Here is a 57,671-nt window from a genome sequence, read left to right on the forward strand (position 1 = left end):
GTCAAGGTCGTCAAGAACAAGGTCGCGCCGCCCTTCAAGCAGGCCGAGTTCGACATCCTCTACGGCCACGGGATCAGCCGCGAGGGCGGCCTGATCGACATGGGCGTGGACAACGGCTTCGTACGCAAGGCCGGCGCCTGGTACACGTACGAGGGCGACCAGCTCGGCCAGGGCAAGGAGAACGCCCGCAACTTCCTCAAGGACAACCCCGACCTCGCCGACGAGATCGAGAAGAAGATCCTGGAGAAGCTGGGCGTCGGTGTGCGGCCCGAGACGGCTGCCGAGCCCGGCGCGGACGCCGCAGGAGCCGCAGCGGCTCCGGCCGACGGCGCCGCGAAGTCGGTGTCCGCTCCGGCCGGCAAGGCCAAGCCGGCCAAGACGGCGGCAGCCAAGAGCTAGACCGTGACGCGTCGTACGGAGTGGCCGGGCAGCGCTGCGGAATCCGGCGCGGGTCCCGGCCCCGAATCCGCCGCCGGACACACCACCGGATCCGATGGCGAATCCGACCTCTTCCATGAGCCGGCAACGGGGGCCGGCTACGGCAGAGGTACGGGTTCGGGGAACGGATTCGGCGAGGGGGCAGGGCGGCGTTCCCGGTCCCGTTCCAGAAGCAGCGGCTCCCCTTCCTCGTCGAGGGCCGAGAAGGGGGAGCCGCGGGACCCGGTCGAGCAGGCGCGCAACATCTGCCTGCGGCTGCTCACCGGGACTGCACGCACCCGCCAACAACTCGCGGATGCCCTGCGCAAGCGGGAGATCCCGGACGAGGTGGCCGAAGAAGTGCTGTCGCGCTTCGAGGACGTCGGGCTGATCGACGACGCCGCGTTCGCCGGTGCCTGGGTGGAATCCCGGCATCACGGCCGCGGTCTGGCCCGCCGCGCGCTCGTCCGTGAGCTGCGGACCAAGGGCGTGGAGGCCTCCGTGATCGACGAGGCCGTCGGTCAGCTCGACTCCGAGCAGGAGGAGGAGACGGCGCGTGACCTCGTCGCACGCAAGCTCCGGTCCACCCGGGGCCTGGAACGCGACAAGCGGATTCGCCGCCTTGCGGGCATGCTCGCCCGCAAGGGGTACGGGGAGGGGATGGCTCTGCGCGTGGTGCGCAGGGCCCTGGAGGAGGAAGGCGAGGACACCGAGGGGCTGGACGACCCGTTCTGAGTGTCACCGGCAGCTCGTTCAGGGCGTCATGGCCCGGCCCAGCCCGGCCCAGCCAGATTCCTCAGCGCCCTCGTGCTCGTTCGGCTTGGTGCCTCCAGTTGATCGCCCTCAGTTGATTGCCTTCAGTTCGTTGCACTCCGGTCCGGTCGCGTCGTGACTGTCCGCCGTCGGCAGGCCGCTACTGACCGGCGCGGGCGGCACGGCTGATGGTGGCGTCGATCAGGGCGAGAGCGTCCGCGGCTGTGCGCCCCGGGTAGCGGTTCCAAGGCCCGATCAGTCCGGTCCAGCCCTGGGAGCGCAGTTCGGAGATCAGCCAGGCGCCGGCCCGGTCGACGGTGTGCACCGATCCGTAGCCCAGGCGGTGTGCAGTGAGCATGGCGCCGCAGACGCATCGGGCGCCCCGGGCGTTGCGGAGCCGGTAGGGGGTGTTCTGCCAGCCCCATTCGGTGAGGATCCGCCGTGCATGGGCGAGGTGGACGGAGGGCCGCACCTCCGGCTGCCCGATGCGGCGCCAGGCGTGCAGCCGGTCGGGCAGTACGGCACCGAGACGCCCGGGAAGCGGCCGCTCGCGCGGAAGGGCCGCGGGCAGCGCGCGCACCGTGTCGGCGATGAGCTGATCCACCGGTACGGACAGCAGATCGCGCCAGTCGCCCGAGGGGGCCGGCCGCTCCTGCGCGTCTTCGGGTGAGACGGGGTGCGGGGGCTCCGGGGCAGTGAGTTCCCAGCCCGTGACGATCTGCTGCCAGGTCTCCGTGTCGTGGAGGCGAGCGGCCTGGACGTCGAGTTCGTCGGGGGTGAGGGCGGTGGTCGGCATGGGTGCGGGCTCCCCGTCGTAGCGGTGGCATGGCGACGCCGTAGCGGTGCTTGGCGTTGAGCCGAATGTCCGTCCGGCCCGCGGTTCGCTCCACCGGAGCAAGGCCAAACGGGTGTGTCGCTACGGATTCCGGGGATCCCCGGTGTTTCCACCGGGCATCCCGCCGGTGATTTCCGCCGGGCATCCCACCTGTGGGTCGGAGCGGGCGGATCAGGGCTGGGGAAGGGGGCCCGGGCGGCCGGGGACACGAGCCGGCGGATCGTGGCCGGGGCGTGCCTGCCACGGCGTGGGGCCCCGGCCCGGCCACGGCGTGGGCCCCGGCTCGGCTACGGCGTGGGCCCCGGCTCGGCTATGGCGTGGGCCCCGGCTCGGCTTTGGCGCGGAGCCCGGCCCGTTCACGCCGTGGGGCACCCCACCACGGCGTGAGGATCGGCTCGGTTAACGTGCCGGCTCGGCCCCGCCGCGGGGCCCTGGCTCGGCTACGGCGCGAGGCCGCCCGGCCACGGCGTGGGGCACCCTCATCACGACGCGGGGCCCCGGCTCGGCTACGGCACGGGCCCGGCCTCACCGCGGCGCGGGCCCGGCCTCACCGCGACGCGGGCCCGGCCCCACCGCGACGCGGGCCCGGCCCCACCGCGACGCGGGGCCCCGCGGTCATGCCGGGGAGGTGCCCGCTCTCCTTCGTCAGGGCACGGGGGAAAGCCCCCTTACGAAGACGCCGGAACGCTCCAGTGCACAGGTATCCGTGCACAGAGCAGTGTGTGATGCATGCCAGAGAAGCCCGGTGGTACCGAGATCACGGAGCTGGCCGCACTCAAGGCCCTCGCCCAGCCGCGACGCCGGCAGATCCTTCAGCACCTCACCCTGCACGGCCCCGCGACGGCGGCGCTTCTTGCCCGCGCTCTGGGCCCGAACACCGGGGCCACCAGCTACCACCTGCGCGAACTGGCCCGGTACGGCTTCGTCGCCGACAACGTGCCGCAGGATCCGGGTGCGTGCAGGGCGCGATGGTGGCGGGCCGTTCCCGGCGACCGCCGGTTTCCGCCGCCGTCCCGCCGGACACCCGGGATGCGGGTCGTCATGGACGAGCTGAACCACAATGCGTACGCCGCCGACCTCGCGCTCTTCGATCGGCTCCAGCGCGAGAGCGGTGCTGCGGTGAACGGCCGGGGCGCCGACGGGCGGTGCGCCGACCAGTGGGCCGACGGGCATGCCTACTCACGCGGCTCGCTGCGGCTCACGCTCGAAGAACTCCAGGAGTTCTTCGAGGAGTACATCGCGTTGATGAACCGCTACAAGCGCCCCGACGCAGATACCCCGCCGGGCGCTCGCACGGTCCACACCCGTCTGCTCGCCTTCCCCGGGCCGGGCAACGAGGCCCTCGGACCTGAGGGCGCCTCCACGGACCACAACAGCAGAGAGACGGACGCATCATGATGCTGCGCTATGCCCTGCGGACGATCCGCCACCGCAAAGGGGGATTTCTCGGAGCGCTGCTTGCCCTCATGTGCGCCGCCGCTCTCGTCACCGCCTGCGGCACCCTCCTGGAGACCGGCCTGCGCGGACGGATCGCCACCGAGCGCTACGCCGCGACACCCCTCCTCGTCTCCGCGGACCAGAACGTCCACCGGACCACCGTGAAGCACAGGGGCAACGGGAAGACGAAGGTCAAACACAAGGCCAAGCCGGTCGCCGAACGCGCCTGGCTCCCCGCCACCGCCGCCGACCGGATCCGCACCCTGGAGGGTGTGCGCGCGATCGTTCCCGAACTCACCTTCCTCGCCGAGCCCCTGGGACTGCCCGACCACGTGGGAGGCGGCGCCCTTCCCTCGTACGGCCACTCCTGGGACTCCGCCCCGCTCACCCCGTTCGCCCTCACCGCAGGCCGTGGCCCGGTTTCCGTCGATGAGGTCGTGATCGACCGGGGACTCGCCGAGCGGGCGGGCCTCACGACCGGCGACCGGCTCACCGTGCAGTCCACCCGGGCCCCTCGCACCTACCGTGTCAGCGGCATCGCCGCCCCGGACGGGCACGGCGAACTCCGGCAGCAGACCTCACTGTTCTTCTCAACGGCGGAGGCCGAACGCCTCGCCGCCCGCCCCGGTCAGGTCTCCGCCCTGGGGGTGCTGCCCGAAGCCGGTGCGGACACCGACCGGCTGAAGCAACAGGTCGCGCAAGCCCTCAAGGGCAGCACCTTCCAGCTCTCGACGGGAGACGAGCGCGGCCCGGTCGAGTTCCTGGACGCCGCGGGCGCACGGATCAAGCTGGTCTCCATGGGCGGTGCCATGGGCGGCACCTCGCTGCTGGTCGCGGTACTCGTCGTGGTCGGGACCTTCGCGCTCTCCATCCAGCAACGCCACCGCGAGCTGGCCCTGTTGCGTACCGTCGCCGCCACGTCACGGCAGGTCCGCCGCCTGCTCGGCCGTGAGGCGCTGGTGGTGGGTGCCGTCGCCGGTGTGCTGGGCGCCCTTGCCGGGCTGCCGCTGGCCGGGTGGCTGCACAGTCGATTCATCGACATGGGTGTTGTTCCGGCGACGCTGGAGCGGACGGCCGGAATCCTTCCCGCGTGCGCCGCCCTCGCCGTCACGCTCCTAGGCGCCTGGGCCGCCGCCCGCATCTCGGGCCGCCGTATCGCCCGCCTCCGGCCCGCCGAGGCCATGGCCGAGTCCGCCGTCGAGCGTCGCCGCCCGGCCCGGGGCCGCATCGCCGCCGGTCTGGTGCTGCTCATCGGTGGCGGGGTGCTCGTCGCCGTACTGAGCATCCTGCACACCGAGGCCGCCTCGACGCCCGTGACCTTCCTGGCCGTGGTGGTGCTGGCCACGGCGGTGTCGTTGCTCGGCCCGCTCCTTGTCCGAGGGGCCGCCGTCCTGCTGGCAGGTGTGCTCAGGGCGGCCGGACACGTCGGCATCCTGGCCACGGCGAACATTCGCGGGAACTCCACCCGGATGGCCTCCGTCGTCACCCCGCTCACCCTCCTCATCGGCATGACCTGCACGGTTCTCTTCGTCCAGCCGACCCTCGGCGACGCCGCCCTGGCCCAGGCCCGTGAGGGCGTCCGGGCCACCTGGGTGCTGGGCGCGCAGGGCCCCGGTGTCCCGGCGGAAGCCGCCGAGGCGGTCCGTTCGACGCCCGGCGTCACCGCCGCGACGGAGGTGGTCCGCACGACCGTCCGGGTCGGGCTCGCCAAGTACCCGGCCCAGGGCGTCACCCCAGCAGGTCTCGCACACACCTGGGACCCCGATGTGACGGGCGGGTCGCTCGCTTCGTTCACCGCGGACTCCCGCTCCGCCGCGGTCAGCGAACTGGCCGCCGACCAGTTGGGACTGCGCCCCGGCAGCGAACTGAAGCTGCACCTCGGCGACGGCACCCCCGCCACTCTCACGGTCGCGGCCGTCTACCGCCGCGGGCTGGGCTTCGGCGATCTGACGCTGCCGCACGACCTGCTCGCCCAGCACATGGACAATCCCCTCGCGGCTGCCGTCCTGGTCGCAGGTGACGTGAGTCGAGGCGAACTGGCGGCTGCGGTACGAGAGTTCCCTGGCGTCGCGGGTGTCCCGCCTGCCGCCGCCGACCGGCTCCGGGCGGACCGTCAGCAGGAGAACGCCGATGTCAATCTGCTCGCCATGGGGCTGGTCCTGGCCTTCACCGCCATCGCCGTCGTCAACACGCTCGCCATGTCGGTCTCCGAGCGGCTCAAGGAGTTCGCGCTCCTCAGACTGGCCGGGGCGACCCGCCGACAGGTGCTGCGGATGCTCCGCATCGAGGCCTTGTCGGTCCTGCTCGTCGCGACCGCACTCGGCACCGGGATCGCGCTCGCCGTACTGACCGCCTTCAGCATCGGCATGACGGGCGGCGCGGCGCCCACGGTGAGGCCACTGGCGTACGCGGCCGTGGTGGGCGCCGCCGCGCTGCTCGCCCTGATCGCGACCGCACTGCCCGGCCGACTGGCCCTGAAGGCGCGCCCGGTGGAGGCCGTCACGAGCCGGTGACCGACGACCCGGGCGCGTCTCGGGCCTGCACGCTCCCGGTCACGCCTGGGCGGGGAGCCCGCCGGGGTCCTTGGTCACGCCCGGGCCGGGAGCCTGCCGGGGTTCCCGGTCCGGGCCCCCCGGTCCAGGTCCCTGGTCACACCTCGACCGGGAACCCCGCCGCGCGCCAGGCCTGGAAGCCGCCGACCAGGTCCGTCGCCCGGTACAGCCCGAGCCGGTGCAACGACTCGGCGGCGAGGCTGGACGCGTACCCCTCGTTGCAGATCACCACCACCCGCAGACCGTGGCCCACGGCCTCCGCCGCGCGATGGCTGCCCTGCGGGTCCAGCCGCCATTCCAGCTCGTTGCGTTCGACGATCAGCGCCCCCGGAATCAGCCCGTCCCGCTCCCGCAGTTCCGCGTAGCGGATGTCCACGAGCAGGGCGCCCTCCTCGGCCGCCGCCTTCGCCTCCTGCGGTCCGAGCCGCTCGTATCCGGTCCGGACCCGATCCAGGAGCTCGTCGATCCCGACCGGGTTGTCGCCACCGCCGTGCTGTGTGCCGCTCACTGCCAGTCCTCCGGACGTTCGGTCTGCTCGAGGCGGAGCACTGCGTCGGTGCGGCTGTAGCGCCGGATCTGAGGCAGCGGCGGGTAGTACGCGTGGACGGAGACGGCGTGCTCCGTGGCGGACTCGTTCAGCACCTCGTGGACGTGGTGCCGGCCGAACGCCTTGCCCTGACCCGCGGTCAACTCCCTTGACCGGTCAATACCCTCGGACAGCTCGAGGGTCTTCCAGCCGTCGGTGGGCAGCCGCGCCGCGAGCGAGTGCTCCTTCAGCGTGCCGGCCGCGGTGAGGAAGGCGCCGATCGAGTCGGCGTGGTCGTGCCAGCCGGTTCCGGTGCCGGGCGGCCAGCCGATCAGCCACGCCTCACTGCCGCCGGGTCCGTCGAGCCTGGTCCAGGTACGGCCCTCCGGGTCGAGGGGGAGCGAGGCGATGAGCGCGGTGTCCGCGGCGCTGCGGCGGACGAAGTCGAGCAGTTCCGCAGCGGTCGGACCGGGGTCGGACGTACGTACGGGCACAGGGGAGGGGGAGGCAGACACAGGGACCGTCCTGAGAGTTCGCGTGGACGCCCCGGCCGCACGTCACGGCGCGCGACGGAGCAGGAGAAGGCGATTCAGCAGGACGGGCGACACACGCAGCCCGCATAGCGGAGCAGGTCCAGATGGACCCTCCGCCACAGGCGCACATCGGTGTCGGTCATGTTCCGGAGTAGACCATGCGCGCCTGCGTCGGTCAATTGACGTCTGCGGTCCGGCCGCAGCGTGCGGAGGTGAGGACCGCGCCGCCGCGCGCCGCGTCCGCCGCCGCGAGGAGTTCCGCAGGCCGGACCCCACCGAACGACTCCACGAGATGGCCGTCCGGCCGGACGAGCAGCACGGTGTGGGCGGATGCACCCGGGTAGCTCTCGGTAACCAGCAGTTCCGCCTTCACCGGCATGCCGTCGACCGTTTCGACGAGCCGGGGCATGACCCCGGCCCGCATCCAGTGCCGTCGGTCCCAGACCCCGGTGCCCGGCGCCACGAGCACCACCAGCAGGTGCCCCTGTCCGAGCCGTTCCCTCAGTCGTACGGACGTTCCGTCCGGCGCGGTGACCCGGACATTCGCGACCGGCGCACCGAGGGGCGTACCCACGGAGATGTGCGCCTCGGCGCGTGGGGGCGCAAGGGGGGAATGGGAGTAGGACGGGGGCGCACCGAGGGGGCCACAACCCAGATGTCCGTCGGTGAGCAGCGAATCGTGCCCCCGTGCGCTCCCCGGGACCAGGGTCCGCAGACCCCCGCCGCCCCGCAGTATCGGCAGCGACTGGTCGGCGGCGCGCAGCCGTGAGGCGACCGCCGCCCGGCGCTCGGCCTGGTAGCTGTCGAGGAGCACATCGGATGCGCCCTGATGCCAGGCCAGTGCCAGCTTCCACGCCAGGTTCTCGGCGTCCCGGAGCCCCTCGTCGAGCCCTTGCGTGCCGAGGGCGCCCAGCAGATGCGCGGCGTCCCCGGCGAGGAACGCCCGCTTCACCCGCCACCTCCGGGCGAGCCGGTGGTGGAGCGTATAGACGCCGGTGTCCAGCAGTTCGTACGGGGGTGTCTCGCCGCACCAGCCCGCCAGGGTGTCCCGGACCCGGGTGACGAGGGCGTCCGGCGTGACGAGTTCGCCGCGTGGCGGCAGCAGCCAGTCCAGCCGCCAGACACCGTCCGGGAGCGGCCGAGCAGTGACCTCGGCGCCGCCGGTGCGCCAGGGCGGCAGCCGGTGCAGTACGGCCTTTCCGGGCCAGGGCAGCTCGGTGCGCAGCGCGGCGACGGCATGCCGCTCCACCGCCGTACGCCCGGGGAACCGGATGTCGAGGAGCTTGCGCACGGTGGACCGTGCCCCGTCGCAGCCGACCAGGTAACTCCCGCGCCACCAGGTGGAACCGGGCTCACGCGTGTGCACCGTGACCCCGTCGGGGTCCTGCTCCAGCGTGTCGATCCGGCTGAGCCGGGCCGTCTGCACGAGTTCCTGCGCGGCGACCGCGTCCCGCAGCCCCCGCACCAGCGCGTGCTGCGGGACGTGGACGGGGGCGGCCGGCGGATCGCCGTCGGGCGCACTCTCGCCGAGCGGGAGCTCCCGTACCAGCTGCCGACGCCGCATGGACCGCCAGCCGGACCAGCGCAGGCCCTCGTCCTGGAGCGTCTTGCAGCCGAGCCGTTCCACCAGATCGGCGGTGTCCTCGCGCAGCACGACCGTGCGGGCCGGGCGCGTCTCGTCCTTGCCCGGGTCCTCGTCGAGGAGCACGGAGGGCACGCCCTGCGCCGCGAGAGCGAGCGACAGCACCAGGCCGACAGGCCCGGCACCGACGATGATCACCGGGTCCACGGCGCGGCCCCCGGAACACCTGTGGCCGGACGCACGGAGGCGCACGAGCGGAGCGAGGAGGCCGGGACGGCCCCTGAGACGGAGGGCGGCGTCGAAGGAGATGCGGCAGCGGAGGCTCGGGGCGCGATCACAGAACGTATGCAACCTACTGGGGGTGCGCGCGTCAAGTGACACCGGAACGCGGCGAGGGGCGGTGGCATGTGCGCCACCGCCCCTCGCGGACACTTGCCGACGAGCCGTCAGGCCGCCGCCGAGTCCATGACGACCACCGGCGCATCGATCGTCTCCGGCGCGCCCCCCGAGCCGGTGCTCTTCTTCCTCTGCCGCAGCCGCCGCTCCAGCCAGCTCGCGAACGAGGTGAGAGTGAAGTTCAGCGCGATGTAGATCACGGCGATGATCGTGAAGCACGCGATGGTGTTCGAACCGTAGTTCGCGGCCATCGGCCGGACAGAAGCCAGTAGCTCAGGGAAGGTCATCACCGCGCCGCCCAGTGCGGTGTCCTTCACGATCACCACGAGCTGGCTGACGATCGCGGGGAGCATGGCGGTGACCGCCTGTGGCAGCAGAACGAAGACCATGGTCTGACCCTTGCGCATGCCGATCGCCTTGGCCGCGTCGGTCTGACCCCGGGGGAGGGTCAGGATGCCGGCGCGCACGATCTCGGCGAGCACCGAGGCGTTGTAGAGCACCAGGCCTGTGACCACTGCGTACAGAGGACGGGTCTCGGTGTCGATGTTCGTGTACTCGGAGTACACCGCATTCGCGATGATCATCAGGATCAGCACGGGAATGGCCCGGAAGAACTCCACGACCACGCCGGACGGCACCCGCATCCACCGGTGGTCCGACAGCCGGCCGATCCCGAACAAGGCACCGAGCGGCAGGGCGATGATCAGCGCGAAGAACGCCGCCTTGAGCGTGTTCTGGACCCCGGGCCAGATGAACGTCTCCCATGGCTGGGGGCTGGTGAAGAAGGGCTTCCACTTGATCCAGTCGAGTTGGTGCTTCGAGGCGAGACCGTCGTACACCCACCAGACCACAGCTGCGGCGACGAGCACGAACAGGACGGTGTAGAGGATGTTCCGCCGCTTGGCGCGCGGCCCCTGGGCGTCATAAAGGACCGAGGTCATCGCTTCACCGCCACCTTCTTGCTCACCCAGCCGAGGATGAGGCCGGTCGGGAGGGTCAGAACGATGAAGCCGAAGGCGAAGACCGCCGAGATCAGGATGAGCTGCGCTTCCTTCTCGATCATGCCCTTCATCAGGTACGAGGCCTCCGCCACACCGATCGCGGAGGCGACGGTGGTGTTCTTCGTCAGCGCGATCAGCACGTTGGACAGCGGATTGACGACCGAGCGGAAGGCCTGCGGGAGGATGATCAGCCGCAGCACCTGGGTGAAACTCAGGCCGAGGGCGCGTGCCGCTTCGGCCTGACCGACCGGCACCGTGTTGATGCCGGACCGCAGCGCCTCGCACACGAACGCGGCGGTGTAGGCGCTCAGGGCGAGAACCGCGAGCCGGAAGTTGATGCTCGTGAAGCCGTCGCCGCCGAGCTTGACGCCGAGCGTCGAGAACAGACCCAGCGACGAGAAGAGAATGATCACGGTCAACGGAATGTTCCGGACCACGTTCACATAGCCGGTCGCGAAACCGCGCATCAGGGGGACCGGGCTGACCTTCATGCCGGCCAGCAGCGTTCCCCATATGAGGGAGCCAAGGGCGGAGTAGACGGTGAGTTGCACCGTCACCCAGAAGGCCCCCAGCAGGTCGTAACCATCAAGAAAGTCGAACACGATCTCCCGCGCTTCTGCGTGTAGGAGGGCACGGCGCGCCGCCGTCAGTGGCGGCGCGCCCGGTCAGCCCTGCTTCACTTGACGACGTTGCCGATCTTCGGGGCGGGCTCGTTCTTGTAGCCTGCCGGGCCGAAGTTGGCCTCCACGGCCTTGTCCCACGAACCGTCCGAGACCATCTTGGTCAGCGCGTCGTTGATCTTCTTCTTGAGGTCGGCGTCGCCCTTCTTCAGGCCGATGCCGTAGTTCTCGTTGGTCATCTTGAAGCCGGCCAGCTTGAACTTGCCCTTGTTGGCGTCCTGCGAGGCGTAGCCGGCCAGGATGCTGTCATCCGTGGTCAGCGCGTCAACAGCCTTGTTCTCCAGACCGGTCAGGCACTCCGAGTAGCCGCCGTACTCCTGGAGCTCAGCCTTCGGGGCCAGCTTGTCGTGGACGTTCTGCGCCGAGGTCGAGCCGGTGACTGAGCAGAGGTTCTTGTTGTTCAGGTCCTCGGGCGCCTTGATGGAGGTGTCGTCCGCGCGGACCAGGATGTCCTGGTGGGCGAGGAGGTACGGGCCCGCGAAGTCGACCTTCTGCAGCCGCTCGTCGTTGATCGAGTAGGAGGCGGCGATGAACTTCACGTCACCGCGCTCGATCGACGTCTCGCGGTCGGCGCTCTTGGTCTCCTTGAAGTTGATGTCCTTGGCGTCGTAGCCCAGTTCCTTGGCCACGTACGTGGCGACATCGACATCGAAGCCGGTGAACTTGCCGTCCGGGGTCTTCAGACCGATACCCGGCTGGTCGATCTTGATACCGATCGTGATCTTCTTGCCGCCGCCCGAACCGGACGCGTCGTCCTTGTCGTCGGATCCACAGGCGGTGGCGGTCAGGGCGAGAGCGAGCACGGCGGCCGAGGCGGCGGTGACCTTACGAAGCTGCATGGTGAAATTCCCTAGAGTTGACGTGATGTGAGTGATCAGCCGGTCGTGAAACCGGCGCTGAAGGCTCCATCAGTGGTGAAGGATCTTCGACAGGAAGTCCTTGGCCCGGTCACTGCGCGGGTTGCTGAAGAACTGGTCGGGCGTGGCCTCTTCGACGATCTTCCCGTCCGCCATGAAGACGACCCGGTTCGCCGCGGAACGCGCGAAGCCCATCTCATGGGTGACGACGACCATGGTCATGCCGTCACGGGCGAGCTGCTGCATGACCTCCAGCACCTCGTTGATCATCTCCGGGTCGAGCGCGGAGGTCGGCTCGTCGAAGAGCATGACCTTCGGGTCCATCGCCAACGCCCGTGCGATCGCGACACGTTGCTGCTGACCGCCGGAGAGCTGGGAGGGGTACTTGTCGGCCTGGGTCCCGACGCCCACCCGGTCGAGCAGTGAACGCGCCTTGTCCTCGGCCGCCTTCTTGTCCGCCTTGCGGACCTTGAGCTGGCCGAGCGTCACGTTCTCCAGCACCGTCTTGTGCGCGAAGAGATTGAACGACTGGAAGACCATGCCGACATCGGCACGCAGCCTCGCCAGCTCCTTGCCCTCTTCGGGCAGGGGCTTTCCGTCGATCGAGATCGCGCCCGAGTCGATCGTCTCCAAGCGGTTGATCGTGCGGCACAGCGTGGACTTCCCGGACCCGGAGGGTCCGATGACGACCACGACCTCGCCACGGGCGATCGTCAGGTCGATGTCCTGGAGCACATGCAGCGCGCCGAAGTGCTTGTTGACGTTGCTCAGCACAACCAGGTCGCCGCCGGGCGCGGGTGCAGCGTCCTCGGCGCCCTTGGTCACTGAAACTCCGCTCATCGGCTTCTTGCTCCGTCCTCCTCGGTTGGGAAGGACCTTAGTGACGCAGTGCGACCAGCGTCATTACATCTGAGCGGAAATTGAGCATAACGATCCGGCGGCAACCGGACACTCCGTGTGAACGGGGCGCCTTGCGGGGCCCCGGGGCGTACCGGGTGCATAACGGAAACCCGGATGTAACGGGCGGGCACTTGACTGGCCCACCGGTCATCGGAGTGGATGCCCTGATACACCCTGACGTGAAACGCCCCGGTACGGGGAAGTGACCAGCGGTGTACGTGCCCGCACAGACACCGCACATACGGAGAGAGAGGGGGGCCATGAGACTGCTGCTCGTCGAGGACGACAACCACGTCGCCGCCGCCCTGTCCGCGATCCTCGCGCGGCACGGCTTCCAAGTGGTGCACGCCCGCAGTGGCGAGGAGGCCCTGCAGGCGCTCCTACCCACCGAGACGGAACCCTTCGGTGTCGTGCTCCTCGACCTCGGCCTGCCCGACCAGGACGGATACGAGGTCTGCGGGAAGATCCGCAAGCGCAGCTCCGTACCCGTGATCATGGTGACGGCGCGGGCCGATGTCCGCTCACGGATCCACGGACTCAACCTCGGCGCCGACGACTACGTGACCAAGCCGTACGACACCGGTGAGCTCCTCGCCCGTATCCACGCCGTCAGCCGGCGCAAGACGGGTCCCGAGGACACCGCTCCCACGCCCGTCGCGGCACTGCGCCTGGGGCATGTGCACATCGAGCTGCCGACCCGCCGGGTCAGCGTCGACGGTACGGAAGTCCAGCTCACCCGCAAGGAGTTCGACCTGCTCGCGCTGCTCGCCCAGCGGCCCGGGGTGGTGTTCCGCCGGGAACAGATCATCAGCGAGGTGTGGCGTACGAGCTGGGAGGGGACGGGCCGCACCCTGGAGGTGCATGTCGCCTCCCTGCGCTCCAAGCTGCGGCTGCCCGCCCTGATCGAGACCGTGCGCGGGGTCGGCTACCGCCTCGTCGCGCCGTCCGCGTAGAAGGCGTACGTCCTGTTGCGTACCCGGCTGCTTCCCCTCCTCATCGTCCTCATGGCTGCCGTCCTGCTCGCCCTGGGCTTCCCGCTGGCGGTCAGCGTGGCGGCGGCCCAGCAGCAGGGCGTCGTGATCGACCGCATCGACGACACGGCACGCTTCGCCGCGCTCGCCCAGTTCATCACCGAGCGCACCAGCGGCTACGACGAGCGGCGCCGTACGCTCCAGGGCGAACTGGAGACGTACGACTCCGTGTACGGCATCCGGGCCGGCGTCTTCTACCGCGACGACTCCGCGATGGCCAAGGCGCCGGGGTCCTGGCGGCTGCCCGTCGAGGGCGAGGGCCGCGAGGCGTTCAACGAGGCGCTGCTCGGCCGCCGCAGCCACGACCCGCCCCAGGTCTGGCCCTGGCAGGACGGCCGGGTGGTCGTCGCCTCGCCCGTCGTGCGGGACGGCGATGTGATCGCCGTCGTGGTCATCGACTCGCCCACCGGCCAGATGCGCGCCGCCACACTCCGCGGCTGGCTCCTGATCGCCGCGGGCGAGGTGATCGCCATGCTGGTGGCCGTCGGCGCCGCGAACCGGCTCACCGGCTGGGTCCTGCTCCCCGTACGGACACTGGACGCCGCAGCCCACGACATCGCCAGCGGCCGGATGCGGTCCCGGGTGGCGGCGTCGGGCGGGCCCCCGGAACTCAGGCGCCTGGCCCGTTCGTTCAACGAGATGGCCGACAACGTCGAGGATGTGCTGGAGCAGCAGCGCGCCTTCGTCGCGGACGCCTCCCACCAGTTGCGCAATCCACTGGCGGCACTGCTGCTGCGGATCGAGCTGCTCGCCCTCGAACTGCCCGAGGGCAACCAGGAGATCGCCTCCGTGCGTACGGAGGGCAAGCGCCTCGGCCAGGTTCTCGACGACCTGCTCGACCTGGCGCTGGCCGAGCACACCGGTGCGGATCTGCAGCTCACGGACATAGGCGCACTCAGCTCCGAACGGGTCGCCTCATGGCGGCCGGTGGCCGAGGAGAAGGGCGTACGGCTGCGGGCGGACGGCATTTCGGCCGTCACCGCCTGGGCGGATCCCATCGCCCTGTCCAGCGCGCTCGACGCCATCATCGACAACGCCCTCAAGTTCACCCCCGAGGACGAGGAGGTCCGGGTCACGGTCGCCTCCGACAGCACGTGCGTCACCGTCGTCGTGGCGGACGGCGGACCGGGGCTCACCGAGCAGGAGATGGAGCGCGTCGGTGACCGGTTCTGGCGAAGCTCCCAGCATCAGAACGTCCGCGGGTCCGGCCTCGGCCTCTCCATCTCCAAGGCGCTCCTCGCCGCGAGCGCAGGCTCCCTCTCCTGCGCGCGGAACGAACCGCACGGGCTGCGCGTGACGGTCTCGGTGCCGCGCAACGGCCCGCACAGCTGAGGCGCCGGGCCACCGCGGCAGGGCCTCAGGGCTGGACCGGGGGGTAGCAGCGCTTGGCCCCTTCGTTCAGGGCTTGACCTGGCGGTAGCAGCGCTTGGCCCCTTCGTTCAGGGCTTGACCTGGCGGTAGCAGCGCTTGGCCCCTTCGTTCAGGGCTTGACCGAGCGGTAGTAGCGCTTGGCCCCTTCGTGCAGCGGCAGTGGATCCGTGTAGATCGCCGTCCGCAGGTCCACCAGCTGCGCGGCGTGCACCTCGCGCCCGATCCGGTCCCGGCTGTCGATCACGGTCCGGGTGAACGCCTCCGTCATCGCCGCGTCGGTGCGGTCCGTGGTCACCAGCACATTGGCGACCGCCACCGTGGGGACGGCCTGCCCCTGCTGCGCGTTCGCGTAGGCGTCGGCGGGCATCACAGCCGAGCGGTAGTAACGGGTGGACCCGCCGGCCGCCTGGAGCTCCTTGATGAGCGTGTCCTCCAGCGGGACCAGCCGGACCGAGAACCGGTCCGAGAGCTCCGCCACAGCGGTGGTCGGCAGTCCGCCGGACCAGAAGAACGCGTCGAGGCGGCCGTTCTCCAGCAGCTCCGGCATCGTGTCGATCCCGGCCGGCACCGCCGTCACGTCGCCCACGGGGTCCAGGCCCGCGGCCGTCATCAGCCGGTCGGCGACCAGCCGCACCCCCGACCCCGGCTGTCCGACCGCGACCGTCTTGCCGCGCAGATCCGCGACCCTGCGGATGTCCGATTCCCGCTTCACGACCAGCTGGATGTAGTCGTCGTACAGCCGCACACAGCCGCGCAGCCGGTCGGCGCCGGGCTTGCCGTCCCGGAGATAGGTGGCGACGGCGTCGGTGGTGGCGATGGTGAAGTCGGCCTCGCCCGTCGCGACCCGGGCGATGTTCTGCTGCGAGCCCTCGCTCGTCTGCAGTTGTATCGACACCTCGGGCAGGTCCTTGGCGAGCGCGCCCTTGAGCCGTTCGCCGTACCGTTCGTAGACGCCGCTGCGGACCCCGGTACTGAACTTCAGCGTCCCGGTCGGCGCCGGGTCGCCGAGGGGGAGCAGCCACCACAGGAGCAGTCCGAGCACGACGACGAGGGCGGCGCCCGCACGCAGCGAGCGACGGCGGCCGATTCGGGACAGTGCCGGGAGCATGGCGGCGATCCTGCCAGGTGTTTCCCCGCCCTGGCCAGGGGCGCCCGCGGATCTCCCCGCTGCCGCGACGGCCCGGAAACCTCCCGCGGCGGAAGGCCTCCGTGCAGCGCCTACCCTTGTGGCATGAGCAGCGGCAACCGGAGCGAAGCAGTGGACGTCAGAAAAAGCTATGAGGTGCGCACCTACGGGTGCCAGATGAACGTCCACGACTCCGAGCGGCTGTCGGGGCTGCTGGAGGACGCCGGCTACGTGCGGGCGCCCGAGGGCTCCGACGGCGACGCCGATGTCGTCGTCTTCAACACCTGCGCGGTGCGGGAGAACGCCGACAACAAGCTCTACGGAAACCTCGGCCGGCTCGCCCCGATGAAGACGAAGCGCCCCGGGATGCAGATCGCGGTCGGCGGCTGCCTCGCACAGAAGGACCGCGACACCATCGTCGAGCGGGCCCCCTGGGTCGACGTCGTCTTCGGTACGCACAACATCGGCAAGCTGCCCGTGCTGCTGGAGCGCGCCCGTATCCAGGAGGAGGCGCAGATCGAGATCGCCGAGTCCCTGGAGGCGTTCCCCTCGACGCTGCCCACCCGCCGCGAGTCCGCGTACGCCGCCTGGGTCTCGATCTCCGTCGGCTGCAACAACACCTGCACCTTCTGCATCGTCCCGGCGCTGCGGGGCAAGGAGAAGGACCGCCGGACCGGCGACATCCTGGCCGAGATCGAGGCACTGGTCGCCGAGGGCGTCTCCGAGATCACCCTGCTCGGCCAGAACGTCAACGCGTACGGCTCCGACATCGGCGACCGCGAGGCCTTCTCCAAGCTGCTGCGCGCCTGCGGGCGGATCGAGGGCCTGGAGCGGGTCCGCTTCACCTCGCCGCACCCGCGCGACTTCACCGACGACGTGATCGCGGCCATGGCCGAGACGCCGAACGTGATGCCGCAGCTGCACATGCCGATGCAGTCGGGTTCGGACACGGTCCTGAAGGCGATGCGGCGCTCGTACCGGCAGGAACGCTTCCTCGGCATCATCGACAAGGTGCGGGCCGCGATGCCGGACGCCGCGATCTCCACCGACATCATCGTCGGCTTCCCCGGTGAGACCGAGGAGGACTTCGAGCAGACCATGCACGCGGTCCGTGAGGCACGCTTCGCCAACGCCTTCACCTTCCAGTACTCCAAGCGCCCCGGAACCCCCGCCGCCGACATGGACGGGCAGATCCCCAAGGAGGTCGTCCAGGAGCGCTACATGCGCCTGTCCGTCCTCCAGGAGGAGATCTCCTGGTCGGAGAACAAGAAGCAGGTAGGCCGCACGCTGGACGTCATGGTCGCGGAGGGCGAGGGCCGCAAGGACGGCGCCACCCACCGGCTGTCCGGCCGCGCCCCCGACAACCGACTGGTCCACTTCACCAAGCCCGGCCAGGACGTACGGCCGGGCGACGTGGTGACCGTCGAGATCAGCTACGCGGCCCCGCACCACCTCCTTGCCGAGGGCGCGCCCCTCGGGGTGCGGCGGACCCGTTCGGGCGACGCCTGGGAGAAGCGCACCGCCGCCGCGGCCGCCAAGCCGGCCGGCGTCATGCTGGGCCTGCCCGGGATCGGTGCCCCGGCACCGCTGCCGGCCGCCTCGGCACCGGGCTGCGGCTGCGACTGACGGGCGTACGGGCTCCCGCGCGGGGTCCGGCGGCCGGACAAGTACGCTGCCCCTCATGCTTGTCGCCGCCGCTGTCTGCCCCTGTCCGCCGCTGCTGGTCCCCGAGGTGGCCTCCGGCGCCGCGCCCGAGCTCGATGCCGCAAGGACCGCGTGCACCGACGCCCTCGGCGTCCTCGCGGCCTCCCGGCCCGATCTGCTGATCGTGATCGGCCCGGCGGACCTCGCGGGCCGGGGACCGTACCCCGAGGGTGCCACCGGCGGCTTCCAGGAGTTCGGTGTGGACGTCGACGTACGGCTGGGGCGGGACCTGGGCACGGTCGCCGAGCGCCCGCTCGCCCCGTCGCTCGCGGTCGGTGCGTGGCTGCTGGCCCGCACCGGTTGGGCGGGCACCCCGGTCGAGGCGCTCGGTGTGGGGGAGTCGCTGGAGACCGGCCGCTGCACGGAGACGGGGCGTGCGCTGGCCGCCCGCGCGGACCGGGTCGCGCTGCTGGTGATGGGGGACGGCAGCGCCTGCCGCACCCTGAAGTCGCCGGGCTACCTCGACGAGCGCGCCGCCGGGTTCGACGCGGTGGCCTCGCACGCGCTGGGAGCGGCGGACACGGGCGCGCTGATCGCGCTGGACGAGGCGCTGGCGTACCAACTCAAGGCTGCGGGCCGCGCGCCCTGGCAGGTGCTCGCGGGGGCGGCCGAGGGCGCCGGGCTGAACGGCCGGCTGCTGTACGACGACGCGCCGTACGGTGTCGGCTACATGGTCGCCGCCTGGTCCTGATCCTGACCGTCGCACGCACTGCACGCACTGCACGCACTGCAGGCACCGAAAGCGTTGCACGCACTGCACGCGCCTTACGCGCGCCGAAAGCGTTGCACGCACTGCACGCACGACGGCCGCGGAGCGTTGCGGCTCCGCGGCCGTCTTGCTGTCGTGCCTGTCCGGTGTCAGGAAGCGGGCGGCGGCGGTGTGCTGCCCGGGGCGGGCGGCGTACCGTCCCCGTCCTTGTGGGCCAGCCGGTCCACGGCCCCCTTGGCCTTCTGCGTGCCGGACACGATCTTGTCGCTGTACTTGCCCTTGGTCTTCGCGTCCACCGTCCGCGCGGCCTTGTCGAGCCCCTGGTCGATCTTGTCCCCGTGCTGCTGCGCGAGGTCGCTCACCTTGTCCTTCGCGGGGCTCAGCTTCGCCTTCAAATTGTCCATGAAGCCCATCGGACACCTTCTCTGCTGGGGGCTGCGTGCGCGTGCTCTCTCCGGCCCCGGTACCCACCGTGCCGCCCCGCACTCTCCCGGTCGCGGCATCGGCGGTTCTGGAGGAAATGGCGGAACCATGAGAAACCACCCGTATGTAGACATCATTTTACTCGGCCGTGCGTGACCGGGTGGCCACCCACGGCCCGCGCATCGCCCATTCGGGAACGGCCCCGAGGTTTGCGAGACTGTGTCAGTGAGAAGTTCAGCTCCCGCACCGCGGGTCATCGCCGTCGTCGGTCCCACCGCAGCAGGAAAGTCCGACCTGGGGGTGTTCCTCGCCCAGCAGCTCGGGGGCGAAGTGGTCAACGCCGACTCCATGCAGCTCTACCGGGGGATGGACATCGGCACCGCCAAACTGACGCTCGGCGAGCGCGGTTCCGTACCCCACCGATTGCTGGACATCTGGGATGTCACCGAGACCGCCAGTGTCGCGGAGTACCAGCGCCTGGCCCGCCACGAGATCGACCGGCTGCTCGCCGAAGGCCGCACGCCCGTCCTGGTGGGTGGTTCAGGGCTGTACGTGAAGGGTGCGATCGACGCCCTGGAGTTCCCCGGGACGGACCCCGGCGTCCGGGCCGCGCTGGAGGCGGAACTGGCCGAGCACGGCTCCGGAGCGCTGCACGAGCGGCTTTCCGCGGCCGACCCCGAGGCGGGCCGCGCCATCCTGCCGAGCAACGGCCGGCGCATCGTGCGGGCGCTGGAGGTCATCGAGATCACCGGCAAGCCCTTCACCGCCAACCTCCCCGGTAACGATGCGGTCTACGACGCCGTCCAGATCGGCGTCGACGTGGCACGCCCGGAGCTCGACGAACGCATCGCGGTCCGGGTCGACCGGATGTGGGAGGCCGGACTCGTCGACGAGGTGCGCACCCTGGAGGCGCGGGGTCTGCGGGAAGGACGCACCGCCTCCCGGGCGCTCGGCTATCAGCAGGTGCTCACCGCACTGGCAGGGGAGTGCACCGAGGACGAGGCGCGCACCGAGACCGTGCGCGCCACCAAACGCTTCGCGCGCCGCCAGGACTCCTGGTTCCGCCGCGACCCGCGCGTCCAGTGGCTGAACGGTGCCGTGGAGCATCGTGGGGAACTCCCGGGCCGGGCGCTGGCGTTGGTCGAACGAGCGGTTACAGCCTGATCACGTGATGGCATCGGGAAGCCCCGCCCGTCAATTCGGCGACCCGTGGCGTGCCATCATCGAGCATCGATCGACCAGTCCGAGTTGGGAGGGCGCGTGGCGATGGAGGCCGGCCCTCGCGACACAGAGCAAGACGCACCGGACACGCAGCACGACGCAGGAGGCCTGAGCCCCGACGGGCCCGACGAGCTCGCTGTGACCCCCGAGGTCGAGGTGGAGCTGCGTCCCGCCCGGCGGATGCGTATCTGGCAGCTCGCGCCGATCGTCATGCTCGCCGCGCTGGGATCGCTGATGTTCGCCTTCCCTCTCGCCTTCGAGGTGGGCGACGGCGGACCGGTGGTCGCGATGCTGGGACTGCTGATCAGCTGCTGCGCCGCGGGCTGGGGCATGATGGCGGCCCGCCGCGTCGGACACACCTGGCCGGGACTGCCGTCCAGGGGTTCCGGGGAGCGGGCCGACTGGCGGGTGATCGCGCTGTACGTGGCGGTGTGCGCCGTACTGGTCGCACTGGCCGTCTGGCGCGTGGCACGACTGCAGAACTGAGGACCGGGCCGGGCCGTGGGTGACGGCCCGGGCGACCCTCCCGTCCGGCGGGCCGGTTCTCCGGGTCGTCGGCGCGGGCTCGTACAGTTGTCCTGTGACCAACTCGCAGATCGCCTTCCTCAAGGGCCACGGCACCGAGAACGACTTCGTGATCGTCCCGGACCCGGACAACGCCCTCGACCTGCCCGCGGCCGTCGTCGCAGGGCTGTGCGACCGCCGCGCGGGGATCGGCGGCGACGGTCTGCTGCACGTCGTGCGGTCCGCCGCGCACCCCGAGGCGCAGGCCATGGCCGGCGAGGCCGAGTGGTTCATGGACTACCGCAATGCCGACGGCTCCGTCGCCGAGATGTGCGGCAACGGCGTGCGGGTCTTCGCCCGGTACCTGCAGCGCGCCGGCGCCGTTGAGGAGGGCGACCTCGCGGTCGCCACCCGCGGCGGCGTGAAGAAGGTGCACCTCGCCAAGAACGGCGACGTGACGGTCTCGATGGGCCGTGCCCTGCTTCCCGCCGACGGGGTCACGGTCACCGTCGGAGACCGCAGCTGGGACGCCCGCAACGTGAACATGGGCAATCCGCACGCGATCGCGTTCGTCGACGATCTGGCGCACGCCGGAGATCTGTTCCGCGAGCCGTCGTTCACGCCCGCCGCCGTCTACCCCGACGGGGTCAACATCGAGTTCGTCGTGGACCGCGGGCCCCGGCACGTCGCGATGCGGGTCCACGAGCGCGGCTCGGGCGAGACCCGCTCCTGCGGCACCGGCGCCTGCGCCGTGGCCGTCGCCGCGGCCCGCCGGGACGCGGCGGACCCTGCGGAGACCGGGGCTCCGGTCACGTACACCGTCGATCTGCCGGGCGGCACCCTGGTGATCACCGAGCACCCGGACGGTGAGATCGAGATGACCGGAGCGGCCGTGATCGTCGCCGAGGGCATGATCGATCCGGTCTGGCTCGAAACGCTCAGGGGATAGAGCTTCGCTCGAATGGGTGATCCGTTTCACGCTGGGCGAGAGCCGGACTCCGCCACGTGGTGGGGTCGGTAGCATCAAGCACCGGCCCGGAGGCGCGACCGCACCTTCCCACCGCCGGTCGACGTTGCCGGAGGTGCCCCATGAGCGCAGAGGCCACCAACCCAGGTGCTCCCATCCGCAGGCGGGGCCGTCCCCGGATCGATCTCCGCAGGCTCGGCAGGGTCGCCCTGCTCGGCCCGGTCTCCCGGGACCGGCTGCCGGACGCCATCGGCCATGTCGCCGAGGCACACCGGGCCCACCATCCCGACGCCGATCTCTCCGTGCTGCACCGGGCCTACGTCCTCGCGGAGAGCTCGCACCGCGGACAGATGCGCAAGAGCGGCGAGCCCTACATCACGCACCCGCTCGCGGTCACCCTCATCCTCGCCGAGCTCGGCGCCGAGACCACCACGCTGACCGCCTCCCTCCTCCACGACACCGTCGAGGACACCGAGGTGACACTCGATCAGGTGCGGGACCAGTTCGGGGAGGAGGTCTGCTACCTCGTCGACGGTGTGACCAAGCTGGAGAAGGTCGACTACGGGGCCGCCGCCGAGCCGGAGACCTTCCGCAAGATGCTCGTCGCCACCGGCGACGACGTGCGCGTGATGTCGATCAAGCTCGCCGACCGGCTGCACAACATGCGCACGCTCGGCGTGATGCGCCCCGAGAAGCAGGCCAGGATCGCCAAGGTCACCCGCGACGTACTGATCCCCCTCGCCGAACGGCTCGGTGTCCAGGCGCTCAAGACCGAGCTGGAGGACCTCGTCTTCGCCATCCTCCACCCCGAGGAGTACGTGCACACCCGCGCCGTGATCTCCGCCGCGACCGCCGCGGGGGACCCGCTCACCGCCGTCGCGGACAACGTGGCGGCGGTGCTCCGGGATGCCGGCATCACCGCCGAAGTGGTCTTCAGGCCACGCCACTTCGTCTCCGTGCACCGCGTCCGGATCAAACGCGGCGAACTGCGCGGCAGCGACTTCGGACGCCTGCTGGTGCTCGTCGGCGAGGACGCCGACTGCTACGCCGTCCTCGGCGAGCTCCACACCTGTTTCACCCCGGTGATCTCCGAGTTCAAGGACTTCATCGCCTCACCCAAGTTCAACCTGTACCAGTCGCTGCACACCGCGGTGGTGGGCCCGGACGGCGAGGTCGCCGAAGTCCTCATCCGCACCCACCGCATGCACAAGGTCGCCGAGGCCGGCGTCATCGCGCTCGGCAATCCGTACACCGCGGACGGCACGGCACCGAGCGCGGAACCCGCCGACGGCGAACGGGCCGACCCGACCCGCCCCGGCTGGCTCTCCCGGCTCCTCCAGTGGCAGCAGTCCGCCCCCGACCCCGACACCTTCTGGACCACGCTGCGCGCCGATCTCGCCCAGGACCGCGAGATCACCGTCTTCCGCACCGACGGCGGCACGCTCGGCCTGCCGGCGGGCGCCACCTGCGTCGATGCCGCCTACGCGCAGTACGGGGACGCCGCACACAGCTGTATCGGGGCCCGGGTCAACGGCCGGCTGGCCACGCTCAGCACCGTGCTCGGCGACGGTGACACGGTCCAGCCGCTCCTCGCCGAGGACGCCGCGTCCGGGCCCTCACCCGACTGGCTCGACCACGCGCGGACGCCCACCGCCCGCATCGCCATCACCGGCTGGCTCGACGCCCATCCGCAGGACCCGGAGGCCGCCGCCGCAACGCCTTCCGACGGCCGCAGGCCCGGCCCGCAACCCGCCAGGTCCTCCCGGCCCGCGCGACCGGGATCCGCCGGGCCGGCCGGCCGCACCGTGAGCGCGGTGGTCGAGCGGCCCGACACCACCGTCCGGCTCGCGGGCTGCTGCACCCCCGTACCCCCCGACGACGTCACCGGATTCACGGTGCGCGGAGGTGCCGTCACCGTGCACCGGCTGGAGTGTCCCGTCGTGGCCAGGATGGAGGCTGTCGGCCGGGTGCCGGTCGTCGTGAGCTGGGGCGACGCGGCCGAATGCCGGGTGACCCTGGTCGCGGAGTCCTTCGGAAGGCCCCGGCTGTTCGCCGACCTCACCGAGGCGATCGCCGGAGCGGACGCGGCGGTCATCTCCGCCACGGTCGAACCCCCCAGCGAACAGCGCGTACGCCACACGTACACCCTGCAACTCCCCGACGCCGCGGGACTGCCCGCGCTGATGCGCGCCATGCGTGACGTCCCGGGGGTGTACGACGTGAGCCGCGCCCAGCATCCGGCCGCCGCGCTCTGACCGGAACCGGTCGTGAGCTGCGCCCTGCGCCCGGCCGTCACGCTCTGACCGGGACCGGTCGTGAGCTGCGCCAAGTGCCCGGCTTACGCGCTCGACCGGGATTGGCGCCGTCCGCCACGGCGGATCTCGTTCGGGTGGCGCGGCGCGCGCCGTCCCGTTACGGCGGGGCGTCGCTGGTAGCCGTAGTCCATGCCGTTCCTCTCCCGCCGCCTGCGGGCCGCCCTCCTGGCCACCGCATCGGCCACCCTCGTCGCCGCCACCCTGCCCGCACCGGTGCCCCTCGGCATCGGGGACCCGCTCTTCCCGCATCTCGGCAACCCCGGATACGACGTACTCGCCTACGACATCGGCCTCAGCTACGGAGGCCGTAACAGCGAACCGATGGACGCCGTCACCACGATCGACGCACGGACGACCGAGCCGCTGGAGCGGATCAACCTCGACTTCACCCGCGGCACCGTGCGCTCCGTCGAGATCAACGGTCTGCGCGCCGACTTCGCGACCGAGGACGAGGACCTGGTCATCGAGCCACCGGGCAGGCTCCCGGCAGGAGTCCCCCTGCGCATCACGGTCCGCCACACCAGCGACCCCTCGGGCGAGCAGGAGAGCGGGGGCTGGGTGCGGACCGCCGACGGGCTCGTCATGGCGAACCAGGCCGACGCCGGACACCGGGTCTTCCCCAGCAACGACCATCCCGCCGACAAGGCGTACTTCACCTTCCGCGTCACGGCCCCGCAGGATCTGACGGTGGTGGCCAACGGCCTGCGCACCGGGCGGATCAGCCACGGCGACCGCACCACCTGGACCTACCGCACCGAACACCCCATGGCCACCGAACTGGCCCAGGTCAGCATCGGCCGGTCCACCGTCGTCGAGCGCACAGGTCCGCACGGGCTGCCCGTGCGAGACGTCGTGCCCGCCGCCGACCGGGAGAAGCTCGAACCCTGGCTGAGGAAGACCCCGGGCCAGCTGGAATGGATGGAACAGCAGGTCGGCCGCTACCCCTTCGAGAACTACGGCGTCCTGGTCGCCGACACCGAGACCGGGTTCGAGCTGGAGACCCAGACCCTCTCCCTCTTCGAGCGGCGCCTGTTCAACGACGGCGGCTTCCCCGCGTGGTACGTCGACTCGGTCATGGTCCACGAACTGGCCCACCAGTGGTTCGGCGACAGCGTCTCCCCGCGGACCTGGTCCGATCTCTGGCTCAACGAGGGTCATGCCAGCTGGTACGAGGCGCGCTACGCCGAGGAGCACGCGGACAGGCCGCTTGAGCGACGGATGCGCGACGCCTACACCCGCTCGGACGGCTGGCGCGCCGGGGGCGGCCCGCCGGCCCGCCCCGCCGCGCCGGCGCCGGGCGAGAAGCTCAGCCTGTTCCGGCCGGTGGTGTACGACGGAAGCGCGCTGGTCCTGTACGCGCTCCGCCAGGAGATCGGCAGCGGCGCCTTCGACCGGCTGGAGAGGCTCTGGGTGAGGAAGCACCGCGACTCCGACGCCGCCACGGCGGACTTCACCGCTCTGGCGTCCCGGGTGGCCGGACGCGACCTGACCGCGTTCTTCGACGGCTGGCTGTACGGGAAGAAGACGCCGCCCATGCCGGGGCACCCGGACTGGCGGAGCACGACACCGGCGCGGCAGCGGTAAACCCGCGTGACGGGCCGGGCCCGCCGTGCCACTATCGACGAGTCGCCACGGCGGCCGGACCGGAGAATTCCCCTCGGGGAATCATCCCGGGAGGTTACGCGTTGTGACTGATGTAACCGACTTCTATCGACGTAAGGATCCAATGACCTCCTCTTCTTCCCTTCCCCAGGACGCGCAGGACGCGCAGAGTGCCACGGAGAACGCCACCGAGAGCCTCACCGAAAGCCCCCTTCGGGCCGACGCCCTGATGGAAGAGGACGTCGCCTGGAGCCACGAGATCGACGGAGCGCGGGACGGCGAACAGCTGGACCGCTCCGACCGTGCCGCCCTGCGGCGTGTGGCCGGACTCTCCACCGAGCTCGAGGACGTCACCGAGGTCGAGTACCGGCAGCTGCGCCTGGAGCGCGTCGTGCTGGTCGGTGTCTGGACCTCGGGCACGGTGCACGACGCGGAGATTTCCCTCGCGGAGCTTGCGGCACTCGCCGAGACGGCCGGAGCACAGGTGCTCGACGCCGTCTTCCAGCGTCGCGACAAGCCCGACCCGGCCACCTACATCGGTTCCGGCAAGGCACTCGAGCTGCGCGACATCGTTCTCGAGACAGGGGCGGACACCGTCGTGTGCGACGGTGAGCTCAGCCCCGGCCAGCTGATCCACCTGGAAGACGTCGTGAAGGTCAAGGTGGTCGACAGGACCGCACTGATCCTCGACATCTTCGCCCAGCACGCCAAGTCCCGCGAGGGCAAGGCACAGGTCTCGCTGGCACAGATGCAGTACATGCTGCCGCGCCTGCGCGGCTGGGGTCAGTCGCTGTCCCGTCAGATGGGCGGCGGCGGTTCCAGCGGCGGTGGCGGCATGGCGACCCGTGGTCCCGGTGAGACCAAGATCGAGACCGACCGGCGACGGATCCGCGAGAAGATGGCGAAGATGCGCCGGGAGATCGCGGAGATGAAGACCGGCCGCGAGATCAAGCGGCAGGAACGCAAGCGCAACAAGGTGCCTTCCGTCGCCATCGCGGGCTACACCAACGCGGGCAAGTCCTCGCTGCTCAACCGGCTGACCGGTGCGGGTGTGCTGGTGGAGAACGCACTGTTCGCCACCCTCGACCCGACCGTGCGCCGCGCCGAGACACCCAGCGGGCGGATCTACACGCTGGCCGACACCGTCGGGTTCGTACGGCACCTGCCGCACCACCTGGTGGAGGCGTTCCGCTCCACCATGGAGGAGGTCGGCGAGTCCGATCTCATCCTCCACGTGGTGGACGGCTCGCACCCGGTGCCGGAGGAGCAGCTCGCCGCGGTGCGCGAGGTGATCCGCGAGGTGGGCGCGCTGGACGTGCCCGAGATCGTGGTGATCAACAAGGCCGACGCGGCCGACCCGCTGGTCCTCCAGCGGCTGCTGCGCAACGAGAAGCACGCGATCGTGGTGTCGGCACGTACCGGCGCCGGTATCGACGAGCTGCTCGCGCTCATCGACAGTGAGCTGCCGAGGCCGTCGGTCGAGATCGAGGCGCTCGTGCCGTACACCCAGGGCGGGCTCGTCTCCCGGGTGCACGCCGAGGGCGAGGTGATCTCCGAGGAGCACACGGCGGAGGGCACGCTGCTCAAGGCACGGGTGCACGAGGAGCTTGCTTCGGACCTCGCCGCGTTCGTACCCGCGGTGCACTGACCGCAGCAGACACGGACGGAGGGCCCGCACCCCATGGGAGTGCGGGCCCTCCGTCCGTGTCCGGACGCCGGTGCTACCGGCTGCCGAACTTGTCGCTCATCATCGTGAAGATCTGCTCGGCGCCCTCGCCCAGATGGGGTCCGGCCAGCCAGCCTGCCGTCACCGGTCCGATGGAGGTGTTGGAGACCAGCGCGAGCTTGCCGTCGTCGCCCTCGCTGAACCAGCCACCGCCGGAGGAACCACCGGTCATCGTGCAGCCGATGCGGTACATCGTGGGGGTGGCGGGGCTGATGGAGAGCCGGCCGGGACGGTCGACGCACTTGTGCATGATCAGACCGTCGTACGGCGGGGCGGCGGGGTATCCCCAGGCGCCCATCGCGCTGATCTGCGCGACCTCGGGGGAGTCGAAGTTGACCGGCAGCGCGTTGCCCACGGTCTCCTCGAGGGACTTGGTGCCGCTCTCCGGCTTCACGTGCAGGACGGCGTAGTCGTACGGGGCGCCCTCACCGCCGGTGGGGCCGCCGTCGGCCAGCCACTCGCCGGAGGTGCTGGCCCAGTCCGCCCAGTAGGCGCCGTACGGGGCGATCTCCTGCGGCTGCGCGTTCTTCAGCGCCGCGGCGTTCTTGCCCTGGTCGTTGTAGGCAGGCACGAAGACGATGTTGCGGTACCAGCCGCCCTTCGCACCGGCGTGGACACAGTGACCGGCCGTCCACACCAGGTTGGACCTGCCCGGGTTCTTCGGGTCCTTGACGACGGTTCCCGAGCACACCATGGAGCCCTCGGGGGAGTCGAAGAAGACCTTGCCGACCGGGGCCGCGTAGTTGTGGTACGGCGTCTTCTCGCGCTCGGCCGTGACCGGCCTCGGCTCCGGGTCGCTGACACCCTGGTCGCCGGAGAGGTCGCCTGCCGACATGGTCTTGGCCGGGTCCTTCGCCGACTTCATCCGGTCGGGCTTCCACAGCCCGTCGATGACCGGGTTGACGAAGTCCTTGGCCTCACTCAGCCATTTTTCCTTGTCCCAGTTCTTCCACTCGCCGCTCTTCCACTTGTCCGGGTCGACACCGTGCTTCTTCAGGGTTTCGGCCAGATCGGCGGATATGCCGCCACCGGAGTCGTTGCCCTCGGCGGAAGCGGTGGCGGCGGGCTTGTCGGCCGCCTGGTCATCGCCCGGCCCGCAGGCCGTCGCCGTCAGGGCGAGGACGGCGGCGAGGCCGGTCGCACTGAGCAGCGGACGTATGGATCGCATGGAAAAGTTTCCCCCTGAAGCATGGATTGGCATGAGCGTGTCATGTCGAATGCCGGACCGGCCGGCTGTCGGTGATGCGCGGGGACCACCCTATGACGGCCTGGACGGTGGCTTTCGCCACGGAGGGCCGCAGGGCGGCGGACCGTGAGCACCGCTGTGCGGCGCGGGGGCCTTCGGCGGAGGATTCCCCGCCGAAGGCCCCTGATGCGCCGTCATCCTCATCCGGGCGGACGGTGATTCGTCCCTGCCCGGGCGGACCGTGGTCCGTCCCTACTGCCCCGCGTACTTCTTGCTGACCGAGTCGTAGACGCCCTTGGCCTCCTTGCCGAGGCGGGGTCCGGCCAGCCAGCCGGCCGTGACCGGTCCGATGGAGGTGTTGGACACCAGCGCGGGCTTGCCGTCCTGGCCCGCCGCGACCCAGCCGCCACCGGAGGAACCACCGGTCATGGTGCAGCCGAGGCGGTACATCGTCGGGTCGTCCTTGGTGAGCGAGAGCCGGCCCGGCTTGTCCTTGCACTGGAAGAGCTTCTGGCCGTCGTACGGCGGAGCGGCCGGGAAGCCGGTGGCCGTCATGGCGGCGATCTTCGGGACGGCCGGGGCGTTGAAGTCGACCGGCAGCGCCGAACCGACCGTCTCCTCCAGGGACTTACCCGTCGAGCCCTTCTCCGGCGTCACGTGCAGCACGGCGAAGTCGTACGGAGCGCCCAGACCGCCGACCGAGGCACCCTGGTCGATCCACTGCTCGGAGGTCTGCGCCCACGAGCCCCACCACACGCCGTACGGGGCGACCTTCTGCTTGGGCGGGTTGTTCCGGAGTTCGTCGGTCGACAGACCGCTGTCGTTGTACGACGGCACGAAGGCGATGTTGCGGTACCAGCCGCCCTTCTTGCCCGCGTGCACGCAGTGGCCCGCGGTCCACACCATGTTGGACTTGCCGGGGTGCGCCGGGTCCTTCACCACGGTCGCCGAGCAGACCATCGAACCCTCGGGGCCGTCGAAGAACAGCTTTCCCGACTCGGCGGCGTTGTCGTGGAACGGCGTCTGCACGCCAACGGCCCGTACCGGGACGGGCGTCGGGTCCGTCACGCCCTCGTCGCCGGAGATGTCGTTGTCGACCGGCTGCTCCGGCGCCTTGTCGGCGTCCCGCATCCGGTCCGCGTCCCAGAGGCCCTCGATTATGGGGTTGATGTAGTCCTTGGCCTCACGCAGCCACTTGTCCTTGTCCCAGTTCTTCCACTCGCCGCTCTTCCACTGGTCGAGGTCGATCCCGTGTTCCTTGAGCCGGTCCTTCAGATCATCCGGAATGGTGATCTTGCCGTCCGACGTCTGGCCCGCGGAACTGCTGCTCGGCTCGGTGCTCGCGTCGTCCTCGCTCGGCCCGCAGGCCGTCGCGGTGAGGGCGAGAACGGCGGTGACCGCCGCGGTGGCAAGCACGGGGGAGGGGAAGCGGCGAGCGCTCCCCCCACGGCGTGCGGTGAATCCTGGTCGAATGAGTCGCATCTGGTGATCCCCCTGGGACTTCGTAACTCAACGCTTCTGTACTGCACTTCTGGACGGCTGTACGACACACGGGCCGGCTCGGCCGGACGGCGGTCGTGCGCCTTTCCGGGCATGCCGCATGGGCCGGGAAGCTGTCCCGGAGCCATGGCACGGTCCCCCACTATGCCGGTGTGGTTGTGGACGGCATGCGGCAGGGGCCCGGTTCCGGCCCGCAAGGATCTTCGGATTTACCCGTGATCCTCCGCGTCCCTCGTCGTTGGTACATACGGGGGACACGGAGACAGCGTTCACCCCCGCAGTCCGTCCTTGCGGAATCGTGCTGACGTGCAACGCAACTGTTACAGCAGGAGGATCAACAGCCGTGGCCGTGACCGAACCAGCTCCGGCACCACCACTCGCGCCGCACGAAGGCATCCTGCGCCGCCAGTCGTTGCGTGAGTCGGCCGCCCGTACCTATGCGCGTTCGCTGCCGATCGTGCCGGTACGGGCACGGGGACTCACCATCGAGGGAGCGGACGGGCGGCGCTATCTCGACTGCCTGTCCGGAGCCGGGACGCTGGCTCTCGGGCACAACCATCCCGTCGTCCTGGAAGCGATCAAGAAGGTCATCGACTCGGGTGCACCGCTGCATGTGCTCGATCTGGCCACGCCGGTCAAGGACGCCTTCACCACGGAGCTGTTCGCCAACCTGCCGCGGGAGTTCGCCGACAACGCCCGGATCCAGTTCTGCGGACCGGCCGGCACCGATGCGGTCGAGGCGGCCTTCACCCTGGTCCGCGCCGCCACCGGACGCAGCGGTCTGCTCGCCTTCACCGGCGCGTACCACGGCATGACGGCGGGCGCCCTCGCCGCCTCGGGGGGCGCCGAGGACGTGCGGGTGACCCGGCTTCCGTTCCCGCAGGACTACCGCTGCCCCTTCGGTACCGGTGGCGAGCACGGGGCGGAACTCGCGGCGCGCTGGACCGAGAGCGTGCTGGACGACCCCAAGAGCGGAACCCCGGCACCGGCCGGCATGATCCTCGAACCCGTCCAGGGCGAAGGCGGGGTCAACCCCGCCCCGGACGCCTGGATGCGCCGCATGCGGGAGATCACCACAGCCCGGTCCGTTCCACTGATCGCCGACGAGGTGCAGACCGGTGTCGGCCGGACCGGTGCCTTCTGGGCCGTCGAGCACAGCGGCGTCGTGCCCGACGTGATGGTGCTGTCCAAGGCCATCGGGGGCTCCCTCCCGCTCGCAGTGATCGTCTACCGCTCCGAACTCGACACCTGGCAGCCGGGTGCCCACGCCGGCACCTTCCGCGGCAACCAGCTCGCCATGGCCGCCGGCACCGCCACCCTCGCTCACGTGCGGGAGAACCGGCTCGCCGACCGGGCCGCCGACCTCGGCGCCCGGATGCTCGCGAGCCTGCGGGGACTGGCCGCCCACCACCCGAGCATCGGCGACGTCCGCGGGCGGGGCCTGATGATCGGCGTGGAACTCGTCGACCCCGAGGCGGCTCCGGTGGGCGCGGGCGGCGAGGCACCACCGGATCCCGTCCTTGCCACGGTCGTCCAGCAGGAGTGCCTGCGCCGCGGGCTCATCGTCGAACTCGGCGGCCGTCACTCCACGGTCGTACGTCTGCTCCCACCCCTCACGCTCACCGACGAACAGGCGACAGCGGTCGTCGACCGCCTCGCCGACGCCCTGGCAGCCGCCGAGCGTTCACCGCACCGCCGGACCGCGACCGGGTCGATCCGCTGACTCCGGAAACCATCACAGGAAAGACCGCCGTGAACCCCACCCCCGCGCCCGAGGCCGACGGCCCTCCCTCCATCCACCACCGGGGAGAGGCCGGGACCTCCGGCCACCTCGCCGTCGAGGCGTCGACCGTGCCGCGCCAGAAGGACGTGCCGCACGGTCAGTGGCACGCCCACCGGACGGCGACCGCACGTCCCGCACCGGCACCCGACACGCTGGACCATCCCGATCCCCTCGAACACCCCGATCCTCTGGACCACCCCGACCCGCTCCGTGCCGCCGACGTTGCGGGTATCGAGAACCTGCTGCGCTGCTGGGTCCGCGAATGCGACCTGACCCGCCCGGAGGGGGAGACCCTCCGCATCCCGCTCCCCGCGAGCGGCACCGCCCTGCTGGTCCCCGTCCGCCACTGGTCCGCCACCGGCTGGCACCGTTTCGGGCCGCCCCTCCTGGAGCAGGCACCCGAGGGCGCGCCGGCCGCCGACGCCGTCACCGTCGCCGCCCTCCTGGGCCGTGAGGCCGACCACCACGAGGGCGCCGACATGGTTGCCAGGGTGGCCGACTCGGTGCGTCGGACCGCCGGGTTCATCGACGAACAACGACGCCGCCCCACCGCGCCCCCCGAGGCCGACCTCTTCCTCACCGCGGAGCAGTCACTCCTCCTCGGCCACCCGCTCCACCCCTCGCCCAAGAGCCGGGAAGGCCTCTCCGACTCCGAGTCCCGCCTCTACTCACCCGAGTCGCACGGCTCCTTCCCGCTCCACTGGATGGCCGTCGACCGGTCGGTACTGGCCACCGACTCCGCCTGGACCGACCACGGCCGACCGGTCCCGGCCACCGAACTGGTGGCCCGTCACGCCGAGGGCCTGCGGCTGCCCCCGCGCACCGCGCCGATCCCGCTCCACCCCTGGCAGGCGCGCGAACTGGCGATGCGGCCCGAAGTCGCAGCCCTGGCCGACTCGGGCCTGCTGCACGACCTCGGCCCGTACGGCGAGCGCTGGCACCCCACCTCCTCGGTGCGCACCGTGCAACGCCCCGGCGTGGACCTCATGTTGAAGCTCTCCCTCGGCGTGCGCATCACCAACTCCCGCCGGGAGAACCTCCGCAAGGAGCTTCACCGGGGCGTGGAGGTCCACCGGCTCATGCGCAGCGGCCTCGCCCGGCAGTGGCACGCGGTCCACCCCGGATTCGACATCGTCCGGGACCCCGCGTGGCTCGCGGTCGACACCCCCGAGGGCGAACACATCCCCGGCCTCGACGTCATGCTGCGCCACAACCCCTTCGACCGGTACGACGACGCGGTCTGCATCGCCGGGCTCACCGCGCCGCGCCCCTGGCCCGACCGGGCGGGTATGCGGTCCCGCCTCGTCGACATCGTCCGCCGCCTCGGTGCCGCCACCGGCCGGACCACGACCGCCGTGGCGGCCGAGTGGTTCCTGCGCTATCTGGACCGTGTGGTGCAGCCGGTCCTCTGGCTCGACGGCAACGCGGGGGTCGCCCTCGAAGCCCACCAGCAGAACACCCTGGTCCTCCTCGACGCCGAGGGCTGGCCGGTCGGCGGCCGCTACCGCGACAATCAGGGCTACTACTTCCGTGAGTCCCACCGCGTCGCTCTCGACCGCAGGCTCCCCGGCATCGGATCGGTCAGCGACACCTTCGTCTCCGACGCCGTCACCGACGAACGCTTCGCGTACTACCTCGGCATCAACAACGTGTTCGGACTGATCGGGGCGTTCGGCGCCCAGCAGCTCGCCGACGAACAGGTGCTCCTCGCCGCCTTCCGGCGGTTCCTGGGATCGGCCACCGCACTGGGATCCCCACTCCCCGCGCAGCTGCTGGAAACCCCCCGCCTGCGCTGCAAGGCCAACATGCTGACGCGCCTGCGCGGCCTCGACGAACTCGTCGGGCCGGTGGACACCCAGTCCGTCTACGTCACCATCACCAACCCCCTGTGCGGCTGAGGAACCCACCCCGTCCCGGCCGGGACACCGATGTCGAGCCTGTCCCGGCCGGGGACGCCGACTGTCGAGCCTGTCCCGGCCGGGACGCCGACCGACGAGAGAGGAGAGCGTCACCGTGCCTCCCGCCGACGCGCCCACCGACCCCGGGCCCGGCCCCGCCTCCCCGGCCGGGCCGGACGCCGAGGAGACGCTGGATCTGCGGCTCACCGCCGAACTGCTCGCGCTCCTGGGGGAGGAGGCCCCCGCGTACGGGTACGGACCGGAGGACTCCGGTCTGCTCGACCGGCCGGGCGAGTGGAAGCCCGTCACGACCCGGGCCGGAGTGTTCCAGCTCGTCCCCGTGCGGCTGGAGCGCGACCTCGCGGTGATCAGCCGCTGGATGAACGACCCCGCAGTCGCGGCCTTCTGGGAACTCGCCGGAGCCGAGACCGTCACCGCCGGGCACCTGATGCCCCAGCTCGACGGCGACGGGCGCAGCATCCCCTGCCTGGGAGTGCTCTCCGGCGTCCCGATGAGCTACTGGGAGATCTACCGGGCCGACCTCGACCCCCTGGCCCGGCACTGCGGGCTCCGGCCCCACGACACGGGGATCCACCTCCTCATCGGCGACGTGGAGCGGCGGGGTCATGGAATCGGGACCACCCTGCTCCGGGCCGTCTCCGACCTCGTCCTCGACAACCGCCCTCGGTGTACGCGTGTCGTCGCCGAGCCCGACCTCCGTAACACCCCGTCCGTCTCCGCGTTCCTGAGCGCCGGATTCCGCTACTCCGCCGAGGTCGAACTCCCGGAGAAGCGGGCCGCGCTGATGGTCCGCGACCGAGTCCACCGTGCCCGGCTGTGAACGATCCGCTGTCCTGCCCCCGCCGCTCGAACCCCGTCGGTTCCCTCCCGAGGAGTCCCCGTGCCGAAATATCCCGCGAGCAGTGACGCAGCCCAGTCGCCCGCGCTGCTCAGCACCCCGGAACTGAACCGCGCGGTCTGGGACCGGGCCTCTGCCCGGCTGCTCGCCAAGATGCTCGGCGAATTCGCCTACGAGGAAGTGGTCCGGCCCGTCCCGCGATCCGCCGGGGGCGATACGTACATCCTCGTGCTCGACGACGGCGGGAGCCTGAGCTTCACCGCCCGGCGGGGGGTCTACGGCAGCTGGCGCGTCGCCCCCGACTCGATCCGCGAGGCGAGCAGCGCGGCGACGGAGGCGGATGCCGTCGCCCGTGACGCGGACAGCGGGGTGGCGCATATGGGTGCGACCGCCCGTGAGGCCGGCGGCGGGGCGACGGATGCGACTGCCCGTGACGCGAGCGGCACCGTGGCGGAGGCCGACGTGACCGCGGGGTCCGGCAGCGGGGCGGGGACAGCGGCGCCGGACCAGGTCGCGGGCAGCGTCCCCTTCCGTGATCCGCTGCTGTTCCTCGCCCGCGCCCGTCGCCTTCTCGGGCTGGACGGCGCCACCCTCGGCCACCTCGTCCGCGAGCTCACCACCACACTCACCGCCGACGCCCGCCTCGACCACGGCGCGCTCACCGCCGCCGAACTGGCCGACCTCGACTACGCCGAACTCGAGGGCCACCAGACGGGCCACCCCTGGATCGTCGCCAACAAGGGGCGGCTCGGTTTCTCCGCCACCGACGCGGCCCGCTTCACCCCGGAGGCCCGCACACCGGTCACGCTGCCGTGGATCGCCGTGTCCTCCCGGATCGCCGCCTACCGGGGTGTGGGCGCGCTCGCCGACGCCGGCCGGCTCTACGCCCAGGAGCTGGACCCCGCGGTCCGCGCGTCCTTCGCCGCCACTCTGCGCGGCCGGGGCCTCGACCCGGACGGCTACTACTGCCTGCCCGTCCATCCCTGGCAGTGGGACGAGTGGATCGTTCCCCTGTTCGCTCCGGCCATCGCCGCGGACGACATCGTCCCCCTGCACGCCGACCCGGACCTGCGGCTGCCGCAGCAGTCCATCCGCACCTTCGCCAACCTGGCACGGCCCGACCGGCACACGGTCAAGCTCCCGCTGTCCATCCTGAACACACTGGTCTGGCGTGGCCTGCCGACCGAACGCACCCTCGCCGCGCCCGCCGTCACCGGCTGGGTGCAGGGGATGCGCGACAACGACCCGTTCCTGCGAGACACCTGCGGCGTCATCCTCCTCGGCGAGGTCGCCTCGGTCACGGTCGAGCATCCGCTCTACGACCACCTTCCCGAGACCCCGTACCAGTTCAAGGAGATCCTCGGAGCGATCTGGCGCGAGCCCCTTCTGCCGCGTCTCGCGCCAGGTGAGCGGGCCCGTACCCTCGCCTCGCTCCTGCACACCGATCCGCAGGGCCGCGCCTTCACCGCCGAACTGGTGGCCCGCTCGGGGCTGACGCCCACAGCCTGGCTCACGCGGCTCTTCGCCGCCCTGCTGCCGCCGCTGCTGCACTTCCTCTACCGCTACGGCACCGTCTTCTCGCCGCACGGCGAGAACGCCATCGTCGTCTTCGACGACCACGACGTCCCGGTACGCCTGGCGATCAAGGACTTCGTCGACGACGTGAACGTCAGCGCCCGACCGCTGCCCGAGCACGACACGATGCCGCCGGACGTGCGGAGGGTCCTGCTCACGGAGGAACCCGCCTTCCTCACCCAGTTCATCCACTCCGGTCTCTTCACCGGAGTCTTCCGTTTCCTCTCCCCGCTCTGCGAGGAACAGCTCGGGGTGTCCGAGGGCGAATTCTGGTCACTCGTCCGGGCGGAGATCCTGCGCCACCACGCCCGGTTCCCGGAGCTGAAGGAACGGTTCGAGATGTTCGACATGCTGACGCCGCGCATCGAACGCCTCTGTCTGAACCGCAACCGCCTGCACCTGGACGGCTATCGCGACCGGCCCGAGCGCCCGCACGCGGCGATCCACGGCACAGTGGCCAATCCGCTCCACGCCTCCGCGTGAGTCCGGGAGTGAGCGTCGTTGTCAGTGGCGCCCCGTAGGCTGGTCGGGCTATGACGAAGCCATCTCTCCCCGAGCTCCTGCACGCCGCCGTGACCGCCGTCGGCGGTACGGAGCGCCCCGGCCAGGCCGCCATGGCCGACGCCGTCGCCGAGGCGGTTGACGACCACTCCCACCTGCTCGTCCAGGCGGGCACCGGCACGGGCAAATCGCTCGGCTATCTGGTGCCCGCCCTGGCACACGGCGAGCGCGTCGTGGTGGCCACGGCGACCCTGGCCCTCCAGCGCCAGCTCGTGGAGCGGGACCTCCCGCGTACGGTCGACGCACTGCATCCGCTGCTGCGCCGGCGCCCGCAGTTCGCCATGCTCAAGGGCCGGTCGAACTACCTCTGTCTGCACCGCCTCCACGAAGGCGTGCCGCAGGAGGAGGAAGAGGGGCTCTTCGACCAGTTCGAGGCGGCCGCTCCGTCGAGCAAGCTCGGCCAGGATCTGCTGCGCATGCGGGACTGGGCGGACGAGACGGAGACCGGCGACCGGGACGACCTCACCCCCGGCGTCTCGGACCGGGCCTGGGCACAGATCTCCGTCTCCTCCCGGGAGTGCCTGGGCGCCACGAAATGCGCGTACGGGGCCGAGTGCTTCGCCGAGCAGGCCCGGGAGCGTGCCAAGCTCGCCGATGTGGTGGTGACGAACCACGCGCTCCTGGCCATCGACGCCATCGAGGGCGCCCCGGTGCTCCCGCAGCACGAGGTACTCATCGTCGACGAGGCGCACGAGCTGGTCTCCCGGGTCACCGGAGTGGCCACCGGCGAGCTCACCCCCGGTCAGGTCAGCCGTGCGGTGCGCCGCGCGGCGAAGCTGGTCAACGAGAAGGCCGCCGACGCCCTGCAGACTGCGTCGGAGGGGTTCGAGCGGGTGATGGAGCTGGCGCTTCCGGGCCGGCTGGAGGAGGTCCCCGAGGACCTCGGCTACGCACTGATGGCGCTGCGCGACGCCGCTCGTACGGTGATCACCGCGCTCGGCTCCACCCGTGACAAGTCCGTCCAGGACGAGGACGCGGTCCGTAAGCAGGCCATGGCCTCGATCGAGACGATCCACGGTGTCGCCGAGCGCATCACGCAGGGCTCCGAGTACGACGTCGTCTGGTACGAGCGCCACGACCGCTTCGGCGCCTCCGTGCGGGTCGCCCCCCTCTCGGTCTCCGGGCTGCTGCGCGAGAAGCTCTTCGCCGACCGCTCCGTGGTCCTCACCTCGGCGACGCTCAAGCTCGGCGGGGACTTCAACGGCGTGGGAGCCTCCCTCGGGCTCTCCCCGGAGGGCACCGCGGGCGATGACGTCCCGCAGTGGAAGGGCCTCGACGTCGGCTCGCCCTTCGACTACCCGAAGCAGGGGATCCTGTACGTCGCCCGGCATCTGGCGACCCCGGGCCGGGAGGGTTCCCGCACGGACATGCTGGACGAGCTCGCCGAGCTGGTGGAGGCCGCGGGCGGGCGCACGCTCGGACTGTTCTCCTCCATGCGGGCGGCCCAGGCCGCGGCCGAGGAGCTGCGGGGCAGGCTGGAGCGGCCGATCCTGCTCCAGGGCGAGGAGACCCTGGGGGAACTGATCAAGAATTTCGCGGCCGACCCGGAGACCTGTCTCTTCGGCACGCTCTCGCTCTGGCAGGGCGTCGACGTCCCGGGCGCGAGCTGTCAGCTGGTGATCATGGACCGGATTCCCTTCCCGCGGCCCGACGATCCTTTGATGAGCGCACGCCAGAAGGCCGTCGAGGAGGCCGGGGGCAACGGCTTCATGGCCGTGGCCGCCACGCATGCGGCCCTGTTGATGGCCCAGGGCGCCGGGCGTCTCGTCCGCGCGACCGGGGACAAGGGTGTCGTCGCCGTGCTCGACCCGCGCCTCGCCAATGCCCGGTACGGCAGCTATCTGCGCGCCTCGCTCCCCGACTTCTGGTACACGACCGACCCGAACCAGGCACGCCGCTCGCTCGCCGCGATCGACGAGGCGGCCAGGGCCGACGCGAAGTAGTCCCGAGCGGGCCTCCGGGAAGCGGCAGGGCCCCTGGTATCCGTACAGCGGATACCAGGGGCCCTGTGTGCCGGACCGGGCGGTGGATCACACCCGGCGGAGCACCGCCACGACCTTGCCGAGGATCGTCGCCTCGTCACCGGGGATCGGCTGGTACGCGGAGTTGTGCGGGAGCAGCCACACGTGGCCGTCCTCGCGCTTGAAGCGCTTGACCGTGGCCTCGCCGTCCAGCATGGCGGCGACGATGTCGCCGTTCTCCGCCACGGGCTGGCGTCGCACGGTGACCCAGTCCCCGTCACAGATGGCCGCTTCGATCATCGAGTCACCGACGACCTTCAGCACGAAGAGCTCTCCGTCCCCGACCAGCTGGCGGGGGAGGGGGAACACGTCCTCGACCGATTCCTCGGCGAGGATCGGACCACCTGCGGCGATCCGGCCGACCAGCGGCACGTACGACGCCGCGGGCTTCCCGGTGGTGTCCGTGGGCTGTGTGCTGGGCTGGTCCGAGCCGCGCACCTCGTACGCCCGCGGGCGATGGGGGTCGCGGCGCAGGAAGCCCTTGCGCTCCAGGGCCATCAGCTGATGTGCGACGGAGGACGTGCTGGAAAGGCCCACCGCCTGACCGATCTCCCGCATCGACGGGGGGTATCCCCGCCGTTGTACGGAGTCCCGGATGACCTCGATCACTCGCCGCTGCCGGTCCGTGAGCCCCGAGCTGTCCGCCCGGATTCCAGGAGGTCGTCCGGGCAGCGAGCGCGCTGGGCGCGCGGGCTCCGGCCCCTCCGTGTTCGTGACTGAGTCATTCATGGCATGCACCGGCTCGAGTCGGCTCTGGGAGCGGTCCTGGGCAGTGATGATGGCACTGTCTGCGGTGGTGGTCACGTCGGCCCCTCTCGAATGGTCTCCCTAGCTGGACAACGGTAGTAGCTTTCGAAAGGTTGCGCCAAACACACGTTCGAGTGAAAAACGAATAAAAGTCTGTTGAGTGCTCAACGCCGGGTGTATGAGCGAAGCCGGGCGGGGGTTTCCGTCGCCGGTCCGGGCTGTCGCCCCGCGCGCGAGCCGACCGGCATTTCGGACCATTACGCTAGCGTCCGCGCCCGCGGCGCCGGTGCGCGGGGTCGCCTTCCGCGCGCCGTCCGGGTCGTCCGTGCGGCCCCGGGGCGGCCGCCCCCGCACTCGGCGGTGCCGGCCGCTTCCCGTACCCTCGTGCTCGGCCTTACGCTGCCTTCCGGCCGCCCGGAGCGCTCGACACGCGCTAGGGCCAAATGCGCGGCCAAACCCAAGATCTAGTGGTTGGATTGCTACAGCCACCCAGAAGTTGTGGTCCCCGTCCATCGGGGGTGTGGTCATCGCCTATGCTTGAGACCGCTTCGAAGGCCCCTCACCGGGCCTGAAGAGGCTATTCAGTCGTGTTGTGAAGGAGGGTTGGGAGCCATGCACTGCCCCTTCTGCAGGCACCCCGACAGCCGGGTCGTCGACAGTCGCACCACCGACGACGGGACCTCGATCCGCCGGCGTCGCCAGTGCCCCGACTGCTCCCGCCGTTTCACGACGGTGGAGACCTGCTCGCTCATGGTGGTCAAGCGCAGCGGTGTCACCGAGCCCTTCAGCCGCACCAAGGTCATCTCCGGCGTGCGCAAGGCGTGTCAGGGGCGGCCGGTCACCGAGGACGCCCTCGCCAAACTCGGCCAGCGGGTCGAGGAGGCGGTGCGCGCCACCGGCAGTGCCGAGCTGACCACTCACGACGTGGGTCTGGCCATCCTCGGCCCCCTGCAGGAACTCGACCTCGTCGCGTACCTGCGGTTCGCGTCCGTCTACCGGGCGTTCGACAGCCTCGAAGACTTCGAGGCCGCCATCGTGGAACTCCGCGAGCGACGGCCTCCCGTACAAGGACGCGGGACCGGCGAGACCCTTGAGGTCCCCGTTCCCGCCGTCGCCGCCGACTGAGCGGCACTCGTCGGCCCCGCTGATCCGTTGATCGGCTGCGGGCCGGCACCTGGACCTGCTCCGGACGGTGTACGCGGCGTCCGGAGTATCAGACACACACTGTGCCCGGGGAAGTTCTCGGCACTTCAGGGCGTTTTTGCCCACATATGGGAGGCGGCATGACAGAGACGGCGAGCGGCCCGGCACGAGGTTCCCGAACCAAGGGGACCAAGTCGACTGCGACCAAGCAGGGCCTGCGTATCGAGCGCATCCACACCACCCCCGGCGTGCATCCGTACGACGAGGTGGCGTGGGAGCGCCGTGACGTCGTCATGACCAACTGGCGCGACGGCTCGATCAACTTCGAGCAGCGTGGCGTCGAGTTCCCCGACTTCTGGTCGGTGAACGCGGTCAACATCGTCACCAGCAAGTACTTCCGCGGGGCTGTCGGCACCCCCCAGCGCGAGACCGGTCTGCGACAGCTGATCGACCGGATCGTCAAGACGTACCGGAAGGCCGGCGAGGACTACAACTACTTCGCCTCTCCCGCGGACGCCGAGATCTTCGAGCACGAGCTGGCCTACGCCCTCCTGCACCAGATCTTCAGCTTCAACTCGCCGGTCTGGTTCAACGTCGGCACGCCCCAGCCGCAGCAGGTCTCCGCCTGCTTCATCCTGGCCGTCGACGACTCCATGGAGTCGATCCTCGACTGGTACAAGGAAGAGGGGATGATCTTCAAGGGCGGCTCCGGTGCCGGCCTGAACCTCTCCCGTATCCGCTCCTCCAAGGAGCTCCTCTCCTCCGGCGGAAACGCCTCCGGACCGGTCTCCTTCATGCGTGGCGCCGACGCGTCCGCCGGAACGATCAAGTCCGGTGGCGCCACCCGTCGTGCGGCCAAGATGGTCATTCTCGACGTCGACCACCCCGACATCGAGAACTTCATCGAGACCAAGGTGAAGGAGGAGGAGAAGATCCGCGCCCTGCGTGACGCGGGCTTCGACATGGACCTGGGCGGCGACGACATCACGTCCGTCCAGTACCAGAACGCCAACAACTCGGTCCGGGTGAACGACGAGTTCATGAAGGCCGTCGAGTCCGGCGGGAAGTTCGGGCTGCGTGCCCGGATGACCGGCGACGTCATCGAAGAGGTCGAGGCCAAGTCCCTCTTCCGCAAGATGGCCGAGGCGGCCTGGGCCTGCGCCGACCCGGGTATCCAGTACGACGACACCATCAACGCCTGGCACACCTGCCCGGAGTCCGGCCGGATCAACGGCTCGAACCCGTGCAGCGAGTACATGCACCTGGACAACACCTCGTGCAACCTCGCCTCGCTTAACCTGATGAAGTTCCTCAAGGACGACGGCAAGGGCAACCAGTCCTTCGAGTCCGAGCGCTTCGCCAAGGTCGTCGAGCTGGTCATCACCGCGATGGACATCTCCATCTGCTTCGCCGACTTCCCGACCGAGAAGATCGGCGAGAACACCCGCGCGTTCCGTCAGCTGGGCATCGGTTACGCCAACCTCGGCGCCCTGCTGATGGCGACCGGCCACGCGTACGACAGCGACGGCGGCCGCGCGCTCGCGGGTGCCATCACCTCGCTGATGACCGGCACCTCGTACAAGCGCTCCGCCGAGCTGGCCGCCGTCGTCGGCCCGTACGACGGCTACGCCCGCAACGCCGAGCCGCACCAGCGCGTCATGAAGCAGCACGCCGACGCCAACGCCGTGGCCATGCACGCCGACGACCTGGACAGCACGATCTGGGCCGCCGCGACAGAGGCATGGCAGGACGTCATCCGTCTCGGCGCGAAGAACGGTTTCCGTAACGCGCAGGCCTCGGTCATCGCGCCCACCGGCACCATCGGTCTCGCGATGTCCTGCGACACCACCGGCCTCGAGCCCGACCTCGCCCTGGTCAAGTTCAAGAAGCTCGTCGGCGGCGGCTCGATGCAGATCGTCAACGGCACCGTTCCGCAGGCCATGCGCCGCCTGGGCTACCAGGAGGAGCAGATCGAGGCGGTCGTCGCCCACATCGCCGAGAACGGCAACGTGATCGACGCCCCCGGCCTGAAGACCGAGCACTACGAGGTCTTCGACTGCGCGATGGGCGAGCGTTCCATCTCCGCGATGGGCCACGTGCGCATGATGGCGGCCATCCAGCCGTGGATCTCCGGCGCGCTCTCCAAGACGGTGAACCTGCCGGAGACGGCCACCGTCGAGGACGTCGAAGAGGTCTACTTCGAGGCGTGGAAGATGGGCGTCAAGGCGCTCGCGATCTACCGCGACAACTGCAAGGTCGGCCAGCCCCTCTCCGCCAAGACCAAGGAGAAGGAGAAGGAGGCGGTCACCGCCAAGGCCGAGGACACCATCCGTACCGCGGTCGAGAAGGTCGTCGAGTACCGCCCGGTCCGCAAGCGTCTGCCCAAGGGCCGTCCCGGCATCACCACCTCCTTCACGGTGGGCGGCGCCGAGGGTTACATGACCGCCAACTCCTACCCGGACGACGGTCTCGGCGAGGTCTTCCTGAAGATGTCCAAGCAGGGCTCGACCCTCGCGGGCATGATGGACGCCTTCTCCATCGCCGTCTCGGTGGGTCTGCAGTACGGCGTTCCGCTGGAGACGTACGTCTCGAAGTTCACCAACATGCGCTTCGAGCCGGCCGGTATGACGGACGACCCGGACGTGCGGATGGCGCAGTCGATCGTCGACTACATCTTCCGCCGCCTGGCGCTGGACTTCCTGCCCTTCGAGACCCGCTCGGCCCTCGGCATCCACTCCGCCGAGGAGCGTCAGCGCCACCTCGACACCGGTTCCTACGAGCCGTCGTTCGAGGAGGAGCAGCTGGAGGCCGAGAGTCTGGCCCAGTCCGCCCCGGTGCGGCAGCCGGAGCCGCTGAAGGCCGTGGCCCCGGTGCAGGAGGCCGGCACGCCGGCCCCGAAGACGGCGCACACCTCGGCCGAGCTCGTCGAGATGCAGCTCGGCATCAGCGCCGACGCGCCGCTCTGCTTCTCCTGCGGTACGAAGATGCAGCGCGCCGGTTCCTGCTACATCTGCGAGGGCTGCGGTTCGACCAGCGGCTGCAGCTGACCGAACCGGGTGCCCCGAGAGGGGCGACGGCCTTGCCGAAGGGGGCGGGCAGGACTCCGATCACGGAGTTCCTGCCCGCCCCCTTCGGCTGTCCGCACTGGGTCACGCTCCGGGCGGACGGCTTCCCATGGCCGTGGCGAACGAGTCGGCGTCCCCGTCGAATCCGCGCACCGTGTCGTGGAAGTTCCAGACCCCGGAGGAGTCCCGCACGAACTCGGCGACGACGGCCGCGGTCGCCGCAGCCACCGCCGAGAAGTCGTCCTCGGCGAGGATGTCGTACCCCTCACGGATCTGTACGGCGGTGTTCTCTATCGCCCCGAACGGCTTGTGGCCGTCGCGCTGCTGAATGGCGACACCGACGACGACCCGGGAGTACGCCTCCGAGAGCCGGTCCAGCTCCAGCGTCATGACCTCGTCGTACCCCAGGCCCTGGCCGGTCCTGCTGTCGCGGTTGAGCGTGATGGTGCCGTCGGGTGCCCGGCTGTCGAAGTGCACGAGATAGCCGGGGCTGCCGTACGGCTCCTCGGCCGGGTAGGTCGCCGCGATGATGTCGAGGTCGTTGGCGGGCTCGCCGTGAGGGCTGGGATCCCACTTGACCCTGACCTCGATCTTCTCGATGTCCTTGTTGGGAGTGCTCATCGGACTTCGCTCCTTCGCGCGGGGCCGTCGGTCCGGTTCTATCACTCGATCGTGTCCGTAACGGCCCGTGGAACAAACCGGCTTGGGGACGAGGGGCGTAATCGGGCCACGATGGTGAGCACGGTGTCTCGATGCGAGATCTGCCGCGGTGGACGTGAGCGCACCTCGTGGCGGAACCCTTCGATGGCGCTGCGCACCTGACAGCCCCCGCCCGCACCGGCGACAAGGATCCGCTCCACCGAATCCGGCGGTCGCACAGCGGGTCGGTGAGCAGCGAGGTCGTGGTGATCATTGTGTGATCACCCGTGACCGGTTCTGATGCACTCCGTCGGAGCGTGACCCACGCCACGTCCATCACCCGTACGATGATGCGGTGCTGGTCAAGTGGATTCGCTGCAGTGTGGGGGACCGTCGCGGTTTCGAGCGGGGGCAGCGGAAGTGGGCGGGGCTGCTGGGTGAGCCGGGGTTCAGGGGGCAGGGCGGTGGCTGGAGCCGCAGCCGGCCGGAGGTCGCCCATGTCTTCGCGTTCTGGGAGAACAGGGTCTTCTACGACTCGTTCATGGCGCGCGGGCACGACGCCCTGGCCGCTGCGCAGACCGGTACGTGCAGCGACATCCAGGTCAAGCTGTTCGAGTACCGCTTCGACGTGAAGACCGGCTTCGAACCGCACTTCACGGACGCCGACGTGGTCAGGGTGGCGCACAGCAGGGTGCACGAGGACCGCGTCGAGCACTTCGCCCTGATGCAGCAGCGGGTGTGGAATCCGGCGATGGCCGGCTCGCCCGGGATGCTGCGCGGCGTGTTCGGCGAGGCGCCCGGGCACGAGTTCCTGGTCCTGTCGATGTGGCAGTCGAGCGCCGAGCGGGGCAAGTACCGGCCGGCGAGTGTCGAACGGCTCTCGCAGCGCGCGCAGACCGAGGACGACGTGGCCTCGCTCGCCGGCGACGTCGTCCAGCTCGAACCGGCATGGACCGTGTGACCGGCCGGGGCGGCCGGGGTTTCACCTGCGACATGCACCATCGGGTTCCGGACAATTGCTCGAACGGCCGTGACTCGATCTAGGGTCGGTACATGGCAAGACCGCAACGCATTGTCCTCGTCAGGCACGGCGAGTCCGAGGGCAACGCCGACGACACCGTGTACGAGCGCGAGCCCGACCACGCACTGAGGCTCACCCCGACCGGCCTGCGGCAGTCCCGCGAGACGGGGGCGCGGCTGCGCGAGCTGTTCGACGGTGAGCGCGTGAGCGTGTACGTCTCGCCCTACCGCCGAACGCACGAGACGTTCAGATCCTTCGGGCTGGATCTCGAACGCGTCCGGGTGCGTGAGGAGCCCCGGCTGCGCGAGCAGGACTGGGGGAACTGGCAGGACCGGGACGACGTACGCCTCCAGAAGGCGTACCGGGACGCCTACGGGCACTTCTTCTACCGCTTCGCGCAGGGCGAGTCCGGTGCGGACGTGTACGACCGGGTGGGCGCCTTCCTGGAGAGTCTGTACCGGAGCTTCGAGGACCCAGACCACCCGGAGAACGTCCTGCTGGTCACGCACGGACTGACCATGCGGCTCTTCTGCATGCGCTGGTTCCACTGGTCCGTGGCCGAATTCGAATCGCTCTCCAACCCGTGCAACGGAGAATCCCGGGCGCTGGTACTGGGCAAGGACGGCCGCTACACGCTGGACAGGCCGTTCGAGCGCTGGCGCACTCCTGAGCCGTACGGCATCACCGGATAGAGTGGAAGCGATGACCGAATCCGCTTCCGACCAGCGCTTCGTACGCGCCCTTGCCAGCCTGCGTGGCCTCTCCGTGGGAGATGCCCTGGGCTCCCAGTTCTTTGTGCCCGCCAACTACCCGCTCCTGAAGGACCGCGCCCTGCCCCCCGGGCCCTGGCAGTGGACCGACGACACCGAGATGGCCGCCTCGGTCCTGGCCGTGCTGCGGAAGCACGGCCGTATCGACCAGGACGCGCTCGCCCGCTCCTTCGCGACGCACCATGACTTCGACCGGGGATACGGCCCCGCCGTGAACCGCCTGCTCAGGCTGGTCCGGGAGGGTGGGGACTGGCGCGAGCTGGCCTCCTCGCTCTTCCAGGGCCAGGGTTCGTGGGGCAACGGCTCGTCGATGCGCATCGCACCGCTCGGCGCCTGGTACGCGGACGACCCCGAGCAGGCCACGCACCAGGCCGAGATCTCCTCGTACACCACGCACCAGCACCGGGAAGCCGTCGTCGGAGCGATGGCGGTCGCTGCGGCCGCCGCACTCGCGGCCTCGCCCACCGGGCCGCCGACGCCGGCTGACCTCCTGGACGGCGTGATCGCGCTCGTGCCGCGCAGCGCGGTCGGCGCCGGACTGCGCAGGGCCCGCGACATGCTGGACTACAAGGACGCGGGCACGGTCGCCGCGGTCCTGGGCAACGGGCGCCGTACGAGCGCGCACGACACCGTCCCGTTCGCTCTCTGGTCCGCGGCGCGCAGTCTCGGCGATTTCGAGCAGGCCTTCTGGGTGACCGCACAGGCCGGCGGTGACGTCGACACGACGTGCGCGATCGTCGGCGGGGTGGTCGCGGCCGGCACGGCGGGCGAGCCACCGGCGGACTGGACGGCACAGACGGAAGCGCTGCCCGACTGGATGACGGGCTGAACCGCCTCCGGCGCCCGACTGTCACGGATCTGCCACAGCGTTGCCCCGTTCGGCTGACTGCCGTCGCGGCGGGTTTACTCTTTCGGCCACGTCGCCCTCGGTGATCATCACGACGGGTGTGCACCGAATGAGACGCCGGGGGGCCGCGCTGCCGAGAGCCGCGTGAGCGGACCTCGGTGGGGAGGGGTCCCGTGTCAGATCACACGTCAGAATCATCCCGGCCGGAGCGTGCGCCGGAGACACCGGGCGCGGCGGAGCCGCCGGGAGCCGTTGAGCCCGCGCCGGAGCCCGCGGCGGCTCCGGCGTCCGGCGAGGCCCGGGCGCCGGAGGCGTCGACCGAGCGGGCCGGTACGCCCGGGCCGGAGAACCCCGCCGGGGCGTCTCCGGCCGGGCCCGCGGGCCCGCCCACCGGCGCCCAGCAGCCGCAGGGTCGCGAGCAGGTGCCCGGCACGCCCGTGTCCCAGCAGCCGCAGGGTCACGTGCAGGAGCCAGGAATCCCCGTGGTCCCGCAGCCGCGCGACACCGGACCGCAGCCTCCGAAGGTTCCGGCCTACGCGCAGCAGGCGCGGCCGCCGCAGCGGCAGCCCAAGCAGACACCTTCGGAGCTCTCGCGGCTGCGCCCGGTCAAGCCGGGAACCATCCCGGGCGCCACGCTCTGGGCCGTACTCGCGACCGGACTGCTCAGTGCCCTGCTGCTCGGCGACGGCATCGGCCTGAACCTGCTGCTCGTGGCGGTTCCCGCAGCACTCGCGGCCTACTTCGCCGCCCGTTCTGCCGCCCGTCGGCTGCGTCCGTGGACCGCCGTCTGGGCGGTCGGCGGGCCGGCCCTGCTCGTCGTTCCGGCACTCCGCGACGCCGGCTGGCCGAGCTTCCTCGCCATCGTGTCCGCCTTCGCGCTCGGGTCTCTCGCCCTGCACGGCAGCCGCAGCTGGCTGGGGATGTTCCTCGGTTCGCTGGGCCTGCTCACCTCCGTCGCCGAATCGCTGGGCTGGGGCGCCCGCGGGGTACGCGACCGGATGGCGGGTTCCAGAGGCCGCTGGGGCGTGGCCTTCCGCACCACGGTCGTGGCGGTCGTCCTGCTGATCGTGTTCGGGGCGCTCTTCGCGAGCGCCGACGCGGCGTTCGCCGACGTACTCGGCAGCCTGATGCCGGATGTGTCCGTCGGTGACAGCCCGTGGCGGTTCTTCCTCGGCGTGCTCGGCCTCGTCGGCGCGCTCGCCGCCGCGTACACCGCCGCCGCCCCCGTGCGCTGGGACGGGCTGACGGTGCGCCCGGGCAAGGCGCGCGGGCGACTGGAATGGGCGCTGCCGCTGGTCGTCCTGAACCTGCTCTTCGCCGCCTTCCTCGCCATCCAGCTCACGGTGCTGCTCGGCGGGTACGACAAGGTGATGGCCGAGACCGACCTCAGCTACTCCCAGTACGCCCGCGAGGGATTCTGGCAGCTGCTCTGGGCCACGCTGCTCACCCTGCTGGTCATCGCGCTCGCGCTCCGCTGGGCGCCGCGCGGCGGAGCACGCGACCGCACGCTCGTACGCGGCGTCCTCGGCACGCTGTGCCTGCTCACGCTCGTCGTCGTCGCTTCCGCGCTGCGACGCATGGACCTCTACGTCGATGCGTACGGTCTGACCAGGCTGCGGATCTCCGTGGCAGCGGTCGAGCTGTGGCTCGGGGTGGTCCTCGTGCTGATCATCGCGGCCGGGGCCTTCGGCGCGAAGCTGCTGCCGCGCGCCGTCGCGGCGAGCGCGGCCGTCGGCGTCCTGGCATTCGGCCTCGTCTCGCCCGACGGCCTGATCGCGCAGCAGAACGTAGAGCGCTACAGCCGCCATCACTCGATCGACATCGAGTACCTGCGTGGCCTGTCGGCCGATGCCGTACCGGCCCTCGACACCCTCCCGGAGCCCCTGCGCTCCTGCGCCCTGGAGGAGATCCAGCGGTCACTGCGGAACTCGGACGAGCCCTGGTACGCCACGAGTTGGGGCGAGGCGAAGGCTCGGGACATTCTCGGGGACTGGGACCCCGGCTACCGTACGCGAGACTGCCGCGGTCTCGGGTCAGGGGAGAACGGGAGCGAACGCGGCGAGGTGGACGATCAGTACGACCCCTACGACCCGTACTGATCGCCGAAGCGCGCATCGCACCGGAAGCGGGTCGTCCCCCCGGGGCGGCCCGCTTCCGTTCGTACGTACTGCTTCCGTCGCTGCTGATTCCGGGGCGCGCAGGGACTCGTCCGCACCTGCAGGCATCCGCACGGCGGTCGTCCGCGCGCTAAGCGGCCGGTCCTCCCGCCGACGCCTTTCCGCTCAGCGCCTCCAGATCGCTCTTGCGTACCCGGATCACCAGCAGCGCCGTCAGCAGGGCGAGGCCCGCCATGGCCACCGCGGCGAGGAACGCGGTCGAGATGCCCTGGGAGAGCACCGCGTGGCCCCAGCTCCCCGGCAGCTCCTGCGTCTTGGCGAACTCCGCCTTCTGCTCCGGTGACGCATGCGCCAGGAACTGCGGAACCTGCTTCTCCGCCTCGGTGCGGCTCGCCGTACCGAAGACCGTGACCAGGATGGAGAGTCCCAGCGAACCACCGACCTGCTGGCTCGCGTTGAGCAGGCTGGAGGCGGCCCCCGCCTCGTGCTGGGCGACTCCCGAGACCGCCGTCAGCGTGAGGGTCACGAAGTTGAGCCCCATGCCGAAGCCGAACACGAGCATCGGGCCGAGAACCCCGGACAGGTAGGAGCTGTCGGGGGAGATGAACGTGAGCCAGACCAGACCCACGCCGGTGAACGCCGAGCCCGTGACCATGAACGGCTTCGGTCCGAGTACCGGAAGGAACCGCTGCGAGAGCCCCGCTCCCACGATGATCGCGACGGTCACGGGCAGGAACGCCAGGCCCGACTCGATGGGGCTGTACGCCAGTACGTTCTGCACGAACAGGACGATGAAGAAGAACATGCCGAACATGGCCGCTGCCAGGCTGAGCATGATCACGTACGTTCCGGAACGGTTGCGGTCGGCGAACATCCGCAGTGGCGTGATCGGCTCCCTGGCACGCATCTCGATGAGGACGAACGAGGCGAGCAGGATGACCGCGGCGCCGAACGACCCCAGGGTCACGGAGTCCCGCCAGCCCTCCTCGGAGGCACGGATGAACCCGTACACGAGGGAGGCCATGCCGAGGGTCGAGGTCAGGGCCCCCGAGATGTCGAAGCGGCCGGGATGCTTCTCGGACTCGTTGATGAACAGCGGTGCCAGGACGGCGATCAGTACACCGATCGGCACGTTGACGAAGAAGACCCAGCGCCAGTCGAGCCATTCGGTGAGCAGCCCGCCCGCCAGCAGGCCGATCGCGCCGCCCCCAGCGGACACCGCGGCGAAGACGCCGAACGCGCGGTTGCGTTCGGGGCCTTCCGGGAACGTGGTCGTGATCAGGGCCAGCGAGGTCGGTGAGGCGATGGCGCCACCGATGCCCTGGAGGGCGCGTGCCGCGAGCAACTGCCAGGGCTCCTGGGCGAATCCGCCCAGCAGTGAGGCCAGTGTGAAGACCAGGATGCCCGTCATGAACACGCGGCGGCGGCCGAGGATGTCCCCGGCCCGGCCGCCGAGCAGCAGCAGACCGCCGAAGGTGAGCGTGTAGGCGCTGAGGACCCAGGAGAGATCGGTGGTCGAGAAGCTGAGCGCATCCTGGATGTGCGGGAGGGCGATGTTGACGATCGTGGAGTCGAGCACAACCATCAACTGACAGGCGGCGATGACGGCCAGGGCGATCCCCGGTCGGCCCTGCCGTCGTGCCGCGCCCGGTGCGCTCTGTGCTTCTAACTGAGAGGTTGTCACTATGGGTCCCCCACAAGTGAATTAGTGAACGGATCCGTTCACTGTTGCGTCAACGTTAGTGAGTCCCCTTCAGTGAACGCAAGCGTTCACTGAATCCTTCGTTGTCGTGCCGCGTCCGGATCCACCGTCCCGGCCGGGACTTGCTCAGCCCCGCGCCGTTCCGTTGCGACGCCCGTTCTGTCACAGACCGCCCGGTCCCGAGCACCGGCCGGCCGGCATGGGCGACCGACCTGTTCCGATGGAGAGAAGCTCATGGTTACTTCGCGATCGGCAGCCGCCGCCCGGCAGCCGGTGGTGTCCCTGCGTCGCCGCGGACCCGTGCTGGAACGCGCGATCCTCGACGCCGCTCTGGAGCGGCTGAGTACGGTCGGCTGGAGCGGGCTGACGATGGAGGGCGTCGCGGCCGGCGCCCAGACGGGCAAGGCCGCGATCTACCGGCGATGGCCATCCAAGGAGGACCTGGTCGCGGACGCGCTGCGCAGCGCCCTGCCGGCGATCGGCGATGCGCCGGACTACGGGAACATCCGTGAGGACCTCTACCAGCTGTGCTGCGGGCTCCGTGACGCCATGCTCTCCAAGTCGGGCTCCGCGCTGCGTGCGGTCCTTCACGAATGTGATTCGGACACGGCCGAACGGTTCCAGTCGGTGATCCTCAACGGTGTGATCGGGCCGACGACCGCCCTCATCAGAGAAGTGGTGAGCAGGGGAATCGGTCGTGGTGAGGTGCGCGCCGACGCGCTGCGCGGGCTGGCTTTCGACGTCATCCCCGCGATGATGATGTATCGCAGCAAGGTGTGCGGCAGTGAATGGAGCGACGGGGACATCGCCGACCTGATCGATCAGGTCGCGGTCCCGTTCTTCCGCGCCGACCCGCGCTGAGGCTTCGCGTCGCCCTCGCTCGGCATCTCCGCACGAGGGGCCTTCCCGGCTCCGTCCTGCCGGTCGGCGCCGGACGGAGCTGACGGAGCCTTCCGGCCGCCCCCGGTGAGCCGGTGGGTACCGCCGTCGGCCCGGGCCGGACGGCGAAACCGTCGCCGAGCAGGTTCGCCACGGTCGGCATGGCGGCGGGCGGCTGGGCGGGGCGGGGAAGGCCGGAGAGGACGCCGTTCGGAGTCAGGCAGGAGGCAGGACGGGCCTCTCGCCCGACACACGGTCCCAGACAGCGAACGAGTAGGCACCCGGAGCGTGTTCGCCGAGCTCGGCCGTGTCCTGGGTGAAGTCGACCGCTGCGCCGGTGAAGTCGGGTCCCGCGAACAGGGTGAGGACCATTCCTTCTGGGATGTGCGCGGACCGGATGGCCATGGTGGGCGCGTTCTGCACGCCGTCAGTGGCGGAGAACACCCAGAAGGGACCGTCCCAGGTGTCCAGGTTCGGCAACTGGATCAGTACGACCTCCGTGGTCCTGGGCGGTTCCTCGCCGTCCCGGTAGATCGCGAGGGAGCTCGCCTTCGCCGCCCACTGGTTCAGGTCCGCAGTGGTCTCCCTGATGTCGATGAACTGGCCTTGAAAGTGGAAGTGCTCGTACAGCCTCACCACCATGCCCGCGGGCAGTTGAAGGGAGCGTATCGAGTCGTTTCCGATGGTGATGTTGCCCTCGGCGTTGTCGTACTTGCCGGGTGCCAGGGTCTGGGAACGACCGGCGAACGACACCTGGTCGTACACCGTGACGGGCCCGGGACGTGGCTTGGGAGGCGTGGCGGGCATCAGTCCTGCCGGGTAGACCGTTCCTTGCTCCGCGGCGTAAGTGGCCGGTCTCTTCGCGCTTGCCGGGTGTTCGATGGCCTCGCCGGCGCATGCCGCCACCGTGTCCAGGTCTTTCTGGGTCCCGCTCGCGGCCGCTGCCACTTCGGCCGGAGGCGTCGCACCGGCCCAGTCGTAACGGTCCGGATGTTTGACCCACCAGTTGAGCAGGTTGAACTGGTCGAGCAGCGCCGTGCGTTCCTGGGCGCAGAACTTCAGGATTTCCTGCGCATTGGCGATCTGCTCCGGATTCGGCGGCGTCGGGCCCTCGGTGATGGAGATGGGTGCCAACGTCCACTCGTACGGCTGGGAGTACTTGCTGGGGTCGTCGTGCATCGCCTGCATCCACGTGTTCGCCACGTTCAGCAGGCCCGCTGGATCCGCCGGATCGGTGAGCTGAAGAGCGGGGCCGCCTTCCGAATACATCTTGCAATAGACGTTCACCTTGTGGTCCTGGGTGACCTTCGTGAACTTCGTGGCGGCCTCACCCGAGAAGAAGCCGTAGGAGCCGCCCAGTTCGGCCTCTATGGCGGTCGACTCCGACTCGTCGAATGTCTCCACCCGGATCAGCCCCACGAAGAGGCCGCCGCGGCGGCAGGATCGGGCGAACATGTCGCCGTATCTCTGGACGAACACGTCCGGTCGGTCCACCATGGCCGCGGCGGGCGCCGTCAGGGCGCACTCCGGGATGCTCAGGTCGGCCAGATGGATGGTGGCGGTGATCGCCATGAACAGCGAAGCCGAGTGCACCTCACTGCTCTGGGCGAAGGAGAAGCGCGCGGACACACCGGCACCGAAAGCGGCACAGCCGTAGGAGGCCTTGACGTCGACTCCCAGCTTCTCCAGCAGGTCGTGTGTCGTGGCGACACGGGACACCTCGAAGGACTGACTCGAACCGCTGGCATCGGTCGGCGGCGCGGTCGTCGGATTCACCACAAGGTTCATGGCGGTTCCGGAGAGTCGGTCCACTCCGACTCCGAAGTTGTAGGTGCCTACATGAGGGACGGTAATTTGCTGCAGTACCATCGCTGACTCCTCGGTGGGGAGAGGGAATCCATTTGTGCATCCGGACCGGAAACCCTTGAATTCAAGACCTTTTGACGCCAAGTTCCCTGGTCCATTGCACACCTGACGAATGGGGTGCGCTACTCGTATGGTGGCAGCCGATCGGCGGTGAGAAATGTACCGGGCCCATCCTTTGGCGGTGCATCGGTGCATCGGTGCTCGGCAGGACGGCAGGACGGCTGGGCGGCTGGGCGGGTCGCTCGTCGGTGTCGTGGTGGAGGGGACGCACCGAGGCCTGGGTCCGGAGTTGCTGGCCGGTGAGCCGGGTGCTGCGCAGAGGCCGCCTCTGTATCGAGTCGGCAGAGCGGAACCGTGTGAGTCCGCTCCTGCTTGTATTCCGGGGCCGGCAGAGGGTCGGGCATCTCGGCGATCAGAAGGCCGTCCCGCAATTCCTGGCGGGCGCGACCGCCCCGGGAAGGACCCCTCTGGACTGGTGAAAGAGAAACTACTCGCGGTTCACTCATCACAGCGAAATCCAAAAGTGGATACCGCCCACGGATACTCTAGATCCGGTCCCAACTCCGCACCACTCGCCGCATGTTGTTTCCTCTTCAATGGCCGCCTGGAGATCAGCCGCACGAACCAGTAGTCGCAATGGATCGAGGCGATTCCGACCGATGCTGTGTCACCCAGGGCGCCTGGCTCCATCCGGTCGGGGTTCGCCGCCGGAGGGCAGCCCCACGAGGACCCGCAGTTCCCATCTTCGGGCCATCCGCAGCCCGCATCGCCGATGCCGTCCATCGTTCCTGCCCGGCAGCGCCACGGCTTCGTCCGCGTCGGCTTCGTCCGCGTCGGCACGAATGAGGGCGGATGAACTTGCGGGGGCAAGTATCCGGCCGGCGGGGTTCGCTGGAGAGGGCCGTCCAAGGCCGGGCCGGAGCCCCGTACTGCCGCGAGAGCCTCAGCGGGGTGGAGCGTGGGCTGCCCCTGGACCTTCCTCGCCCCACCCCCGAGCGGGCCGACGGCGAAGCCCTCGCTGCCGCACCGGACCAGCCCCCACCGCCCCGAGGACTGTCCGCGTGGGCCTTTGGGGCAGCCCATGCGGCATCGCGCACCAGGTGATGCGGTGCGCGATGCCGACCGATGCCAGTTGCTGCCCGCCAACCACGCGTTCGTCCCAACGGAGTTGCACCGCAGGGGGGAGGGACTGAGACTGAGGAATGCATGGGGTGCTCCTGCTACGCGCTGTGAGCGAGGCGATCATGTTGATGCCCCCTCCTCCCCGGTTGCGGCTACTCGGCCAGTGCAGGCTGGAACTCGGTGCCGAGCCCGTCGAGCTGTCACACAACGGCCAGCGGCTGCTGGCATTCATGGGGCTTCGCGGCCGGGTGTGCCGCACGGTCCTCGCCGGCACTCTCTGGCCCGAGGCCACCGAGGAACACGCCCGGGGCAGCCTGCGCACCGCCTTGTGGAAGCTTCCGCGCCCCGAACCGGCCCTGATCCGGCGCTGCGGCGAGGTCCTGGTGGTCAGCCCGGCACTCCTGGTGGACGTCCACGAGCTCACCAGCACCGCGCTCGGAGTTCTCAGGGGATGCGAGCCATCGGTCCATGAGCAACCTGCCCTGGGAGACCTCACGGGCGATGAACTGCTGCCCGGCTGGGACGAGGACTGGGTGATGGTCGAGCGTGAACGCGTACGTCAGCTGCGGCTCCACGCGCTCGACGCACTGGCCGAGGTCCTGACACGGCAGGGGCAGACCGCCTTGGCCCTGGAAGCGGCCTGGGCGAGCGTCCGGAGCGAGCCGCTGCGGGAGAGTGCGAACCGGGCGGTGGTGTCGGCGCATCTCGCGGAGGGCAACCTGCACGAGGCGATCCGCCACTATCAGGCGTTCCGCCGCCTGTTGCAGGAGGAGCTGGGCGTCGAGCCGACTCCCCTGTTCTCAGGGATGCTTCCCGTGCACAGGACCGATCCGTGCGGCTGACACCGTCCTCGACGGTGCTCCTTCCCGCCTGACGATGACGGCGGAGTGACGCCGGGGTGACGACAGGTCCGTAGCGTCGCAGACACAGCGGAAGTCATGGGTGTCCGGCGGATTCCCCTGGCACGCACCCTCAAGCGGACCCAGATCATTCGGAGGACGGCATGACCGCCACAGCAACCATCGATGAAGTCGTATGTCTGCGACCGGCGACGTCTACGGACTTCGACCTCGCCTCCGTGGTCAACGGTCTTCTCCAGCCCGTCTACCAGTTGCCCGGTGCCGAACTCGTCCGTCATGTCAGCGGCATCGGCGACGTCGGCCGGATGATCCAGGACGCCCTGGACGAGGCCCCGGACGATCTCTATGCCACGAGCGTGCCCGCCTCCGGAGTGGACCACGCGGTGTGGCCGTCCGGCGAGACGACGGTCGAGGCCGGCGCCGGGAATCGCTTTCCCGTCGGGATCACTCTGCCGGTCGACGGCTCCCAGGACATCTTCCTGTGGGACAGGGACGCGAGTTCCGACGATCTGCTGGGTTCGATCACCATCGGCGAGGACGAGCAAGGACAAGGCGCGCTGTCGAAGCTCGCCCACTCCGAGGAGGAGAAGTCGTACTACTACGTCAACTACCACGTCGACTGAGTACGGCGATCCGTGGAACCGTCCCGATGAGGAGGCCACCATGGCGTGGAGAGTCGCAACCAGTCTGGAAACGCTGCGGAAGCAGCTCGACACCCGCTTTCCCGGCCGCAGTACCGCCGCCGACGGCGGAATAGGCGACGCGGCCCATCAGACGCGCGACAGCGATCACAACCCCTGGTACGGACCCGGGATCGTCACCGCCCGCGACTTCACCCATGACCCGGCCCATGGCCTCGACATCCAACAGGTCGCGGACCAATTGCTCGACAGCCGCGACCCGCGGATCAAGTACGTCATCGCCAACCGCCGGATCGCGACGAACCGCGACTGGCAGTGGGCGCCGTACGAGGGGGCCAATCCGCACGAGGCGCACTTCCATCTGTCGGTGGTGGCCGATCCGTGCTGTGACGAGCCGCAGAGCTGGAACGTGCCCCTTTTGGGCGAGACGCCGGACGGCGGGGGCGACGCCGCCGCAGAGGGCGACTTCGTCACCTGGGGCACCAGCGTCAACGTACGTGCACAGCCCCGTCTCGGAGCTCCGGTCGTCACCGTGCTGTCGGGGCCGACCCGGGTGAAGGTGAGCTGTCAGACCAAGGGCGACATGGTCGACACCGCGGGCCACCGTAATGACGCGTGGTCCTACGTCCCCGACCTCGGCGGCTATCTCTCGAACATCTTCATCGACCATCCGGACCCCTGGCTTCCCGGCGTCGCCGACTGCTGACGCCCGCGAGGTCCGGTCCGGCAGACAGTACCGAGAGGAAGGGGTTTGGCCATGGTGGCCCTGTCCAACGTCCGGTTCGGCGCGAGCAACGACGACGTGCGCACCGTGCAGAAGGCCTTGATCGCCCGGGGACATGCCATTCCGGACGGCGCCACCGGCCTGTTCGGCAAGCAGACCGCAGCCGCCTACCGGGCCGAGCAGGGCGCCCAGGGCTACAAGGGAGCCGACGCCGACGGCGTCCCGGGCTGCACCTCGCTCACCGCGCTCGGGCGCAGCGCCGGGTTCACCGTCGACTGCGCGGGCGCCCCGGCCGCGGGCGGGAGCGCTCCCGGCCGAAGCCATGTGCCATCGCCCGTGCCCGGACACAAGGTCACATTCGAATTCTTCTCGCGCGGCCCGTACGCGTGGAAGCCGGACGGCGTCGGCCGGCACACGGGGCAGGACTTCGCCGCCCGTTCCGGCGCGCCCGTGGTCGCCGTCCGCGCCGGCACGATCGCCTGGTCGAACAGTGGAGGCGGAGCCTACGGACAGTGGATCGGACTGGCGGCGGACAACGGCCATGTCTACACCTACTGCCATCTCTCGCAGCGCCAGGTGAAGGCCGGTCAGAAGGTGGCCGGGGGACAGCAGCTCGGCAAGGTCGGCACCACGGGCAACTCCACCGGGCCGCATCTCCACTTCGAGATGTCGAAGGGCTCCAACTGGTCCTACGGGAACGTCGCAAAGCCCAACTGGTGAAGGGAGTGCGTGACATGGAGGGCAACTGGATGCGTCGGGTCACTCCTGGCCGATGGCGGGAGTGGTGGCGCGAGCGACGGTCCTGGGAACTCACCGAGGAGGCCCGTGCGAACGTCCGGAAACTGCGGGCCCTCGTGGCGGTGAGAATGGGCCTTCCCGCACTGACGGACGAAGCGCGCACGATGCTGGAACTGGCGAACGAGGAGCTGGCCTCGGCCGACAAGGTGCTCGTGTTCGACGAGCACCACCGGGCCCCG

Annotated in this window: 46 protein-coding genes and 1 pseudogene (1 of these 47 running past the window's edge); 31 read left to right on the forward strand and 16 right to left on the reverse strand. The window is 70.3% G+C overall.

Translation table 11 applies throughout. The features are described from left to right. Together ABT025_RS22640 and recX are read left to right on the forward strand one after the other, a co-directional pair. Positions 1 to 399, forward strand: a pseudogene (locus ABT025_RS22640) (recombinase RecA); the annotation flags it as partial. 3 nt (positions 400 to 402) lie between these two features. After that, a complete protein-coding gene (gene recX, locus ABT025_RS22645) occupies positions 403 to 1,152 on the forward strand; it encodes a recombination regulator RecX (RefSeq protein WP_350997268.1) in 750 nt (249 codons plus the stop codon). 178 nt (positions 1,153 to 1,330) lie between these two features. Here the strand turns inward: recX and ABT025_RS22650 are convergent, their stop codons facing one another. Further along, a complete protein-coding gene (locus ABT025_RS22650; protein ID WP_350997271.1) occupies positions 1,331 to 1,966 on the reverse strand; it encodes a DUF6197 family protein in 636 nt (211 codons plus the stop codon). 768 nt (positions 1,967 to 2,734) lie between these two features. Between ABT025_RS22650 and ABT025_RS22655 the strand changes: the two genes are divergently transcribed. Continuing rightward, the gene (locus ABT025_RS22655) at positions 2,735 to 3,403 is read left to right on the forward strand and encodes a helix-turn-helix domain-containing protein (RefSeq protein ID WP_350997273.1); all 669 of its coding nucleotides are present in this window, start codon (positions 2,735 to 2,737) and stop codon (positions 3,401 to 3,403) included. After that, entirely contained in the window at positions 3,400 to 5,955 is a 2,556-nt protein-coding gene (locus tag ABT025_RS22660) for an FtsX-like permease family protein (RefSeq protein WP_350997276.1), read from the forward strand. Before ABT025_RS22655 ends, ABT025_RS22660 begins: the two co-directional genes overlap by 4 nt. A 136-nt stretch (positions 5,956 to 6,091) precedes the next feature. Here the strand turns inward: ABT025_RS22660 and ABT025_RS22665 are convergent, their stop codons facing one another. The 7 genes from ABT025_RS22665 to ABT025_RS22695 form a co-directional block, all read right to left on the reverse strand. Then, complete coding sequence (locus ABT025_RS22665; RefSeq protein WP_350997279.1) at positions 6,092 to 6,502, reverse strand: rhodanese-like domain-containing protein; 411 nt, start codon at positions 6,500 to 6,502, stop codon at positions 6,092 to 6,094. After that, a complete protein-coding gene (locus tag ABT025_RS22670; protein ID WP_350997432.1) occupies positions 6,499 to 7,014 on the reverse strand; it encodes a cupin domain-containing protein in 516 nt (171 codons plus the stop codon). The genes ABT025_RS22665 and ABT025_RS22670 overlap by 4 nt, the downstream gene beginning before the upstream one ends. Positions 7,015 to 7,228: 214 nt before the next feature. Continuing rightward, positions 7,229 to 8,842, reverse strand: coding sequence for an FAD-dependent monooxygenase (locus ABT025_RS22675; RefSeq protein WP_350997282.1), 1,614 nt, complete (start codon positions 8,840 to 8,842; stop codon positions 7,229 to 7,231). A gap of 239 nt (positions 8,843 to 9,081) precedes the next feature. After that, a complete protein-coding gene (locus tag ABT025_RS22680; protein WP_350997284.1) occupies positions 9,082 to 9,972 on the reverse strand; it encodes an amino acid ABC transporter permease in 891 nt (296 codons plus the stop codon). After that, complete coding sequence (locus tag ABT025_RS22685; protein ID WP_350997287.1) at positions 9,969 to 10,634, reverse strand: amino acid ABC transporter permease; 666 nt, start codon at positions 10,632 to 10,634, stop codon at positions 9,969 to 9,971. Before ABT025_RS22685 ends, ABT025_RS22680 begins: the two co-directional genes overlap by 4 nt. A 74-nt stretch (positions 10,635 to 10,708) precedes the next feature. Beyond that, the gene (locus ABT025_RS22690) at positions 10,709 to 11,551 is read right to left on the reverse strand and encodes a glutamate ABC transporter substrate-binding protein (protein WP_350997290.1); all 843 of its coding nucleotides are present in this window, start codon (positions 11,549 to 11,551) and stop codon (positions 10,709 to 10,711) included. Positions 11,552 to 11,620: 69 nt separating this feature from the next. After that, positions 11,621 to 12,409 carry an amino acid ABC transporter ATP-binding protein gene (locus tag ABT025_RS22695; protein ID WP_350997293.1) on the reverse strand — a complete coding sequence of 263 codons (789 nt, stop codon included), beginning with the start codon at positions 12,407 to 12,409 and terminating at the stop codon, positions 11,621 to 11,623. A gap of 320 nt (positions 12,410 to 12,729) precedes the next feature. Between ABT025_RS22695 and ABT025_RS22700 the strand changes: the two genes are divergently transcribed. Both ABT025_RS22700 and ABT025_RS22705 read left to right on the forward strand, forming a co-directional pair. Then, a complete protein-coding gene (locus tag ABT025_RS22700; RefSeq protein ID WP_350997295.1) occupies positions 12,730 to 13,422 on the forward strand; it encodes a response regulator transcription factor in 693 nt (230 codons plus the stop codon). A 15-nt stretch (positions 13,423 to 13,437) separates the two neighbouring features. Further along, complete coding sequence (locus ABT025_RS22705; protein ID WP_350997298.1) at positions 13,438 to 14,832, forward strand: sensor histidine kinase; 1,395 nt, start codon at positions 13,438 to 13,440, stop codon at positions 14,830 to 14,832. Between the two features lie 148 nt (positions 14,833 to 14,980). On the opposite strand, the gene ABT025_RS22710 is transcribed toward ABT025_RS22705, so the two are convergent. Then, positions 14,981 to 15,979, reverse strand: a complete 999-nt coding sequence (locus tag ABT025_RS22710) for a TAXI family TRAP transporter solute-binding subunit (RefSeq protein ID WP_350997301.1) — start codon at positions 15,977 to 15,979, stop codon at positions 14,981 to 14,983. A 123-nt stretch (positions 15,980 to 16,102) separates the two neighbouring features. Between ABT025_RS22710 and miaB the strand changes: the two genes are divergently transcribed. Together miaB and ABT025_RS22720 are read left to right on the forward strand one after the other, a co-directional pair. Further along, on the forward strand, positions 16,103 to 17,623 hold the full coding sequence (gene miaB / locus ABT025_RS22715; RefSeq protein ID WP_350997304.1) for a tRNA (N6-isopentenyl adenosine(37)-C2)-methylthiotransferase MiaB: 1,521 nt from the start codon (positions 16,103 to 16,105) through the stop codon (positions 17,621 to 17,623). A 55-nt stretch (positions 17,624 to 17,678) separates the two neighbouring features. Beyond that, positions 17,679 to 18,392: a class III extradiol dioxygenase subunit B-like domain-containing protein gene (locus ABT025_RS22720; protein WP_350997307.1), complete on the forward strand. Its 714-nt coding sequence runs from the start codon at positions 17,679 to 17,681 to the stop codon at positions 18,390 to 18,392. Between the two features lie 167 nt (positions 18,393 to 18,559). On the opposite strand, the gene ABT025_RS22725 is transcribed toward ABT025_RS22720, so the two are convergent. After that, complete coding sequence (locus ABT025_RS22725; protein WP_350997310.1) at positions 18,560 to 18,823, reverse strand: antitoxin; 264 nt, start codon at positions 18,821 to 18,823, stop codon at positions 18,560 to 18,562. A 235-nt stretch (positions 18,824 to 19,058) separates the two neighbouring features. Here ABT025_RS22725 and miaA point away from each other — a divergent pair, with 235 nt between their 5' ends. From miaA to hflX, 6 genes are all read left to right on the forward strand, one after another. Then, entirely contained in the window at positions 19,059 to 19,997 is a 939-nt protein-coding gene (miaA, locus tag ABT025_RS22730) for a tRNA (adenosine(37)-N6)-dimethylallyltransferase MiaA (protein ID WP_350997313.1), read from the forward strand. A 102-nt stretch (positions 19,998 to 20,099) separates the two neighbouring features. Next, positions 20,100 to 20,540 carry a hypothetical protein gene (locus ABT025_RS22735; protein WP_350997434.1) on the forward strand — a complete coding sequence of 147 codons (441 nt, stop codon included), beginning with the start codon at positions 20,100 to 20,102 and terminating at the stop codon, positions 20,538 to 20,540. Positions 20,541 to 20,634: 94 nt separating this feature from the next. After that, the gene (gene dapF, locus ABT025_RS22740; protein WP_350997315.1) at positions 20,635 to 21,507 is read left to right on the forward strand and encodes a diaminopimelate epimerase; all 873 of its coding nucleotides are present in this window, start codon (positions 20,635 to 20,637) and stop codon (positions 21,505 to 21,507) included. A gap of 140 nt (positions 21,508 to 21,647) precedes the next feature. Then, positions 21,648 to 23,780 (forward strand): RelA/SpoT family protein, encoded by a 2,133-nt coding sequence (locus ABT025_RS22745; protein WP_350997318.1) that lies wholly within the window; start codon positions 21,648 to 21,650, stop codon positions 23,778 to 23,780. A 189-nt stretch (positions 23,781 to 23,969) separates the two neighbouring features. Beyond that, complete coding sequence (locus tag ABT025_RS22750) at positions 23,970 to 25,424, forward strand: M1 family metallopeptidase (RefSeq protein WP_350997320.1); 1,455 nt, start codon at positions 23,970 to 23,972, stop codon at positions 25,422 to 25,424. A gap of 142 nt (positions 25,425 to 25,566) precedes the next feature. After that, the gene (gene hflX / locus ABT025_RS22755; RefSeq protein WP_350997323.1) at positions 25,567 to 27,090 is read left to right on the forward strand and encodes a GTPase HflX; all 1,524 of its coding nucleotides are present in this window, start codon (positions 25,567 to 25,569) and stop codon (positions 27,088 to 27,090) included. A 73-nt stretch (positions 27,091 to 27,163) separates the two neighbouring features. Here the strand turns inward: hflX and ABT025_RS22760 are convergent, their stop codons facing one another. Next, positions 27,164 to 28,336, reverse strand: a complete 1,173-nt coding sequence (locus ABT025_RS22760; RefSeq protein WP_350997326.1) for a trypsin-like serine peptidase — start codon at positions 28,334 to 28,336, stop codon at positions 27,164 to 27,166. Positions 28,337 to 28,606: 270 nt separating this feature from the next. Beyond that, positions 28,607 to 29,836, reverse strand: a complete 1,230-nt coding sequence (locus tag ABT025_RS22765) for a trypsin-like serine peptidase (RefSeq protein ID WP_350997329.1) — start codon at positions 29,834 to 29,836, stop codon at positions 28,607 to 28,609. Between the two features lie 361 nt (positions 29,837 to 30,197). On the opposite strand from ABT025_RS22765, the gene ABT025_RS22770 reads away from it, so the two are divergent. The 5 genes from ABT025_RS22770 to ABT025_RS22790 all read left to right on the forward strand — a co-directional run bounded on the left by ABT025_RS22770 (position 30,198) and on the right by ABT025_RS22790 (position 38,473). Beyond that, positions 30,198 to 31,577 carry a diaminobutyrate--2-oxoglutarate transaminase family protein gene (locus ABT025_RS22770; RefSeq protein ID WP_350997332.1) on the forward strand — a complete coding sequence of 460 codons (1,380 nt, stop codon included), beginning with the start codon at positions 30,198 to 30,200 and terminating at the stop codon, positions 31,575 to 31,577. 29 nt (positions 31,578 to 31,606) lie between these two features. Continuing rightward, positions 31,607 to 33,535 (forward strand): IucA/IucC family protein, encoded by a 1,929-nt coding sequence (locus ABT025_RS22775; protein WP_350997335.1) that lies wholly within the window; start codon positions 31,607 to 31,609, stop codon positions 33,533 to 33,535. 115 nt (positions 33,536 to 33,650) lie between these two features. Beyond that, entirely contained in the window at positions 33,651 to 34,376 is a 726-nt protein-coding gene (locus ABT025_RS22780; RefSeq protein WP_502972000.1) for a GNAT family N-acetyltransferase, read from the forward strand. A 60-nt stretch (positions 34,377 to 34,436) separates the two neighbouring features. Further along, the gene (locus ABT025_RS22785) at positions 34,437 to 36,452 is read left to right on the forward strand and encodes an IucA/IucC family protein (RefSeq protein WP_350997338.1); all 2,016 of its coding nucleotides are present in this window, start codon (positions 34,437 to 34,439) and stop codon (positions 36,450 to 36,452) included. A 50-nt stretch (positions 36,453 to 36,502) separates the two neighbouring features. Further along, entirely contained in the window at positions 36,503 to 38,473 is a 1,971-nt protein-coding gene (locus ABT025_RS22790) for an ATP-dependent DNA helicase (RefSeq protein ID WP_350997347.1), read from the forward strand. 87 nt (positions 38,474 to 38,560) lie between these two features. On the opposite strand, the gene lexA is transcribed toward ABT025_RS22790, so the two are convergent. Continuing rightward, a complete protein-coding gene (gene lexA, locus ABT025_RS22795; protein WP_219573501.1) occupies positions 38,561 to 39,355 on the reverse strand; it encodes a transcriptional repressor LexA in 795 nt (264 codons plus the stop codon). Between the two features lie 555 nt (positions 39,356 to 39,910). Between lexA and nrdR the strand changes: the two genes are divergently transcribed. Continuing rightward, positions 39,911 to 40,423: a transcriptional regulator NrdR gene (gene nrdR / locus ABT025_RS22800; protein ID WP_350997351.1), complete on the forward strand. Its 513-nt coding sequence runs from the start codon at positions 39,911 to 39,913 to the stop codon at positions 40,421 to 40,423. A 158-nt stretch (positions 40,424 to 40,581) separates the two neighbouring features. Beyond that, positions 40,582 to 43,488: a vitamin B12-dependent ribonucleotide reductase gene (locus tag ABT025_RS22805; RefSeq protein WP_350997354.1), complete on the forward strand. Its 2,907-nt coding sequence runs from the start codon at positions 40,582 to 40,584 to the stop codon at positions 43,486 to 43,488. A gap of 102 nt (positions 43,489 to 43,590) precedes the next feature. Here ABT025_RS22805 and ABT025_RS22810 read toward each other — a convergent pair whose 3' ends face one another. Next, positions 43,591 to 44,127, reverse strand: coding sequence for a TerD family protein (locus ABT025_RS22810; protein WP_350997357.1), 537 nt, complete (start codon positions 44,125 to 44,127; stop codon positions 43,591 to 43,593). 373 nt (positions 44,128 to 44,500) lie between these two features. Between ABT025_RS22810 and ABT025_RS22815 the strand changes: the two genes are divergently transcribed. The 4 genes from ABT025_RS22815 (at position 44,501) to ABT025_RS22830 (ending at position 48,882) form a co-directional block, all read left to right on the forward strand. Continuing rightward, complete coding sequence (locus tag ABT025_RS22815; RefSeq protein ID WP_350997360.1) at positions 44,501 to 45,106, forward strand: YdbC family protein; 606 nt, start codon at positions 44,501 to 44,503, stop codon at positions 45,104 to 45,106. A gap of 92 nt (positions 45,107 to 45,198) precedes the next feature. Then, complete coding sequence (locus tag ABT025_RS22820) at positions 45,199 to 45,858, forward strand: histidine phosphatase family protein (RefSeq protein WP_350997363.1); 660 nt, start codon at positions 45,199 to 45,201, stop codon at positions 45,856 to 45,858. A gap of 10 nt (positions 45,859 to 45,868) precedes the next feature. Beyond that, on the forward strand, positions 45,869 to 46,765 hold the full coding sequence (locus tag ABT025_RS22825) for an ADP-ribosylglycohydrolase family protein (protein ID WP_350997366.1): 897 nt from the start codon (positions 45,869 to 45,871) through the stop codon (positions 46,763 to 46,765). A 191-nt stretch (positions 46,766 to 46,956) separates the two neighbouring features. Then, positions 46,957 to 48,882, forward strand: a complete 1,926-nt coding sequence (locus ABT025_RS22830) for a DUF4153 domain-containing protein (protein ID WP_350997369.1) — start codon at positions 46,957 to 46,959, stop codon at positions 48,880 to 48,882. Between the two features lie 148 nt (positions 48,883 to 49,030). Here the strand turns inward: ABT025_RS22830 and ABT025_RS22835 are convergent, their stop codons facing one another. After that, positions 49,031 to 50,584, reverse strand: coding sequence for an MFS transporter (locus ABT025_RS22835; protein WP_350997372.1), 1,554 nt, complete (start codon positions 50,582 to 50,584; stop codon positions 49,031 to 49,033). Between the two features lie 252 nt (positions 50,585 to 50,836). Here ABT025_RS22835 and ABT025_RS22840 point away from each other — a divergent pair, with 252 nt between their 5' ends. Next, positions 50,837 to 51,463: a TetR/AcrR family transcriptional regulator gene (locus ABT025_RS22840; protein ID WP_350997375.1), complete on the forward strand. Its 627-nt coding sequence runs from the start codon at positions 50,837 to 50,839 to the stop codon at positions 51,461 to 51,463. Positions 51,464 to 51,697: 234 nt separating this feature from the next. On the opposite strand, the gene ABT025_RS22845 is transcribed toward ABT025_RS22840, so the two are convergent. Continuing rightward, positions 51,698 to 53,269, reverse strand: a complete 1,572-nt coding sequence (locus ABT025_RS22845) for a hypothetical protein (RefSeq protein ID WP_350997378.1) — start codon at positions 53,267 to 53,269, stop codon at positions 51,698 to 51,700. Positions 53,270 to 54,597: 1,328 nt separating this feature from the next. Here ABT025_RS22845 and ABT025_RS22850 point away from each other — a divergent pair. The 5 genes from ABT025_RS22850 to ABT025_RS22870 all read left to right on the forward strand — a co-directional run. Continuing rightward, on the forward strand, positions 54,598 to 55,311 hold the full coding sequence (locus ABT025_RS22850) for an AfsR/SARP family transcriptional regulator (RefSeq protein ID WP_350997381.1): 714 nt from the start codon (positions 54,598 to 54,600) through the stop codon (positions 55,309 to 55,311). Positions 55,312 to 55,472: 161 nt separating this feature from the next. After that, positions 55,473 to 55,952 carry a hypothetical protein gene (locus ABT025_RS22855; RefSeq protein WP_350997383.1) on the forward strand — a complete coding sequence of 160 codons (480 nt, stop codon included), beginning with the start codon at positions 55,473 to 55,475 and terminating at the stop codon, positions 55,950 to 55,952. 40 nt (positions 55,953 to 55,992) lie between these two features. Then, on the forward strand, positions 55,993 to 56,676 hold the full coding sequence (locus ABT025_RS22860; protein WP_350997386.1) for an SH3 domain-containing protein: 684 nt from the start codon (positions 55,993 to 55,995) through the stop codon (positions 56,674 to 56,676). A gap of 51 nt (positions 56,677 to 56,727) precedes the next feature. Next, entirely contained in the window at positions 56,728 to 57,414 is a 687-nt protein-coding gene (locus tag ABT025_RS22865; protein ID WP_350997389.1) for a peptidoglycan DD-metalloendopeptidase family protein, read from the forward strand. 14 nt (positions 57,415 to 57,428) lie between these two features. Next, positions 57,429 to 57,671, forward strand: partial view of a hypothetical protein gene (locus tag ABT025_RS22870; protein ID WP_350997391.1) — the 5' portion only. 891 nt of this gene lie beyond the right edge of the window; only the first 243 of its 1,134 coding nucleotides appear in the window; its start codon is at positions 57,429 to 57,431; its stop codon lies off the right edge, out of view.

The organism is Streptomyces sp. NPDC002809, assembly GCF_040295435.1.
Classification (GTDB): Bacteria; Actinomycetota; Actinomycetes; order Streptomycetales; family Streptomycetaceae; genus Streptomyces.

Coding starts and splice junctions, on each gene's coding strand:
- ABT025_RS22650 (WP_350997271.1), bottom strand. CDS start 1,966: ATGCCGACCACCGCCCTCACCCCCGACGAACTCGACGTCCAGGCCGCT.
- ABT025_RS22655 (WP_350997273.1), top strand. CDS start 2,735: ATGCCAGAGAAGCCCGGTGGTACCGAGATCACGGAGCTGGCCGCACTC.
- ABT025_RS22660 (WP_350997276.1), top strand. CDS start 3,400: ATGATGCTGCGCTATGCCCTGCGGACGATCCGCCACCGCAAAGGGGGA.
- ABT025_RS22680 (WP_350997284.1), bottom strand. CDS start 9,972: ATGACCTCGGTCCTTTATGACGCCCAGGGGCCGCGCGCCAAGCGGCGG.
- ABT025_RS22690 (WP_350997290.1), bottom strand. CDS start 11,551: ATGCAGCTTCGTAAGGTCACCGCCGCCTCGGCCGCCGTGCTCGCTCTC.
- ABT025_RS22695 (WP_350997293.1), bottom strand. CDS start 12,409: ATGAGCGGAGTTTCAGTGACCAAGGGCGCCGAGGACGCTGCACCCGCG.
- ABT025_RS22700 (WP_350997295.1), top strand. CDS start 12,730: ATGAGACTGCTGCTCGTCGAGGACGACAACCACGTCGCCGCCGCCCTG.
- ABT025_RS22710 (WP_350997301.1), bottom strand. CDS start 15,979: ATGCTCCCGGCACTGTCCCGAATCGGCCGCCGTCGCTCGCTGCGTGCG.
- miaB (WP_350997304.1), top strand. CDS start 16,103: ATGAGCAGCGGCAACCGGAGCGAAGCAGTGGACGTCAGAAAAAGCTAT.
- ABT025_RS22720 (WP_350997307.1), top strand. CDS start 17,679: ATGCTTGTCGCCGCCGCTGTCTGCCCCTGTCCGCCGCTGCTGGTCCCC.
- ABT025_RS22725 (WP_350997310.1), bottom strand. CDS start 18,823: ATGGGCTTCATGGACAATTTGAAGGCGAAGCTGAGCCCCGCGAAGGAC.
- ABT025_RS22735 (WP_350997434.1), top strand. CDS start 20,100: ATGGAGGCCGGCCCTCGCGACACAGAGCAAGACGCACCGGACACGCAG.
- ABT025_RS22745 (WP_350997318.1), top strand. CDS start 21,648: ATGAGCGCAGAGGCCACCAACCCAGGTGCTCCCATCCGCAGGCGGGGC.
- ABT025_RS22750 (WP_350997320.1), top strand. CDS start 23,970: ATGCCGTTCCTCTCCCGCCGCCTGCGGGCCGCCCTCCTGGCCACCGCA.
- hflX (WP_350997323.1), top strand. CDS start 25,567: ATGACCTCCTCTTCTTCCCTTCCCCAGGACGCGCAGGACGCGCAGAGT.
- ABT025_RS22760 (WP_350997326.1), bottom strand. CDS start 28,336: ATGCGATCCATACGTCCGCTGCTCAGTGCGACCGGCCTCGCCGCCGTC.
- ABT025_RS22765 (WP_350997329.1), bottom strand. CDS start 29,836: ATGCGACTCATTCGACCAGGATTCACCGCACGCCGTGGGGGGAGCGCT.
- ABT025_RS22790 (WP_350997347.1), top strand. CDS start 36,503: ATGACGAAGCCATCTCTCCCCGAGCTCCTGCACGCCGCCGTGACCGCC.
- nrdR (WP_350997351.1), top strand. CDS start 39,911: ATGCACTGCCCCTTCTGCAGGCACCCCGACAGCCGGGTCGTCGACAGT.
- ABT025_RS22805 (WP_350997354.1), top strand. CDS start 40,582: ATGACAGAGACGGCGAGCGGCCCGGCACGAGGTTCCCGAACCAAGGGG.
- ABT025_RS22810 (WP_350997357.1), bottom strand. CDS start 44,127: ATGAGCACTCCCAACAAGGACATCGAGAAGATCGAGGTCAGGGTCAAG.
- ABT025_RS22820 (WP_350997363.1), top strand. CDS start 45,199: ATGGCAAGACCGCAACGCATTGTCCTCGTCAGGCACGGCGAGTCCGAG.
- ABT025_RS22825 (WP_350997366.1), top strand. CDS start 45,869: ATGACCGAATCCGCTTCCGACCAGCGCTTCGTACGCGCCCTTGCCAGC.
- ABT025_RS22840 (WP_350997375.1), top strand. CDS start 50,837: ATGGTTACTTCGCGATCGGCAGCCGCCGCCCGGCAGCCGGTGGTGTCC.
- ABT025_RS22845 (WP_350997378.1), bottom strand. CDS start 53,269: ATGAACCTTGTGGTGAATCCGACGACCGCGCCGCCGACCGATGCCAGC.
- ABT025_RS22850 (WP_350997381.1), top strand. CDS start 54,598: ATGCCCCCTCCTCCCCGGTTGCGGCTACTCGGCCAGTGCAGGCTGGAA.
- ABT025_RS22855 (WP_350997383.1), top strand. CDS start 55,473: ATGACCGCCACAGCAACCATCGATGAAGTCGTATGTCTGCGACCGGCG.
- ABT025_RS22860 (WP_350997386.1), top strand. CDS start 55,993: ATGGCGTGGAGAGTCGCAACCAGTCTGGAAACGCTGCGGAAGCAGCTC.
- ABT025_RS22865 (WP_350997389.1), top strand. CDS start 56,728: ATGGTGGCCCTGTCCAACGTCCGGTTCGGCGCGAGCAACGACGACGTG.